The organism is Corynebacterium sp. HMSC076C10, assembly GCF_001812455.1.
GTDB classification, from domain to species: domain Bacteria; phylum Actinomycetota; class Actinomycetes; order Mycobacteriales; family Mycobacteriaceae; genus Corynebacterium; species Corynebacterium jeikeium_D.
Map to the genome: position 1 here is coordinate 115,344 of NZ_KV809094.1, position 57,428 is coordinate 172,771.

Below are 57,428 nucleotides of genomic sequence, written 5' to 3' on the forward strand. Positions count from 1 at the left end.
GGAGCCGTCGGCGACAACGCTGCTGGCTGAGTTCCCGTCGAAGCTGGTTGTCTCCCGCACGATGAGCAAGGCTTTCGACTTCGCCGGAGGCCGCCTCGGCTACTTCGTTGCTAACCCGGCATTTATTGATGCTGTGATGCTCGTACGTCTGCCATACCACCTGTCGACGTTTACGCAGGCCGCTGCCACGGTTGCACTTCGCCACTCGGATGCGACGCTGTCGACCGTCGCAAAGCTTGCCGACGAGCGTGATCGCGTCGTAGCCGCCCTGAACAGCTATGGCTACGACGTGATTGACTCGTACTCCAACTTCGTATTCTTCGGTCGTTTCGCCGATGCCGCGACGGCATGGCAGAGCTTCTTGGATGAGGGAGTACTCATCCGCGATGTTGGCGTGCCCGGTCGTCTCCGTGCCACTATTGGTCTGCCCAGCGAAAATGATGCGCTGCTGGCGGCGGCCAAGAAATTGGCAGCGACCGCGCTGGCTTAAGCGAAATGCTGCCGGTACATCCCACTACAAGGAGAGATCTGACTTATGCACTTCAGTGATAAGGACCATCTGGAGGCAGAGCGCACTGAGCGCGTTGGCCGTGTCGAGCGCGCCACCCGCGAATCGAGCATCGTCTGCTCGGTGAATCTCGATGGCACCGGCAAGACCGATATTTCGACCGGTCTGCCGTTCTTCGACCACATGTTGACCGCTTTCGGCTCCCACGGCAGCTTCGACCTGACTGTGCACGCCAACGGCGACACCGAGGTCGATGCGCACCACACGGTGGAGGATACCGGCATTGTGATGGGGCAGGCCTTCGCCCAGGCGTTGGGGGACAAGTCTGGTATTCGTCGCTTTGGTGACTGCTATATCCCGATGGATGAAACGCTGGCACACGCAGTGGTTGATGTGTCTGGTCGCCCGTACTTCGTTGGCACTGGCGAACCAGAGCAGATGTTGACTGCCGTCATTGGTGGTCACTACGCAACGGTTATCAATGAGCATTTCTTTGAGTCCTTCGCCCTAAATGCCCGTATTGCGCTGCATGTTCGCTGTCTCTACGGGCGCGATCCGCACCACATCACCGAGGCTGAGTACAAGGCTGTGGCCCGTGCCCTGCGTGCTGCCGTCGAGGACGACCCGCGCGTCCACGGTGTGCCGTCGACCAAGGGCACTCTGTAGGTCGCAGCTGTAGTAGACGGCCGCTGTAGGAAACCGGAAAATCCGCCTTAGCTGGCATTTTAGGGGAATCGATGGTAACAACGTCTGTAGACGTGCTTTTAGCGCAGGTGTCTACCGCATCGACGCTGAGCACTTATTTTTTGTTCATTGTCGCTGGTCTGCTGGTGGGCGGAACATGGTCACTCTATAAATCCGGATCGAGGGTCGGAACAATTGTCCTTGGTCTCTTATCTGTGATCGCGCTCGCCGGCGCAATTTTGTGGTTGATAGGAGTGATGGAGTAAATGGCGTCCCGGGTGATGGACCGCAGGCAGTTGGACGAACTGGACAGCATGTGGAAAGCGCCCGGACTAGTACCTACGCTAGTCGCCGTGATGGCCGCCTTCGGTGGCTGGTCACTCCTCATGCCTGTCATTCCGCAGGCAATTCTTGACGATGGCGGTGGAACCTCGCTCGCCGGTGCCTACACCGGTGTTTTTATGGCCGCCACAGTTCTCACGCAAACGCAGACTCCACGTATGTGTCGCCGTCTTGGCTACGGCATGACCATGCTGATTTCAGGTTTGTTTCTGGGCTTGCCGACGATTCTGCACATCTTTGGCACCGATGCTGCTTTGGTGCTCATCATTGCGGTTCTCCGCGGTATGGGCTTCGGTGCGCTGACTGTCGCCGAGTCCGCATTGATTGCAGAGCTTGTGCCCCTGAAGTTCCTGGGGAAAGCCTCCGGTGTGCTTGGTGTGGCCGTTGGTTTGTCCGAGCTCATTTTCCTGCCGCTTGGTCTCATCATCGCGGACAAGACTGGCTCCTACACTCCGGTTTATATTCTGGGTGCCGTCATTTCGCTCGTTGGCTCGGTGATGGCCCTATTCATTCCGAAGATTAAGCCAGCGCCGAAGGAGGGCAAGGGCGGCAAGGAAGACGTCGGCGATCCTGTGCCCGGATCTGCAGCAACTCAGCCGAGCCCCGTTGAGCACGTTGCCACATGGAAGCTGGTGGCCATTCCCGCGCTCGCAATTTGCACGATTGCGATGGGCTTTGGTGGTATTTCCGCATTCCTTGCCCCGGCAGCTCGCGAAATTGATCTGGTCTCCGGTGCGGTTGTGGCTGGCCTGTCGCTGTCTGTTCTCGGTGGCGCGCAGATGGTGTTCCGTTATTTCGCAGGAATCTACGCCGACCGGAAGTCGGAGGCTGGAATTCTGCTGATTCCGGCATTGATCAGTGGTTTTATTGGCCTGCTGATGATGTCCGGCGTGGTTCTCTTTGATCTGTCGGCCTGGCTGCTGCTGGTTGCGGCCATTTTCTACGGCGCGGGCTTCGGCATAGTGCAAAATGAGGCTCTGCTGCTGATGTTTGCCCGCCTGCCGCGTGACCGTACTGCTGAGGCCAGTGCCTTCTGGAACATGTCCTTTGACTCGGGCACTGGTATCGGCTCGTTCGTTCTGGGAGCCGTAGCCGCGGCTGCACTCCGTCCGTACCCGGCTGTCTTTGCCTTTGCGGCAGCTCTGCTGGCAGTTGGCCTCATTGGTGCGGTGCTCGACCGAATCATCGGAAAGCACCGCGTGGCGGAATACCAGAACACCCGCGCTACGCTGCGTCGTCTGGGGGATGCCGTGAAGCGTCGTACGCCGGAGGCCGCTGTGCGTGTTGCCCGCCCGGCAAAGAATGCAGTGACGCGTTTGACGGTTCGGGACCGCAAGAAGAAGTAACTACATACAAAGAGACGTTTGAAAAAGAGTGGCTGCGCAAGTTCTTGCGCAGCCACTCTTTTTGGTTATTAGATGCAACCCCCGGCGTGGGGCAGCCGTGCCTGTTTATGCGACGGCGACGTCCATCTCGGTGAAGAGAGCCCGCAGGCGGGTTTCGATATCGTCGATAAGCGACTGCAGCTCATCGTCTGTGAGACTGTCCGGATCTGCGACATCCCATTCCACGTAGCGGTCGCCGGGGACTGCTGGTGTCTCGTCGATGCCCATGAGCACGACAACATCGGCGCGGTGGGAAACGCGGGGAGTAATCGCCTTTTGGGTGAGGCGTGAGGTGTCCACGCCACGGTCGTGAAGAGCCGCGACGACGCGAGGGTTCAGGCCATCCTCTGGATTGAGGCCGATAGTGCGGATAAAGACTTCGTCACCAACCAGGTGGTAGGCCAGGGCAGTGGCAATCTGGCTACGGCCGGAACCGCGACTATCGGCAAAGAGAATCTCTTGGCGCGGGGCGAAGTCCTTGCATCCGCTCGCGGCCTTGATGCGTTCGGTGGCCTCGCGTTCGGCGAGGACGGGGAGGAAGTTAGTCACCTTCGCAGAGTTGGACAGCTCTGCAATGACATCGTCGAGGATGGAATCGATGGTCGCAGCATCGCAGGCTGCACCGTAGAGCCGGTGAAGGTCCTCGCGGACAATGGCAAATGATTTACTAAGAACGGATGCGGTAGTCATGGCGTCGGAGCCTCTCTGTGAAAAAGTAATCAGGGGTTTTAGGGATAAATCAATAACTTAGTTAACCTGTTGTTAACCTTGAGTTTACCAAAGTATTCGGTAGTTGTATACCAGTGCTTCTGCCTATCCAGGCAGTTTTCTTGGGGTAAGTGGCAAACATCGATTCCCAGCGCCTTAAAATGTCCAACTATGGAACAAGTCTCACCTTCGACGAAGACCCCGACCGTTGCCATCCTTGATTACGGCTCCGGTAATTTGCGTTCAGCTGAGCGCGCTGTGGCCACCACGGGTGCCGAGGTTATTGTGACCGCCGATCCGAAGACCGTGATGGAGGCCGATGGTCTGCTCGTTCCCGGCGTCGGCGCCTATGCCGCATGCATGGAGGGTTTGCATCGAGTACAAGGGCCGCGCCTGATCGGCTCTCGACTCGCAGGTGGTCGACCAGTGATGGGAATCTGCGTCGGTATGCAGGTGCTCTTTGACCGCGGCGTCGAGTACGCCGACGGCATCCACGCAGCGGAGACCGACGCATCCGCAGCTGTCACCGGCACCCCGGGTTGTGGTGAATGGCCCGGTACTGTCGAGCGTCTCGAGGCGTCGATTCTGCCGCACATGGGCTGGAACACGGTTGAAGTACCGGAAGGCTCAAAGATGTTTAAGGGACTGGAAGATCAGCGTTTTTACTTCGTCCACTCCTACGGTGTGCGCAAGTGGGACCTTGATACGGATTCTCGCATCGCTCCGCCGCTGGTGACGTGGTCTGCCCACGAATCCGATCGGTTTATCGCAGCCGTGGAAAACGGTCCGCTGTGGGCCACGCAGTTCCACCCTGAGAAGTCTGGTGAAGCAGGGTTGAAGCTGCTGCAGAACTGGGTGGACACGCTGTAGTTGCCCAATCGGTAGTATCTGCCCTAACCGCACTACCTGGTAGGTGGCGGAATTTCGCCACCTAGACCACCTATACTGAGATAACTAGCAACAAGCGTCGTGGTGACTATGGCCACAACGCCCAAAGTCGAAGAGAGTAGAGCCCCCATGAGTTTGACCCTGCTGCCCGCTGTAGACGTAGCCGATGGCCAGGCTGTGCGCCTTGTTCAGGGTGCTGCTGGAACCGAGACTTCCTACGGTGCACCGCTGGAAGCTGCCATGAATTGGCAGAACGCAGGCGCTGAGTGGATCCACCTGGTCGACCTCGACGCCGCGTTTGGTCGCGGTTCGAACTACGACCTGCTTGCCGACGTTGTGGGCAAGCTCGACGTGAAGGTAGAGCTCTCCGGCGGTATCCGTGACAACGCTTCGCTCGAAGCTGCGCTGGCCACCGGCTGCGCCCGTGTCAATATTGGCACCGCCGCACTGGAGAATCCGGAGTGGTGCCGCGAGGTTATCGCCAACTACGGCGACCGTGTAGCCATTGGTCTGGATGTTCTTAACGAAGAGGGGCAGTGGCGCTTGCGCGGCCGCGGCTGGGTCTCCGACGGCGGTGACCTCTGGGAGGTGCTGGAGCGCCTGGATGCTCAGGGTGCATCCCGTTTCGTGGTGACTGACGTCTCCAAGGACGGCACCCTGCAGGGGCCGAATGTGGAACTGCTGCGCGAGGTCGCCGCTGCTACCGATGCTCCAATCGTCGCTTCCGGCGGTGTCAGCAGCCTGGACGACATTGCAGCTATTGCCACACTGGTCGATGAGGGCGTTGACTCCGCAATTGTGGGTAAGGCGCTCTACGCAGGGCGTTTCACCCTGGAAGAGGCCCTGGCAGTAGCTCGCGGCTAAAAAGAACACTTTCGTGGCCGGACCGGGGAGACGTCGTCAAGCGAAAGCGTTAACGAGCAAACGGCACCCCGGCTGAGACGGCGGATGAAGGACTTAGAAAGTATGGATGCCCTGGAACCGCGGGCGATGCTCGCTATTGCTGAAGCGGCGCTCGATGAGGTTGAAGGCCTGTTCACGCAGCAGGTGGGTGCGGACCCGGTTGTCATGAAGCCGCGCGGGGATTTCGCGACGGAGACCGACCTGGAAATTGAGCGTCGTCTGCGCCAGCTCCTCACGCAGTATTCCGGCCTGCCCGTCTACGGCGAGGAATTCGGTGGCAAAGTTCCCGAGGAACATACCGCCTGGGTCATCGATCCGATCGACGGCACCACGAACTATTCCAACGGCTTTCCACTGTGTGCCATGCTGCTCACGCTCATGCATGAGGGGGAGCCGGTGGTCGGAATTACCTCCATGCCTCTGCTGCGCCGGCGTATTACCGCAGCTAAAGGTAGCGGCACATTCGTCAACGGCCGTCGCGTCAACATCGATGCCGAGGCCGGCCGCCCGGTTTCGATTGCCTTCGGCTCCGTTATCGCGAGTACCGACGGCACACTCCCGCGCAAGTGGCGCCAACTGCTGCTGTCAAAGGTGGGCGAACGCTATCCGACGATCCGAATTACTGGCTCTGTCGGAGTGGACTTGGGTTCCACCGCGATGGGGGCATTCGGCGGCACCGTGACTTTCTCACCGCATGTGTGGGATAACGCAGCTGGTGTACTTCAGATTTCCGAAGCTGGTGGCGTGGTCACAGACTTGGCGGGCAATCCCTGGCGGCATGATTCCGTAGGCGTGCTGGCGGGAACTCGAGATGTTCATGCCACGCTGCGGTCGATTATTGACCAACTGGGTCGTCCGGAGACTTTCCGGAGCTAAACCGTGGGCGACGTCCCGAGCGGGGTGGTTGCGCAAACCGTCGAGCCACAACTTTGAGCTAACACGAGGAGAACTTAAAAACTATGTCTCTGGCAGTACGCGTGATTCCTTGCCTGGATGTCAACAATGGGCGGGTCGTCAAGGGGGTTAACTTTGAGAATCTCCGTGATGCCGGCGATCCGGTGGAGCTGGCTCGCCGCTATGGCGAGGAGGGCGCTGATGAGCTGACCTTCCTGGATGTCACGGCTTCCAAGGATGGCCGTGGCACCATGCTCGACGTGGTGCGTCGCACCGCAAGTGAGGTCTTCATTCCGCTGACGGTCGGCGGTGGCGTGCGCAGCGTCGAGGATGTCGATCAGCTGCTCCGCGCCGGAGCTGACAAGGTCAGTGTCAATACCGCTGCGATCGCACGTCCAGAACTGCTCAGCGAGCTGTCGCGCCGCTTCGGTGCGCAGTGTGTCGTCCTGTCGGTGGATGCCCGCCGCGTTCCCGAGGGAGGCACGCCGCAGCCGTCGGGCTTCGAGGTGACGACGCACGGTGGTTCACGCTCGGCGGGGATCGACGCCGTCGAGTGGGCACGCCGCGGCGAGGAGCTCGGGGTCGGCGAGATTCTGCTGAACTCCATGGACGGCGACGGCACCAAGGACGGTTTCGACCTGGAGCTTCTGGAGAAAGTCCGCGCTGCCGTCGACGTCCCGGTGATTGCCTCTGGCGGTGCGGGCAAGGCAGAGCACTTCCCGCCAGCAGTGCGCGCCGGCGCCAACGCGGTGTTGGCCGCATCCATTTTCCACTTCGGCGAGGTCAGCATTGCTGAGGTTAAGGAAGAGATGGCCCGCGAGGGAATCGAGGTGCGCCAGTGACTGGTCTAGCCCCGGGCGCTGCAGCTCACGGCGCCGGCGACGATCCGCGTGAGTACACGCTCCCAGCAGATATCGCGAACATCGCCAAGTTCAACGCTGACGGCTTGATTCCCGCTATTGTGCAGGAGGAATCCACTGGCCGCGTGCTCATGATGGCGTGGATGGATTCCCACGCACTGGCATATACCATCGCTACCAAGCGCGGCACCTACTGGTCGCGCTCCCGGTCCGAGTACTGGATTAAGGGGCTTACCAGCGGCCATTTCCAGACCGTGACATCGCTGGCGTTGGACTGTGATGGCGATACCGTGCTGATGCAGGTAGTGCAGGACGGCGCGGCATGCCACACTGGCTCGCATAGCTGCTTTGACGTGCATCCCGTGTTCGAGGACTAGGCAGTCAACCCCGGCTGCCGAGGTGGGGATTTCGTCGTCAAGCGCGCCCACCTCCGGTGAAGTCCGGGGTTAAGTGATGTGCAATCCGGGTGCGTGGCACAATAGCGGCTATGACTCGTATCACCATGACCACGCGTGAGCGCTTTCGTGAACTGGCTGCACACCATCGGGTCGTGCCCGTGGTTCGCAAGGTTTTGGCGGACGGCGAAACGGCGCTGTCGGCCTACCGTAAGCTCGCGGCCGATCGTCCCGGCACTTTCTTGCTGGAGTCCTCCGATGTGGGGCAGTCGTGGTCGCGCTGGTCATTTATCGGTTGCGGCAGTCGTGCTGCGCTGACGGTGGATGATGCGGGGGAGGCAACCTGGATTGGCAATGCGCCGTCGGGTGCGCCAGAGGGCGGAAATCCGTTGGATGCTCTGCGTCGCACGCTGGAGCTGCTGCACACGGAGCTTCCGCTTGCCGACGATGCCTCGGTACCCAAGCTCACCTCTGGTCTCGTTGGCTACTTCGGGCATGACATTGTCCGCTACATCGAGCCACAGCTGCCGGATACCACTGACAATGATTTGCAGATTCCTGAGCTCATGCAGTTGCTGGTGGAGGACCTGGCTGCTTTTGACCACCACGAGGGCGTGCTGTGGCTGATTTCTAATGCAGTGAACTGGGACGGCTCGGATGAGCGGATTGACCAGGCGTATGACACCGCCTGTGATCGGGTCAATGCGATGGTGGAGCGGCTGTCGGGGTCCTCTGATCTGCGTCCGGCGGAAATTAGCTTCCCAGAGCCGGTGATTCGTCGCCAGCGCGCCGCCGACGACCACATGGATCGTATTGAGCGTTGCAAGGACCACATCCGAGCTGGTGATGCGTTCCAGATTGTGCTCTCGCAGCGGTTCGAGATGGACACGCAGGCGTCAGCATTTGATATCTACCGCATCCTGCGGGTTTCCAATCCGTCGCCCTACATGTTCCTGGTCAACGTTCCAACCAAGGACTTCTCCGCTACCGCTTTTCAAATTGTCGGTTCCTCCCCGGAATCACTCGTGGCAGTTCAGGGCAGTGAGGTCATCACCAATCCCATCGCGGGCACACGTCCGCGCGGTGCCACGGTGGAGCAGGACAATGCGCTGGAAGCTGATTTGCTGGCAGACGAGAAGGAAAATAGTGAGCATCTGATGCTCGTTGATCTTGGCCGCAATGACCTCGGACGTGTCTGCCGCCCAGGCAGTGTTGTTGTGCACGACTTCCGTCATATTGAGCGCTACAGTCACGTTATGCATCTGGTCTCTACGGTCACCGGCGAGCTTTCCAGCGACGCCACTGCCGTCGACGCGTTCGCGGCCACCTTCCCAGCGGGAACGCTGTCGGGTGCGCCGAAGCCTTCCGCGCTGAGCATTATCGACAAGCTCGAAGACACGCGTCGGGGTGTTTACGGCGGCACTGTTGGATACTTTGACTTCCGGGGCAATACCGATCAGGCAATTGCCATCCGCACAGGTGTGAAGAAGGGCGATACGGTCTATGTTCAGGCTGGCGGCGGAATTGTCAGTGACTCTGACCCGGTGGCAGAGGATGAGGAGACCCGCAACAAGGCCGCGGCCGTGCTGCGAGCTGTCGCGGCAGCTGAGACACTAGTCCCAGCGGAAAGGAGCTAGGTTTTCGATGAAGTCGACAACGATGCTCTCCGGTGGCCTCATTGGTGTGGCCGCAGCGGGGATGTGGTTGTGCAGCCGTAGTGCGTGGCTGACGGTCGATACTGTTGATGACAAGTCCGGTCCAGCGACCACAGATTTGGTGGGCGCAGTCTGGGCTCCAGAGTTGACGTCGATTGCGCTGGCAATGGTGGCTGCACTGTTTGCCACCACCATTTTGGGCTCACTGGGGCGCCGTATCGTCGGTGGCCTCGCGGCGCTGCTCGCAGTTGCGGCGTCGTGGACTCCGATGACTCTGCTTGCCAGCGGAGAAGACGGGGTGGATTCCCAGCGGGCACTGGATTTGTTGACGTCGGGAAGCGCCTCACAACGCGCCAGTGATGCGGTGACTGTGGCAGACTGGGCGCAGATCTCAGCGATTGAAGTGCATGCGATGGGGCCATCCCTGGCCTTGCTGTGCTGCGCATTGGCGCTGGTCGGGGCGGTATTGTTGGTGCGTCGACCGGGTACTGTGAAGAAGCAGAAGTCCAGCGCGTATGAGACCCCGGAGGTACGCCGTCAGCGTATCGCCGAGGACCTGGAGGAAGACCCACAGTCGGGTCGAGTTCTGTGGGATGCTTTGGATGCCGGTGTAGATCCTACGGATCTGGATAAGGAGTAAGGCCGTGGCTAACGTTCTGGACAAGATTATTGAGGGCGTGCGGGAAGATCTCGCTGCTCGGGAAGCCAAGATTTCCTACGGTGAAATCAAGGAGCTCTCGCTGAAGGCGCCGTCGCCGATTGATGCCGTGGCGGCACTGGCTAAGCCCGGGGTGCAGGTGATTGCAGAGGTCAAGCGTGCCTCTCCGTCGAAGGGAGAGCTGGCTGACATCCCTTCGCCGGAGGTCTTGGCGGCAGAGTACGAGCAGGGTGGCGCGGCTGTCATTTCCTGTCTGACTGAGGAGCGCCGCTTCCGCGGTTCGCTCGCCGACCTCGATGCCGTGCGCCGCGCGGTCAACATTCCAGTGCTGCGCAAGGATTTCATCGTCACTCCGTACCAGGTCCATGAGGCCCGCGCACACGGTGCCGACCTGGTGCTGCTGATGTGCTCCGCTTTGGATCAGCCGACGCTGGAATCCCTGCTGGATCGCACCGAGTCGCTTGGCATGAACGCTCTGGTTGAGGCGCACACCGAAGAAGAGGTCGAGCGCGCCGAGGCCGCTGGTGCCAAGATCCTCGGCATCAACGCCCGCAATCTAAAGACCCTCGACGTGGATCTCTCCGTGTACGAACGCCTTGCGCCGATGTTGCCGGATCATGTTGTGAAGGTGGCAGAGTCCGGTGTCAAGGGGCCGGAGGAACTGCGCTACTACGCCTCCCACGGCGCCGACGCGGTACTGGTGGGCGAGGGCCTGGTTACCGCGGGCAAGCCGGGTGAGGCTTGCCGACGTCTCGTTGCCGCCGGTGTCCACCCGACACTCCGCAGCGAGTAGTGATAGACCGCAGTTGCGATAAGCAGCTGTACCGCGCTGCGATCTGCGCCTAGTTTGGTTGCGTGTCGCACCTGTTGTGCTGGCACGCCACAGTTTCTTAGGCCTTATGTCCCCGCAACGGGTGGGGATAGTCCACAATAGATAACTGTGAGTGACCAAGATTTCAAGAATCATGATGCCCGCGGTGACCGCCTGCCCACGATGGGTGAGGTTATCGCGGAGACAACGAACCACGAGTCAGATGCCATTGGGCACTGGGGTAAGTGGGGCGGCCAGTTTGTGCCGGAGGCGCTGATGGCCGTTATCGGTGAGGTCACCGATGGCTACGCGAAGGCCCGCGTTGATCAGGATTTTCTCGATGAGCTCGACCGGCTTCAGCGTACTTATGTCGGACGTCCCTCGCCGCTGTACTACGCGGAGAAGTTTTCCGCTGATATCGGCGCTGACGTCTGGCTCAAGCGCGAGGATTTGAATCACACAGGTAGCCACAAGATTAATAACGTCTTGGGTCAGGTTCTGCTTGCTAAGCGCATGGGTAAGAAGAACATTATTGCCGAGACCGGTGCCGGCCAGCACGGTGTCGCAACCGCGACTGCCTGTGCGCTGCTCGGCCTTAACTGCCGTATCTACATGGGCAAGGTCGACGCAATCCGCCAGCGCCTTAATATCGCTCGCATGCGTTTGCTTGGTGCCGAGGTTATCGAGGTCGAGATTGGCTCGAAGACTCTCAAGGACGCGATCAATGAGGCCATGCGTTTTTGGGTTTCACACGCCGATGACACCTACTACTGCTTCGGCACTGCAGCCGGCCCGCACCCGTTCCCAACAATGGTGCGCGACTTCCAGCGCATCATCAGCGCCGAGGCACGCCAGCAGATTCTCGCGGAGACCGGCTCGCTTCCCGACGCTGTCGTGGCGTGTGTCGGCGGCGGTTCTAATGCGATCGGCGCGTTCCACCACTTCATCGATGATGAATCGGTTCGACTGATTGGCGCTGAAGCTGGCGGTGACGGTGTTGAGACCGGTCGCCATGCAGCACCGATTTCGGCCGCCGGTAATCCGGGGGTGTTCCAGGGCTCCTTCGCCGCCCTGATGCAGAACGAGGACGGTCAGATTACAGAGTCTCATTCGATTTCCGCGGGTCTGGATTACCCGGGCGTGGGCCCGGAGCACTCTTACCTGGCTGATATTGATCGCGCGTCCTACCTGCCGGTGACCGATACCCAGGCGATGCAGGCATTCCAGGACCTGACTCGGATGGAGGGCATCCTGCCCGCTATCGAGTCCGCACACGCGGTGGCTGCCGCCCGACTCATCAGCGGTGATCTGAATGAAGAGCTGGGCCGTAAGCCGCTGATTATTGTCAATGTTTCCGGTCGCGGTGACAAGGATGTCGACACCGCTGCTAAGTGGTTTGATCTGATGGAGGAGTCCTAAATGAGTCTGAGTGACGTCTTTGACAAGGTCCGTGAGGAAAACCGCGCAGCATTTATCGGCTACTACCCAGCGGGTTTCCCGACCACCGATAAGTCGATTGAGAACATCAAGGCGATTGTCGACGCTGGCGCCGACATCATCGAGGTTGGACTGCCTTTCTCCGACCCGATGATGGATGGCCCAACTATTCAGGATGCCGCCAACGTGGCTCTGGATGCGGGCTTCCGTACCCGTGAGATTATGCGGGTGGTTCGCGAAGTCACCGAGCACGGCGGTACCTGTGTGGTCATGAGCTACTGGAATCCGATTCTCCAGTATGGTCCGGAGCGTTTCGCCGAGGACTTGGCCGCCGCTGGTGGTCGGGGCACCATTATCCCGGATCTCATCCCCGAGGAGGCCGGCCAATGGCAGCGTGCAGCTGAGGCCAATGGTCTGTCCAACATCATGTTGGTGGCCCCGTCATCGACCAACGAGCGTCTGCAGCTAACTGCCACCGCGTCGACCGGCTTCGTCTACGCCACCAGCCACATGGGTGTCACAGGTGCCCAGGCCAGCGTCGACTCGGCCGCAGGCAAGTTGGTTGCCCGCACGCGCGAGGTCACCGATACACCGGTGTGCGTCGGTTTGGGTGTCTCCAATGGGGCACAGGCCGCGGAGATTGCCGAGTTTGCAGATGGCGTAATCGTTGGCTCGGCACTGATCAAGGCCGCGATGAAGAGCACCGATGACCTGGTAACGCTCGCCCGCGAACTCGCCGCGGGCGTACGAGGAGAGAGCTAGCGCATTTATGAGTTCCACCCTTGTTCTCGCTGAAACTGCAACGACGTATCTGGCCAACATTCCCTCTCCGCCGCAGGGGGTGTGGCAGTTAGGACCGCTACCACTGCGCGGTTACGCGATTTCCATCTTGGTTGGCGTACTCGTCGGCATTTACTGGATGCAGCGCCGCTACGCGGCCAGGGGTGGAGACCCGGAGTTAGTCCTCGACATTGCCATTGCGGTTATTCCTGCGGGCATTATCGGCGGCCGTCTCTACCACGTCGCCACCGACTGGGAGAAGTACTTCGGCCCCGGCGCCAATCCCGCCGATGCACTGAAAATCACCAATGGTGGTCTCGGCATCTGGGGCGCGGTGGCGCTGGGAGTGCTAGCCGCGTGGGCGGTTGCTAAGTGGCGGAAGGTGCCGTTTGCGCCAGTTCTTGACGCGGCCGCACCCGCAATCATCCTTGGACAGGCCATTGGGCGTCTGGGCAATTGGTTCAACCAGGAACTCTACGGTGGCCCAACGTCACTTCCGTGGGGCCTGGAAATTTACCAACGAGTTGATGAGTTTGGCCGGGTTGCCCCTGTCACCGGAACGTCGACAGGCGAAGTGCTGGCCGTGGTGCATCCAACGTTTCTCTACGAGATGGTGTGGAACGTCCTCGCCTGTCTGGTCATTGTGTGGGCGGACCGAAAGTTCAAGATGGGCGGAGGACGCGTCTTTGCGCTCTATGTCGCGGCCTACACTTTGGGGCGTTTCTTCATTGAACTCATGCGCGTCGATGACGCAACGCTGATATTCGGTGTGCGTATTAATAACATCACGTCGCTCGTGACTTTTTTCTGCGCTGTCATTGCTTTGTGGATTCTGCGGTCCAAGAGCCGCGAAACCGCAGCTGAAGTCAGGGGAGAGCGTGAGGCTGCTGAAGCTCACAGTGCTTCCAACTGACGCATAGCCCGTTAAGGGACTAGGCTGGAGGCCGTGCTTAGACGAACGAAGATTGTATGTACCCTCGGTCCAGCAGTTGCTTCGCTGGAGGGGATTACCGGGCTGGTCAACGCCGGCATGGATGTTGCCCGCCTGAATTTCTCTCACGGTGAGCATGAGGACCACGCTCAGAACTACCACTGGGTGCGTGAAGCATCCGACGCTACGGGACATGCCGTCGGTATTCTCGCCGACTTGCAGGGACCAAAGATTCGCCTCGGTCGTTTTAAGGAAGGCTCGACGTATTGGGCTGACGGCGAGATTGTCCGCATCACCGTCGACGATGTCGAAGGCACGCACGACCGCGTCTCCACCACGTACAAGAATCTCGCTGACGATGCCCGTCCGGGCGATCGCCTGCTTGTCGACGACGGCAAGGTGGGCCTGGAGTGCATCGAGGTAGATGGCAACGATGTGGTGTGCCGTGTCATCGAGGGCGGTCCGGTCTCGAACAACAAGGGTGTTTCCCTGCCGGGGATGAACATCTCGGTGCCGGCTCTGTCAGAGAAGGATATCGCCGACCTGCGCTTCGCTCTGAAGCTGGGAGTCGACTTCATCGCGCTGTCCTTCGTCCGTTCGCCTTCCGACGTCGAACTGGTCCATGCGGTCATGGATGAGGTTGGTCGTCGTGTCCCGATTATCGCCAAGCTGGAGAAGCCAGAGGCAGTCGAGTCTCTCGAGGCCATCATCCTGGCCTTCGATGCCGTGATGGTCGCCCGTGGTGACCTTGGTGTTGAGGTGCCGTTGGAAGATGTTCCGCTGGTTCAGAAGCGCGCTATTCAGATTGCCCGCGAGAACGCCAAGCCGGTCATCGTCGCCACCCAGATGCTCGACTCCATGATTTCGAACTCGCGCCCGACTCGTGCGGAGGCCTCCGACGTGGCCAACGCTGTGCTCGATGGCGCAGATGCCGTGATGCTCTCGGGTGAGACCTCGGTTGGTAAGTACCCGCAGTCCACGGTTAAGACCATGGCTCGCATCGTCACCGCCGCTGAGCGCGAGGGGGAAGTTCCTGCGCTGACCCACATGCCTCGCACGAAGCGTGGTGTGATTTCCTACGCAGCTCGCGATATCGGTGAGCGCTTGAATGCCCGCGCTATGGTTGCTTTCACCACCTCGGGTGATACCGCTCGCCGTGTGGCACGCTTGCACTCTCGCCTGCCGCTGCTGGTATTCACTCCGAATCAGCAGGTTCGTTCGCAGCTTGCGCTGACGTGGGGTGCGGAGACCTTCTTGGTGCGCGAGGTTAACAGCACGGATGAGATTATGCAGGTCATCGATGAGCAGCTCTTGACCATGGAAAACTACAACGCTGGCGACACGCTGGTCGTTGTTGCTGGTACCCCTCCAGGAAATGAGGGCAATACCAACATGATTCACGTCCACGTTATTGGCGAGGACGCTCGCTAGCTCTCTGGCGCGTTTGAAAAAGCCGGTAAGTCCTTTTGGGGCTTACCGGCTTTTTGCTTGGAGCCTTTCGACCTGGGCTGTTGGGCTGTTCGGTGAGGATCTTTGCGCGGTGCGCGGTGGCAAGCGGCCGGCACACAACCCTTACTTTGCCAAGTAGGACAGCACGGCGGCAGCGGCGGCAGAAGTCGCGGAGGTAGCTGTCGGCTTGAAGTCCGGGAGGAATGTCGGCATGTGATTCGACGGTACGTCTTCGACCACGCGGTCGGCAGTAACGGCGGCTTCCCACGTATCCCGAGGTGTCGCGCCAACGGTCCAGTAGACATATGGGCAGTTCAGGCCACGCGGTAGGTCTGAGAAGTCCTCCGACGCGGTCCACGGCACAGCGTCGGTGGAATCGTCGCCGAGCACAGCGTCCATGACCGGGCGAATCGTGGCAAACGCCTCCGAATCATTGTCAGTGACTTCGCCGTGATCGGAGTACTCAATCACAGGATCAATCTCAGTGCCGGAAGCCAGGCACTCGCCACGAACAACGCGCTCAATGCCCGCAATGAGCTTCGCGCGCACATCGTTGGAGTAGTAGCGAATGTTCAGCACAATCTTGGCCTGGCCAGGGATTGTGTTATTCGAATTGCCGGACTGCAGCGTGCCGACGGACAAAACACCAAACTCGTGGGGAGGAATCTCGCGCCCTACAATTCCTTGCAAGCGCAGAACGACTGCGGCAGCCAAGTATGTCGGGTCAATGGCGTTGTGCGGCATAGACCCATGTGCGGAGCGACCAGTCAGCGTGATGCTGATGGTGTCACAGCCAGCAAGTGCCGGGCCGGGCATGGTCATTACCTGACCTGCGGGGCCGGGAACAATGTGCTGGCCGAAGCACACATCTGGGGTCGGGATGAGGTCTGCTAGGCCGTCGTCAATCATGGCCTGTGCACCACAGGCTAGTTCCTCGGCGGGCTGGAACAGGGCAATGAAAGTACCCGACCACTCAGGCTTAGTTGCCGCCATCAGGCTAGCCAGACCAAGCCCGGCTGTCATGTGCATGTCATGGCCACAGGCGTGCATGACGGCGGTGGCAGAACCATCGCGGGCGGTACCGGTGGCAGAGGAAGCGAAGTCCACACCGGTTTCCTCGAACACCGGAAGCGCATCGATATCAGCGCGGAACAGCACGGTAGGGCCGGGGCCATTTTCCATGACACCAACGAGGCCGTGACCGCCGATTCCCTCATGCACTGTGTAAGTGCCCATGTCGCGAAGAGCACCGGCCAGATACGCGGCAGTTTTCTCCTCCGCCTGAGAGAGCTCCGGGTGCTGGTGCAGGTAGCGGTAGATTTCCCACTGCCGGTCCAATGGCACTCGATGGGTGGCGATGAGGTCGCGAATGCGGCTCAGCCGTGCTTCATTGTTGCTCACCTGGTTTAAGACTCCTAACTTCTCTCTCTACTCTGTGCCAGAGACCTACAGCCGCGACCCGTCTTCAACGAGCGGGTTGTATTTCAGCGAGTTGGGCTGGCACTGGCACTCGGTCGCAATGTGAATGCTGTCCGAGATTTTTCCGGTCTCCCGTAAACGGTACATCTCCGGGACAACGCGGTCGCGCAAATCCCATGGGGAGATGGTGTTCAGATAAATCTTGGTGCCACCTTCAAAGCCGGCCAGGTTCGAGGTGCGCCACTTAATCATTACGCGCCACGGCATGCGGGCATCCAAATCGACAGGGCGGTGGTGCCATTCCTCGTTACACGGAATGGTGGGGCCGGCAGCTGCATGACATGCGTGAATCAGGTCCGACATTGCGTCGATCTCAGCCCGGGTTTGCAGCCACGGTTCGCAGACATCTGACTTCGAGAAGATCTCCAGCGTCGGGTAGCGGTGTCCGAATCCTGCGAAAGCCACCGCGTGCTCGTTTTCCGCAATAACCAGGTTGTGGCGGGCCGCATAGTCCACCGCGTATTCGTTGTAGATATTCGGGTTCTTGCGCACCGCCTGCACTTCGCGCTTGAGCTGCTCGCCGTGCTCATCGATGGCCACAAGCTGCTTGTGCAAGTGATCGAAGCTGGCGCCTGCCGGTTTTAGCCAGTTTTGGAAAGCGGCCACATAACGTACGTAGCGGTTACGTCGGTACAGGTCAGCAATCGACTCGACGGTAAACGCAATAAGTGCGCGGTGCTCGGCAACGCTCAATGTGCCAGAAGAAGCCAGCTGATTATCGTGAGTAGCGCCGTCGACAAAGTGGCGACGGGCAACAATCACATCGTGGCCGCCGGCGAAATAGCTTGGGGCGCGGCGCAGCAATTCCTCGTCGGAAAGCGCGCTGATTTCCTCTTCACTGCGTCCAGCGGCGCGGTAGCGCGTGCGAATGATGTTGAGCACGTGCTCGCGGCCCTTCGGGTCATCGAGGTAGGCCTCCATGCGTTGCTGAGTTTCGCGGTCGGGCTCGAAGCCGTAGTTTTCCGACCAATAGTCATAGGAGACGATCTCGAACAGGTTGGGCACGCGGCGGAACTCCGCAGTGGTGTCGAAGAGCTGGTCGGGCAGTACTCCGGTCACCGTGCTGTAGCCGCCGAATACCGATTCGTCGAGGACAACACGGGCCTTCTCCGGCGGGGTTTGCAGCAGGTTGTTCCAGCCAAAGGAGTCGCGGGATCCAAAATCCTCCTCGCTCAATGGCTGCGGATCCGTGTGCTTAATTCCCAACGGCCGATTTCCACGACCTGGGACTGTCCACACCTGGGTACCGGAAAAAGGATTAACTTGCTTCACCGTGCCGTCGGCAAGCGTGATGAGGGGATTGCTGAAAGCCTGCATAAGTCCAACACTACGTCTTTGCTGGCGGTCGGCGCGCCAACGTAGGGGGACAAGGGCTTGACGACGGTTAGCTATTGTCTGGCCGTCTCGCGTGGCTTAGCCTGTGAAGTTATGTCGAAGATTGTTTTTCACTGCCTGGTGAAGCCGACCGAATCGGAGGCGCTGGCCGAGGCATTTCGTACCAAGTTGAGTGAGTTTGACCGCGCCGGGCGAATTAGTGACGTGGATGTTTCGGTGGCGTCGGCGGACACGGACGCGCAGTTGGTGGAGCAGTGGGAGCGTGAGAACCCGAAGGAGCCGTTGGGGGATAGGAAGGTATTCCGTTATCTCTTGAGCTTCGATCAGCACGGCGGTTCTCTCAATGAACTCGCTATGGACCTCTCTGAGCTACTGACTCCGCGTGCAGAATTGCCCCCGGACCCAGTGCTGCGTGAGTTCGACGAAATGCTCGAATCTGTTGCGACGTATCCCTGGAATGTTGCCGTATTTAGGTAATATCCTACCTAATTCGTGAAAAGTGTAAGCCTCCACAGAGTCAGTGATTGGCTTGGCCAACGGGTGTAGCGCGAATCGCTACGAGTTTTCCCAGCAATATGCCGTTGTATAATTATGTCCGCTTCAATATCTACAGTTGCCCAGTCCTTGTGCACACAACCTGTGCCACCGAGTTACGGCAACCGGAAAGTGGTTTACAACCGCTGACGGTTTGTTCTTCGTGGGCGCCATAATGGTTTCGCAGAGAGGTTTATTTTGAATATCGAGCAGAAGGTTTCGGGACTCTATGACCAGATTCTCACCCGAAACGCCGGTGAGCCGGAGTTCCACCAGGCAGTGGCAGAAGTTCTGGAGTCGCTGAAGGTCGTCCTGGAAAAGGACCCACACTACGGTGACTACGGCTTGGTTCAGCGTCTGTGTGAGCCGGAGCGTCAGATCATTTTCCGCGTGCCGTGGGTCGATGACCAGGGGAAGGTCCAGGTCAACCGTGGCTTCCGTGTTCAATTCAACTCTGTGCTGGGCCCGTACAAGGGTGGTCTGCGCTTCCACCCGAGCGTGAACCTCGGCATCATTAAGTTCCTGGGCTTCGAGCAGATCTTCAAGAACTCCCTGACCGGCCTGCCGATCGGTGGCGGCAAGGGTGGCTCCGACTTTGATCCGAAGGGCAAGTCCGAGCTAGAAATCATGCGCTTCTGCCAGTCGTTCATGACTGAGCTGCACCGCCACATCGGTGAGTACCGTGACGTCCCGGCCGGTGACATCGGCGTCGGCGGCCGCGAGATTGGCTACCTGTTCGGTCAGTACCGCCGTATGGCCAACCAGCACGAGTCCGGCGTTCTCACCGGTAAGGGCCTGACCTGGGGCGGTTCCCTGGTTCGTACCGAGGCCACCGGTTACGGCTGTGTCTACTTCACTGAAGAGATGATGAAGGCCAACGGTGCTGACATCAACGGTGCCAAGGTCATCGTTTCCGGTTCCGGTAACGTCGCCATCTACGCCATTAAGAAGGCTCAGGAGCTCGGCGCTACCGTCGTCGGTTTCTCTGACTCTTCCGGTTACGTCTCCACCCCGAACGGTGTCGACGTCGAGCTGCTGAAGGAAATCAAGGAAGTTCGTCGTGCTCGCGTCTCCGAGTACGTCGCTGAGGCTGAGGGCGCTGAGTTCCACGAGGGTGGCAACATCTGGGAGCTCAAGGCTGATGTCGCACTGCCGTGTGCAACTCAGAATGAGCTCAATGGCGAGTCCGCCAAGCTGCTGGTCGACAACGGCTGCCGCTTCGTTGCTGAGGGCGCAAACATGCCGTCCACCCCGGAGGCTATCGAGGTCTTCAAGGCCAACGGTGTCCACTTTGCGCCGGGCAAGGCTGCCAACGCTGGCGGTGTTGCAACCTCCGCTCTGGAGATGCAGCAGAACGCTACCCGCGATTCCTGGTCCTTCTCCTACACCGATGAGCGCCTGAAGCGCATCATGACCAACATCTTCAAGAACTGCGAAACCACCGCCGCTGAGTACGATCACGAGGGTAACTACGTGCTCGGTGCCAACATCGCAGGCTTCAAGAAGGTCGCTAACGCAATGCTGGCTCAGGGCGTCATCTAGTCTGCTAACGTTTCCGCTTTACGACGGATCCTCGGCGACCCCGCCCGTCGAATAGCCGAAAAGCCCACGCTGTAAACTCCCTCCCATGGAGTTATCAGTGTGGGCTTTTGTCTTTATCGTGGCAACGATTTTTGTCGGGGCCCTGATGCAGCGAATAGCCGGTATGGGGCTCGGACTGTTGGGAGGTCCGGTCCTCTCACTGGTTGCAGGTCCCGTAGCAGGAATTTTGATTATTAACGTGCTCGCATCGGTCAATGCGATCATGCAGACCATCTCGGTGCGAGAAAACGTCGATTGGAAGAAGTTCTGGCTGATTGGCCCGGTGATGGCTCTCGGCGCGCTCCCCGGCGCTTGGGTGGTTCACAACACGCCCAGCGGTCCACTCCAGGTGCTGGTCGGCGGGCTCGTGCTACTCGCGCTGCTAGTGACATCCGTTATGCCTCAGCGCATGCGTGTCGACGGCCCACAATACGCCGTTGCCTCAGGCGTGGCCGGCGGTTTTATGAATACCCTGGCCGGCATTGCGGGCCCAGCCATTACCGTTTACGCACAGGCTTCCCGTTGGCCAGCGCAGACATTTGCAGCCACCCTGCAACCGCTCTTCTTTGTTTCCGGCGCGTTGTCCTTGCTGTTCAAGGAAATCAGCGGTGACGTATCTGTCTTCGCCACCACACCGGTTATCCTCTGGCCGCTGTGTTTGGTTGCCATGATTGTGGGTATATTTTTGGGCACTCGCGTTTCCCGACGAGTGCCCATTGTGCAAGCCCGAAAGCTCGCGGTCATTCTGGCGACTACCGGCGCGGCAGTCACTATGTTTCGTGGAATCTCCGCAACTTTTGGCGCTTAGGCTTGCTGTTCCGCTTGCCAGCCTCTCCTTTGCTGTTACTTCAACAGCGAAGACAGGAAGTTGCGGGTGCGCTCGTGCTGCGGATTACCCAGCACCTCATCCGGGGTGCCTTTCTCCACGACCACGCCGTCAGCCATAAACACGACCTGGTCGGCGACTTCGCGGGCAAAGCCCATCTCGTGCGTCACGACGACCATGGTCATGCCCTTATCGGCCAGACCACGCATGACGTTGAGAACCTCACCGACGAGCTCGGGGTCAAGAGCGGAAGTCGGCTCATCGAAGAGCATTAGCTTCGGCTCCATGGCCAGGGCTCGAGCAATGGCAACACGCTGTTGCTGACCGCCCGAGAGCTGAACAGGGTAGGCATCGGCCTTGTGCGCCAGACCAACAGTCTCCAGCAGCTCCATGGCACGCTTTTCAGCCTGCTCCTGAGAGACACCCTTTACCAGCACCGGTGCCTCGGTGATATTTCCCAGCACCGTGCGGTGCGGGAACAGATTGAAGTTCTGGAAAACCATACCGATATCGCGACGCTGACGGGCAGCTTCTGCGGCGGAAATCTCGTAGAGGCTGCCGTTCTTTTCGCGGTAGCCAATCAGGGAACCGTCGACGTAGAGACGGCCGGCATTGACCTTCTCCAGGTGGTTGATACAGCGCAGCAGCGTGGACTTACCGGAGCCCGAAGGACCAATGAGGCAAGTAACCGTACCGCGTGGAACTTCCAGGTCGATGCCCTTGAGGACCTCGAGACGGCCGAAGTTCTTCCGAACCTTTTGCGCCTCAACCATCAAATCTTTGGTAGTCATTTACTGCGGATCCTCTCGGTAGAAGTGCTCTTCGTCCTTATCGACAACGCGAGCATTTGCAAGCGGCACACCTTCGGCGTCGGCAAGCGCGGCCAGCTGGCGGGCGGTGAGCTGACGGGTAGCGCCGCGGGCGAAGTAGCGCTCAAGGTAGAACTGTCCGACCATCAGAATTGATGTGATGACCAAGTACCAGGTGGCGGCGACAAGCAGCATCGGCACCGGCAGGAACAGCGCATTGGCGATGTCCGTGGAGCGGCCGTAGAGTTCCAGCGAGAACGGCACTGCGATGACCAGCGAAGTGGTCTTCAGCAGGGAGATGAACTCGTTGCCCGTCGGCGGGATGATGATGCGCATAGCCTGTGGCAAGATGGTGCGGCGGACAGTCTGCCACCAGCTCATACCCAGTGCCTTCGATGCTTCGGTCTGGCCCTCCGGGACAGCCTGGATGCCGGCACGGACAATTTCAGCCATGTATGCGGACTCATTCAAGCCGAGACCGACGAACGCCAACACAAAGGTATTGGACAGGACGGTGCTGAGATCAACCTCGGCAACGCCCAGGTCAATCGTCGAGTAGATAGTGCCGAGGAGGCCCCAAAAGACCAGCTGCACGTAGACCGGAGTTCCTCGGAAAACCCACAGGTAGAACCAAGCAACAGTGGACAGCACGGGGTTGTCCGACATGCGGAGTACGGCGACGATGGCACCGCCGACGATACCGATGAGCATGGCGAGGACCGTCAGTGCAATGGTCCAGCCAGCGGCAGCGGCGATTCGTGTGTCGAACAGGTACTGGAAGTAAACATCCCAGTGGTAGGCCTCGTTGCGGGCGGCACCGATGATGAACCACAGGAAGAGCACTAGCAGCACTGCTGCGGTGATCCAGCGACCCGGGTGCGGCAGCGGTTTGGCCTTAATTTCTTCGTTGAGTTCCGCCTGTGTGGCCTCGTAGCGGGCGCCAGACGCAGATGAGTCGCTCACTTAAAGTTCCTCTCCGTTAATAGTGGCGCGTTCCAAAGCACCGTCTTCCAAACCCCATGTGGTCAGGATTTGCTTGTACTGGCCGTTGTCGATGAGGTACTGCAGTGCCTGCTGCAGCACTGGGCCGAGTTCTGAATCCTTCGGAATAGCGAAGCCGAACGGGGCACCATCGTAGATATCTCCGGCAAGTTCGAGTTTGCCCTCAGAGCGATTGACCGCATAGGCACTGACTGGTGAGTCAGCTGCCAGCGCGTCAGCACGCCCCAGCACCACAGTGGTAGCGGCGGTACCAGCATCCTGGTAGGCCAATTTGTTAATTGGTGGCAAACCGCGATCCAGACAATCCTGATTCTTTACCGGCAGGTCCTCCATGTCAGCGACGGTATTGCGCTGAACGGCGACAGTTTTGCCACAGTAGTTGTCGGAGCTGGCGTCGCTGCCCGGGCGACGTGCCCACTGCAGGCCGGTATCCAGGTAGTCGACGAAGTCGTAGGTCTTGCGGCGCTCCTCATTTGAGGTGAAGCCGGAAGCGCCAACATCAACTGCGCCGGCCGACAGGGCCGGCAGAATCAGTGCGAAATCCTGTTCTTGGATTTCAATCTTCATGTCCAAGACACTGGCCATGGCTCGGATGAGATCGATGTCGAAGCCGATGATGGAACCGGCGGAATCCTTAAATTCTGCCGGGGCGAATGTTGGGTTGGTGCCGATGCGCAATACTTCGCGCTTACGAAGATCTGCTGGGACCTGTTTCGCCAGTTCGGGGACCGCTGCCGGTTTGATCTCTGACCAGCCCTCGGGGTTACCGCTTTCGTCATTGGTGACGCAGCCTGTAAGCCCTAAGAACAAGGTCGCAGTCAGCGTGGCAGCCGCCAATGCGATGGGTCTTTTCATATCTGAATATGTTACCTAGGCACAGGAATACCTTAAATTCGGTACCCCTATTCAGCTGCGTCTTAGACTGGTGCAGGAAAACCGCACACTTTTCAGACTTCCCGGGGAATAGTTAGCGCCGGTTTTCTAGTTCGCTTCAGCTGCGGCAAAGCCATTGCCAGTGACGTCGAGCGGGCCGACCGCGCCGGAGGCCGGGTCGCTCAGCGCAGCATCGCGGACAGCCTTCGCCACGGCCGGCATGACGCGCGAATCCAGCGCCGACGGGATAATGCGGTCGGCACTCAGGTCTTCTACGCCAACATTTGCAATGGCCTGAGTAGCAGCCAGCTTCATGGCCTCGGTGATCCGTTTGGCACCCGCCTCCAGTGCGCCACGGAACAGACCCGGGAAGGCCAGCACATTATTAATCTGGTTCGGATGGTCCGAGCGGCCAGTGGCCACGACGGCTCCGTACTTGCGGGCGACTTCCATCGGAATCTCCGGAATCGGGTTGGCCAGCGAGAACAGAATCGGGTCAGCGGCCATTTGGCTAATCGCATCCTCGCCGATACGGCCGGCAGAGACGCCGATGAACACGTTAGCGTCGACAAGCGCATCGTTGATCGAGCCGGTGATACCGCGTGGGTTAGTCATGCCGGCGACCCACTGCTTGATGTCGCTCAGTGGCTCGCGGTCCGGGTGGATGATGCCGCGCGAATCGACGACGACGATGTCGGACACGCCAGCGGACAGCAGCATCTTCGTCGCAGCGACACCAGCGGCACCAGCGCCGGAGATGACCACGCGGAGATCCTGGAAGCTGCGACCTGTCAGCTTGCAGGCGTTGATTAGGCCGGCGGCGATGACGATGGCGGTGCCGTGCTGGTCGTCGTGGAAGATGGGGATGTCGAGCTCTTGGTCGAGACGCTGCTCAATCTCGAAGCAGCGAGGCGCGGAGATATCTTCGAGATTCACGCCGCCAAACGACGGTGCCAGCGCCTTGACCGTCTGGATGATTTCCTCCGTGTCGAGGGTATCTAAGACGATCGGCACAGCGGAGATACCAGCGAACTGCTCGAAGAGCTGGGCCTTTCCTTCCATCACCGGCAGTGCGGCCTTGGGGCCGATGTCGCCGAGGCCAAGCACTGCGGTGCCGTCGGAGATTACTGCGACGTTCTGGCCGGTCCAGGTGTAGGTGCGGGCCAGAGCCGGATCTTCGTGGATGGCCTCACAGACGCGAGCGACGCCTGGCGTGTAGCCGATGGAGAGGTCGCGAATCGTCTCGAGCTTCATGGTCGAGTGCGAGCGGAGTTTGCCGCCTCGGTGCGCCTCGAAGATTTCTGCATCGGTGATGGTCGACGGATCTGTGGGGGCGGTGTCCTCCGGTACTGCGTGAAGCGGCGCCTTAGTGGAGTTCGCGTTCGCAGTGTGGTCGGAGGAGCTAGAAGAAGAATTCGCAGCAGGCATGATGACAGTCCAAAACGTGTTGAGTACTGAGTACCGTGTTGAGTACTGAGTACTTTGTACTTTGAGAAAACTCGACCGCGGCGAGAGCTGCTGGTGGGCAGTGCGCAAAGCCGGGAGCAAAGGCTGGCAGATGATACGTAGTGGTGTGCGTAGAAACTAAACCAGTCTTGCTATACGGGATTGGTATCTCATTATATGGACGGTGGGGTGGAAAATAAAATCTTTGTGGGGGGTCTGCGGGGATTGAGGCTGGTAATCGAAAATATTTGTGTAGTGCGGACAATCGAATCCGGGGTTGCTGAGATAGTTCCAACTGACGACAGAGAGCTGTTCGTTCATTGCAACTTCTACACAGGAGGCTTCTTACGATGTCCGATTCCACTTTCCCCCAGAACCCGCAGAGCCCACAGAACCCGTATGGCCCCGAGGGGGCGTATGTCTCCGAGGGGTCGTATGGGTCCCAGAATTCGCAGGACTCGCTGGGGCAGCAGTCTTACCAACACAACCCGCAGGATCCGCTCGGTCAACAGTCCTACCCGCAGGGTCAGTCGGCAACTGGGCAGGTGCCTCCGGCGCCGAAAGAAAAGAAGAAGGGTGGCTGCTTCAAATGGGGCGGTATCGCCGCGGGTGCTGTTGTGGTCCTCGCTGTGGCGGCCAGCTTGACCGGTGGAGGCGATGCCGATTCGGGCGGCGATTCTGAAGCTGCATCTCTCTTTGGTTCGGATACTGCAGTTGTGGCTGATTCTGGCTCTGTTGAGAATGCCGATTTCGCTGAGGACCCTGGGGTAGCTGTCGATGAGCGGGACGGTACAGAGAAGCAGGAAAAGCAGGATGAGAAAGTTCCGACCGAGCACAAGAATGCTCTCCGCAAGGCAGAGATTTACGCAAATCGTATGCACATGTCGAAGGCCGGTATCTATGACCAGCTGACCTCGGAGTATGGCGAGAAGTTCTCACCGGAGGCTGCCCAGTATGCAATGGAAAACCTCGAAGCGGACTGGAATAAGAACGCACTGGAAAAGGCGCGAATCTACCAGAACTCGATGGCAATGTCCCCGGATGCGATTTACGAGCAGCTGACGTCGGAATACGGCGAGCAGTTCACTCCGGAGGAAGCTCAGTACGCGGTGGATAACCTGTAGCAGCGGGCTTCGTTTGTTGATGATGCCAATTGGCCAGAGCCCAGTTGGACGCATGCTGCAAAAGGACGGCTTCCGCTTCACCAGAATGCATTTGCTGCACACTGAACGGCTGCTGGTGAAGCGGAAACTGACTTGGCTGTTTTAAGCGTGACCTGGCAGTTGAGCGACTGTTGGCAGCACAACTTCGGCACGGTGCAGATCGTGCCGGGAAAAATGTGGATCAGATTGCTGATTACGCATATTTCTCTAATGACTCGTGGATGATTGGTGCTGCTGAAGGCGAGCCAGAGGGTAGCCCTACGTACTTTGTGGCAATAGATGAAAGGATTATCGAAAAGTCACATCGCGAATTAAAAGAGATAATTCGGTTTGCATCCAATGCTGTAGAGATTGCTTTGTAGGTTAGTTCCTGCATATTGATCCAAAGAATCAATACCATCGGCAAATGGGTATCACGATAATTGTGAGGGTGTCGCCACCAATCTTTGTGAGGGACGAAGTCGTCTTGCCCGTACCACCAGTACATCCTGAAGAAATTAAGCAGGCGGTGATGACCACGTTCCGTTTGGTGAAGGTTACGTGCACAAATGATATCAACGTGCCGACCATGTCAGATTCGGCCGGACCTGCTGACGACTGGGCAGGCTGCAAATAATAGGGTAGCCATCCGGCTACCCCGGCAGTCGAATGGCTGGAAACATAGTGTTTTAATGCGTTAACTTAATTGTGTACCTGGATTGTCTATAGGTTGTCCAAAGGGATTCTTTATGCAGAAGAAGATTCAAAGTCTTGTCAACAGGTTGTTGGCCGGGATTGGGGTAGCATCTCTATGTCTGGTGCAGTTACCCTCACCTGCACATGCTGAAAGTATTGAAGAACTCGCTAAGCAAGGGGTTCTCGAATGGCGAATTAAGCCAGATATTCCCAACGAGAATCCGTTGAACTCTGTACCCATGTCGTGGAACCCCGATTCGGGGCTTCCTCCATTTGCAGCGTGTGGTCCAGCAACCGACACATTCAAAACGGTAGCAAGCTGGAAGTATGTTGATTTAGGAACGCCGCAAGACTTCATGCACGCAAATGAAATCACGTTGCGCTGTGGAGATGCTCATCACGGATTAAAGCACATTCGACAGAATCATCCTGAATGGTCAACGCTCGCAGACATTGAAGGAAAGGACGGGGATTCACTAATCCGGATTGCGATTGATGCTGCACTGGAGAACACTACGTGGTCAAAGAGAGTTGAACCTTCAAGTCAGAATCGTGATGGTAAGTTTTGCGCGTCCGCTCAAATTTACTTAGTTGATAAGATCCGAGGGATAATTGTAAAGACACTTGAACCATCAATCTTTGTCGCCGAACATGGCCACCACGTTATTACTGCCTACCCCACCAATACGTCGAGGTGTAAATAGTATGGGGTTTGCACAAAAATTTATCGGTGCTCTTGAGGCAGATCCCCATGTCGATGCTGACCATGCTGCTTTTATCGGATCTGACGGCGATGCTGTTCTGATTCGATACCGGGGCCGGGATTTGCAGTGGCAGATTCCTGTGCGAATCAATGAACCTGGTTGGCAAAAAATGGACTATATTACAAGTAGCTTTGATGGTGTAGATTTTGGTCTCTTCTTAGATGAGGAGCTTTATAAACTGAACGAAAAGGAGTGGATTAAACCGGAGTTGCACCTTAGTGATGACACAGGGAAGTGGCATTTGGTAGAAACAGCTAAGACCTTTACCTAGTCTGGGCAGTCTTCACCGCAGTAATCACTAACTCCAATCATCAACCCCGTCACATTTGGTGAACTGCTCCCCATTAGTTGGACTGAGAAATCAGTTACCGACTAGTGGGGAGTAGTTTTCTTTGAGAGCACGAAGTTCGCTAAGTGAGCAGCAGCGTGAACAGTTAGTGGAGTGTTTCGAGCAGGGCATGGGGTGCAAACAGCTGCCAATTCCCTCGGGGTCTCCAGACACGCCGTGCAGAGTCTCTACCGTCGGTTTGTGCTGCGTGGCAGGCTATGTCCCCTGGAGAAGCCGACGAAGCAGCAGTACTCGTTCGAGATCAAAAAGGAAGTTGTCGAGCGTCACCTTGCTGGCGAGACAGCGATGGATTGGGAGATTCGCAGGCGCTACCGACAGCCCGGAATCCACCGACCGAGACATAAATCAAGAATCTTTGCCCCGCTGGTTTGAGCTGTTCGGAAATTCCGAACAGCTCGCTGGCGGGGCGTCTTTCATTCCTACAAGGAGGGCTGGGCAACGATACTGTTTTCGAAAAGTGTGATTCCACAGCCGAACTCTTGGGATTGGAAATCCTGCTCCTTTACGGTGCAATTGCGTGGTGCGTTCGTGGCTCATTTTTGGTGCAAAATACCCGTGAAAGTGCGTGAAAAAGAGTGAAAGATAGTGAATACTCAGACAACCAAAAACCCGCCCCCACCAGGCTAAAAGCCAGGTGAAAGCGGGTTTTCAAATCGTGCCCCCGGTGAGACTCGAACTCACACTGGACGGGTTTTGAATCCGTTGCCTCTGCCAATTGGGCTACAGGGGCGCAAAGCCGTCGATAAGCGAAAACGCTCTATCGAAGCGACTTTGACTAGTTTAGTCCATCGACCCCGAATTAGAAAAACGGCGCTGCGCATAAGCGACGATGCCGACAATTGCGGCGCCGAGAATGAACAGTCCGAGGGCGAGTCCCCAGTCGGAGCCAATGCCCTGGAGCTCGTTGTTTTCGGTCTGCCACGGCCAGAGAGCGCGCAGCGAACCGAGCATCAGGCCGGACATGGCGACCAGCGTGAGCGCCTGGTGCGTACTCAGCAGCCATTCGAGGAGGCGGATGAACAGGACGATGCCGATCAACGCGCCGACGAAGAAGGTGCCGATGTAGGCGAAGTCGCGGTCGTGAATTGCGCCCATGGTCGGTGCGTAGAGGCCAATGACCAGCAGAAAGAAGGAACCGGAAACGCCCGGCAGAACCAGCGCGCACACCGCAATCGAAGCGGCGATGAGTACGAGCCACAGAGGCGGCTGCGTCGGCGCGGCCTGTGGCAGGGAAGTCAGCGCGAACAGGGCGATGCTGAAGAACAGGAAGACGGCGATGGCCTTGCCGCGCATGCCCGGCTGACGCAGAGCGCCTGGCGGTAGCTCGTTCAGCGGCATGGTGATCGAGGCGGCGATCATGCCCATGAACAGTGCTCGGGAAGCGACTGGTTGGTTGGTGACGAAGTTCTCCATGACGCCTGCCATGGAGAAGACCACGGCAACCATGCCGATAGCCACCGGGATGAGCAGCCACCAGTCGATTCTGCGCAGGTCCTCCTTGAAGGTGCCCTTCGAAATTGCCCGCGGCAGGTCGGTGATGCGCTTTGCCGATTCAATCAGGCGTCCGTAGATGCCCGTGATCAGCGCAAGGGTGCCGCCGGAGACCCCCGGAATCGTCTCGGCGAGACCAATGAGGCCACCGCGAACTGCGTTGGCGATGACACCCAGCGGGGTCGGCTTCGGGATTTCAGAGTAGGGGCTCGTGGTCGGCAGCGTGGTCGACTCTGCGCCAGGAGCGCTCGTATTTTCAGTAGACATCGCAGGCCATTGTATGTCTTCCACCTGAGAAGAAGCATATTTCCGTGTGTGTATTGGTGGCTTCGGGGTGCGATTAAGGACACAAAACAAAAAGCAGCGCCTGGGGCGGCGCTGCTGATTCAGTGAGTTACGCAGGAATAGTCGGTGGGCAGTGGGCAGTGGAGCTGCTTTCTTAGCCGTGCTCGGTTCTTAGCCGTGCTCGATAATCTGCTGCAGGCAGTTACCCAGGGCCTCAACCGAAATCCTCGGCGCGTTGGCCTCATCGATCAGACCAGTATCAGAAAGAACTAGGTATCCGACGCAGAGGGAAATAGCCATCTGGCTGCGGTGCACAGCAGCATCGTGGCTAACGTCTTCCGGTCCGTCCTCTTCGACGCGGCGAATCAAGTCATCTGCAACAGCTTCATTGAACCGCTCGGCAATGACTTTTGCGGTTTCCTCGGAGTCGAGGGATCCGACAATCAGCGGAATCATGGATTGTCCGGCCATTCCTTGACCAGTCAAAATAGCGCTGGCCATCCGCTGGCCAAGTTCATTGAAGGGAGCTCGGCTGAGTGTGCCTTTGAACTGGCTGAAGTCAATCAGTTCGGCCATGAGACCTTCTTTGGAGCCGAAGTACTTGATGATGAGCGGCGCGCTAACGCCCGCATCGCTGGCAATTTCCTTCAGCGGCACGCTTCGCAAAGGCTTGCGCGCGAAGTGCCGAGCTGCAGCCGCGATGATGCGCTCGCGGGTGGACTGGGCGCTCCGTTGGAAATCGGTCGAATCGAACTCACTCATGCTGAAGAGTCTAAAGCCATGAAAGCGTAACTACGCCAATTGATTTCAGAGGTATGCGCAGGACGTGGTGATATGTTTTCGCGGCCACCTCAAAGAGGGGGTAATTTCTAGGTGCCTCATTTGGGGCGGGTTCCGTGCATGTTGTTGACCAATCGCTGGAAAATATGGAAAAACTCCAGGAAAATAAGGCGAATATTAAAGTTGGATTACAGCATTTCGGAAACTGAAACCAGGTGCCAAGCGACGCTCGAGAGGCTCACTCTTGCGAATCACTGTTCAGGTGGGCTAAGGGGCTACTGAACCCGTTTCAAAATACAGCCTGATTACCGTAATTATTGTTCACTGAAGCTGGTCGGCCAACAGCTCATCCTCCGCAGCTCGCGATTCCTCAGCGCGCATCTCAGTTTTCCTACGCTGTTCAATATTTTCCTACACTGGGATGTCATGAAGAAGACCCTCATGCTTATCGACGGTCATTCCATGGCCTTCCGCGCGTTCTTTGCCCTTCCGGTGGATAATTTCTCAACCACCGGTGGTCAGACAACGAATGCGGTGTACGGCTTCCTTTCTATGCTGTCCAATATCCTCAGCGAGGAAAAGCCCACGCACGTGGCGGTCGCCTTCGACGTCGCCCGCGAGACCTTCCGCAACGAGATCTTCCCGGAGTATAAGGCTCAGCGTGAGAAGACTCCTGAGGAATTCCGTGGTCAGGTGCCGCTTATTCAGCAGGTGCTGAAAGAGATGGGCATCGTCACGCTGGAAAAGGACAACTATGAGGCCGACGACATTATCGCGACTTTGGCTACCCAAGCCAAGCCTGAGGGCTTCGAAACGCTCATCGTCACCGGTGACCGTGACTCGTTCCAGTTGGTCAACGACACCACCACGGTGCTTTATCCAATGCGCGGCGTCACCACGCTGCATCGCTTCACGCCTGCTGCTATCGAGAAGAAGTACGGTCTGACGCCGACTCAGTACCCGGACTTCGCTGCTCTCCGCGGCGACCCCTCCGACAACCTCCCGGGCATTCCGGGGGTCGGCGAGAAGACCGCGACGAAGTGGATCGTTCAGTACGGCACGCTGGCAAACCTCATCGACCACGCTGACGAAATCCGCGGCAAAGTCGGCGATAACTTCCGCGAGCGCGTCGCAAACGTCCAGCTGAACCGCGACATCACCGAAATGGTCAAGGACCTGCCCTTGCCATACGGTCCGAACGAGCTCGAGCTCCGTCCCGCCGACGCCCAGGGAATCATCGACTTCTTCGACCGCCTCGAATTCGGCGACAACCTTCGCGAGCGCGTGTTCCGCACCCTTTCCATCGAAGGCGCGGGCGTCACCGCCTCCACCAGCGACAGTGCGACAAAGCTCGAGGCTGTTTCGCTTGACGACGGCGCCCTGGCTGCCTGGCTCGATAATCTGCACGAGCCGGCCGCGTTGCAGGTCGGGGAGCACACCCTGATGATTGGCTCCGCAGATGAGAAGGGCAAGACCTCCGGCCAGGCTGTTTCTCTCGACTTGGGTGATCTTTCCGCCGAAGATGCCGACGCACTGCGCGAGTGGCTCGCTGGCGACCATCCGAAGCTGGTGCATGACTCTAAAACGGCCATGCATGCACTCTGGAACTACGACTTCGAGCTGGCCGGGGTCATCCACGACACCTTCCTGGCTGCGTATCTGCTGCGCCCAAGCCAGCGCAGCTACAGCTTGGACAACGTCGTCCAGCGTCACCTGGGCCAGACTCTTTCGCAGGCCGAGGGCCAGATGACCCTGCTCGATGGCCCGGCCGAAGACGCTTCCCATGTCGCCGCCGTCATCGACCTGGCTGAGCGATTGGCTGTCGAACTCGACGAGGCCGGGCTCTACAGTGTGTACGCCGACCTGGAAGTCCCGCTCGCTCCAGTGTTGGGCCGGATGGAACGTGCCGGTATCGCTGTCGATGTTGATGCGCTCGAGGAGCTCCGAAAGCAGGCGCAGGCGACTACCGATGAGGCGGAGAGTGAGGCTCGCAACCTCGTCGATAAGCCTGAGCTGAATCTCGGATCGCCGAAGCAGTTGCAAGAGGTCCTGTTTGACCAGCTGGGGATGCCCAAGACAAAGAAGACGAAGACTGGCTATTCCACGGCGGCGAAGGAGATTGAGGGGCTGGCGAAGGTCAACCCGCATCCGTTCCTGGATTACCTGCTGAAGTTTCGCGAGTCGCAGAAGATGAAGTCGACCGTGGAGGGGCTGATTAAGGCTGTCGCTGATGATGGCCGTATTCATACGACTTTTAATCAGACGGTCGCGGCGACGGGGCGTCTGTCGTCGACGGAGCCGAATCTGCAGAACATCCCGGTGCGCACGGAGTTCGGGCGACGGATTCGTGAGGCGTTCGTGGTCGGCGATGGCTATGAGCAGCTGATCACCGCGGACTACTCGCAGATTGAGATGCGCGTGATGGCGCACCTGTCGCAGGATCCGGGGCTGATTGAGGCCTACCGACAGGGCGAGGACCTGCACAACTACGTTGGTTCGAAGGTTTTCGGTGTCGGCATCGATGAGGTCACGCCCGAGCTGCGTCGTCGTGTGAAGGCGATGAGCTACGGACTGGCTTATGGGCTGAGTGCTTTTGGTCTGGCGCAGCAGCTCGACATTCCGCAGCGCGAGGCGAAAAAGCTCATGGAGGACTACTTCGAGCGCTTCGGCGGCGTGCGCGATTACCTGCACAAGGTTGTTGAGCGGGCGCGCAAGGACGGCTTTACGGCCACGATGTTCGATCGTCGTCGCTACCTGCCGGAACTCAACGCCGACAACCGCATCGCTCGCGATAACGCGGAACGTGCGGCATTGAACTCGCCGATTCAGGGGTCGGCGGCAGACATTATTAAGATTGCGATGCTCCGGGTCGACGATGCTTTACGACGGGGCGGGCTGCGCTCGCGTGTCCTCCTGCAGGTTCATGACGAACTGGTTGTGGAAGTTGCAGATGGGGAAGAGGGAGCCATCAAGGAGCTGTTGCATCGCGAGATGGACTCGGCAGCTGAATTGTTGGTGCCGTTGGATGTTTCGATCGGTGCTGGTGTGAATTGGGATACTGCTGCACATTAGTGGTGCGAAGGTCGGGCCGTAGTGCTGGTAGGTGGACTTGTCGCGGGCTTGCCGTGGATGTGTTGCGGACTTGAATGTCGCAGCTCAAATCGGTATTGTTCGCTAGGTATGCATTAGCGTGCCGACTTTGCAGCCTCGAGCTCCAGGGACATCGGGTTAACTAATTGCCAATGGCGAGATTCGCCGAAAGCGGATTTGGCCCGGTTGTCCAGGTGTTTCTTTGAGGGGCAAGGCCGAAATTGTCCGTTTTTCGATTTCTATCCGCTTCGGAGCACATCTTATATGTCCACTTCTAACGTCCCTCAGGTTGCCATCAACGACATTGGCACCGCTGAGGATTTCCTGGCCGCTGTCGACTCGACGATGAAGTACTTCAACGATGGTGACATCGTTGAAGGCACCGTCGTTAAGGTTGACCGCGACGAGGTTCTTCTCGACATCGGCTACAAGACTGAAGGTGTCATTCCTTCCCGCGAACTGTCCATCAAGCACGATGTCGACCCTGACGAAGTGGTCGAAGTTGGCGATGAGATCGACGCGCTGGTCCTGACCAAGGAAGACAAGGAAGGCCGCCTCATCCTGTCCAAGAAGCGCGCTCAGTACGAGCGTGCTTGGGGCACCATCGAGCAGCTCAAGGAGAACGACGAGCCGGTTACCGGTACCGTCATCGAGGTCGTCAAGGGCGGCCTGATCCTCGACATCGGCCTGCGCGGCTTCCTGCCGGCTTCCCTCGTCGAGATGCGTCGTGTCCGCGACCTCCAGCCGTACATCGGCCAGGAGATCGAGGCCAAGATCATCGAGCTCGACAAGAACCGCAACAACGTCGTTCTGTCCCGCCGTGCATGGCTCGAGCAGACCCAGTCTGAGGTCCGCTCTGAGTTCCTGCACCAGCTGCAGAAGGGCCAGGTCCGCAAGGGTGTCGTTTCCTCCATCGTCAACTTCGGCGCATTCGTCGATCTCGGCGGTGTTGACGGCCTGGTTCACGTTTCCGAGCTGTCCTGGAAGCACATCGACCACCCGTCCGAGGTTGTCCAGGTTGGCGACGAGGTCACCGTCGAGGTTCTCGAGGTCGACCTGAACCGCGAGCGCGTTTCCCTGTCCCTGAAGGCTACTCAGGAAGATCCGTGGCGCGTCTTCGCCCGCACTCACGCAATCGGCCAGATTGTTCCGGGCAAGGTCACCAAGCTGGTTCCGTTCGGCGCGTTCGTCCGCGTCGAGGAGGGCATCGAGGGCCTGGTTCACATCTCCGAGCTGGCTTCCCGCCACATCGATGTTCCGGACCAGATCGTCTCCGTCGACGAGCAGGTCATGGTCAAGGTCATCGACATCGACCTCGAGCGTCGTCGTATCTCCCTGTCCCTCAAGCAGGCTGACGAGGACTTCACCGAAGAGTTCGACCCGACCAAGTACGGCATGGGCGACTCCTACGACGAGCAGGGCAACTACATCTTCCCGGAGGGCTTCGACCCGGAGACCAACGAGTGGATGGAGGGCTTCGAGACCCAGCGCGCAGAGTGGGAGGCTCGCTACGCAGAGGCAGAGCGTCACCACCAGCTGCACGCTGCCCAGATCGAGCGTCACCGCGCTGCAGCTGCCGAGGCTGCAGAGACCGCTTCGAACTACTCCTCCGAGTCCGGCGAGGCAGCCCCGGCTGCTCCGGCCGCACCGGCTGCAGACAACGCAGGCGGCACCCTGGCTTCCGACGAGCAGCTCGCTGCTCTGCGCGAGAAGCTGGCTGGCAACTAAGCTAGGCCGCTAAGGGCTTACACGTCCCTTTGAGAAATCGCCCCGGCGAGGTTTTCCTCGCTGGGGCTTTTTCGTGCCTTCTTTGCTTTACGACGGGCACCTGCTCGGCCTTGTTCTTATAGCGGCGGCTTGGGTGCTTGCTGCATTTTTGGTCCGGATGATGGGGCTTTGGGCCATGAAGGGGGCACCGCTGTTGCCTAGGGCGGGCTTGCGCTTCACCAGAAGTAGTTTGCTGCACAGTAACCGGCTGCTGGCGAAGCGCAAGCCGTCCTAATGGCCCTAATGACTCTAATGCCCTGGTGGCCCTGTCGATTTTGGTGGCTCTGGCGGTCTTTACTGCCGTTGACAGCCTATCTTTCTGCCCATATGATTGGTGACATGACAACAAAGGACGAAGTCAAACAGGTAGATAACGCTAACCAGGTAGAGGATTCCGCTCATTCTACCGGTGGTGTGTACTCCCAGGAGGGTAAGGACTTTAACCGCGACACCCGCTATATCAACGACCGCATTGTTAAGGACGGTCGCGAGGTAGGCGACGGAATTAAGACGTGGCCCGTTGAAGCCGGTCGCTACCGCCTCATCGCGGCTCGCGCGTGCCCATGGGCACACCGCACGCTTATTGTTCGCAGGTTGCTCGGCTTGGAAGATGCAATTTCAGTCGGAATTCCAGGGCCAGTGCACGATGCCCGCTCCTGGGCATTCGACAAGGGACCAGGTGGCCGTGACGAAGTACTAGGCTACGAGCGCCTGCAGGAGGCATTCCTCAAGCGTTTCCCGGACTACCAGCGCGGTATTACTGTTCCGGCCATCGTCGAGATCGAGTCGGGCGAGGTCGTGACCAATGACTTCCCCCGGATCACCTTGGACTTCATTACCGAGTGGACCGAGTTTCACCGTGACGGCGCCCCGGATCTCTACCCGGAGGAGCTGCGTGCGGAAATGGATGAGCTTATGCAGTTCATCTACACCGAGATCAATAACGGTGTCTACCGCTGCGGCTTCGCAGGCTCGCAGGACTCCTACGACAAAGCTTACGACCGGCTGTTCAATGCCCTAGACAAGGTTTCTGAGCGCTTGGAGACCCGCCGTTACCTCATTGGCGACCACATCACTGAGGCCGACATTCGCCTTTACACAACCCTCATCCGCTTCGATGCTGTCTACCACGGCCACTTCAAGTGCAACCGGAGCAAGATTTCCGAGATGCCGGTTCTATACAACTACCTGCGTGATCTCTTTCAGACTCCGGGCTTCGGCGACACCACTGACTTCGTCGATATCAAGCGCCACTACTACGAAGTCCATCGCGACCTCAATCCTTTAGGGATTGTCCCGAAGGGGCCGGAGCTCTCTGACCTGCTCCAGCCGCACGGCCGTGAGGCCCTTGGTGGCAGCCCATTCGGTAACGGCACCGCCCCGGCCCCAGTCAACCCAGATCCCGTTGAAGAGGGTCACCGCATCGAGGATCTCGTCGTAAAGCACTAACGTGCGGGGGCGTGTCCACGTACCCTTAGAGACATGCTCAAAGTAGGACTAACCGGTGGCATGGGCAGTGGGAAATCTACGGTCGCCCGTAGGTTTGCCGAGCTCGGTGCTGTCATCATCGACGCTGATCAGATCGCTCGCGATGTCGTCGAACCCGGGGAACCGGCGCTGGCCGAACTCGCCGAAGCTTTCGGCGAGGGCATTTTGCTTGACGACGGCTCCCTCAACCGCGGCGAACTTGCGAAGCGGGCCTTCGTATCCGCGGAGAAGACGGAGCTGCTGAACTCCATCACCCATCCGCGTATTGAGCAGCGCACCGAAGAGCAGTTCAACGCGGCAGGTGACGCCATCATTGTTTTTGACTCTCCGCTGTTGATTGAAATGGGGCAGTCGGAAGTACAGGACCTCGTCGTAGTTGTGCATACCCCGGTGGAGGTCCGTCTCGACCGTCTGGTGGAAAGCCGCGGTGTAGACCGAGAGGATGCGAAGCAGCGCATCGCTAAGCAAATCAGCGATGACAAGCGCCTGCAGTTCGCCGACGTGGTTATGGAAAACTCAGGCACCGAGGAGGACCTCGTGCGCCAGGTCGACCGGATTTGGGAGCGGATTATTCAGCCGCTGAATCAGATTCGTCAGCTGCAGGCCGGGCAGCAAGATAATCCCGCAGCCGCGCGATAGCCTCCTCAATCACCTCGGCGCGCTTGCAGAAAGCGAACCGCACCAGGTAGCGGTACTTTTCTGACTCCGGGTCATCCACAAAAGCGGTGACGGGGATGGCTGCGACGCGGCATTCCTTGACCAGCCGGGTGCAGGTCTCCAGGGCGTCGCCAAGCCCCCAGCTCGAGACATCGGCGACGACAAAATACCCTGCCTGCGGAGTGAAGACGTCGGCGCCAAGGCCCTCCAACCCATCGGCGAGGAGCCGCATGTTGCCCTCGAGCTGACCCGCCAGCTCGTCCACCCATGGGGCACATTCCTGCAGGCCACGGGCGACTGCGGGCTGAAGGGGAGTGGCGCCGACATAGCTCAAGAACTGCTTGGCCTTGACGACGCCATCGAGTAGCTCAGTCGGGGCGAGCGCCCAGCCAATCTTCCAGCCGGTGACGTTGAAGGTTTTTGCGGCACTGGACACGACAATGGTCCGCTCGCGCATGCCGGGCAGAGCGCTGATGGAAGAGTGTGACAATCCGTTGAAGTACAGGCGTTCGTAGACTTCGTCGGCAAGCACGAGCAGATTGTTTGCGATGGCGACATCAGCGATGGCCTGCAAGTCCTCGTCCGTGAGGACGGTGCCGGTGGGGTTGTGCGGCGAATTGATGATAATCATGGCCGTTTTAGCGGTGACGGCATCGGCAAGCGCGCTGCGGTCGAGCGACCAGGAGCGTGCCCTGCCGGAAGCTGCGGGGATGAGCGGCACCGCGGTATATGTGCAGTTAGCCAGTGCGATGACGGCTTTGTACGAGTCGTAGTACGGCTCGATGACGATGACGTGGCTGCCGGGTTCGAGATGCCCCAAGGCGGTGGCGGCAATCGCCTCCGTGGCGCCGACCGTGACGAGGCATTCGGTGTCGGCGTCGTAGACCTGCCCCGTGCGGCGGGCGCGATCGGCGACGATGGCATCACGGAGCACCTTCATGCCGCGGCCGGGGCCGTACTGGTTATTTCCTCCAGCTAGCTGATGTCGCGCCTCCGCAAGCACCTCCTCCGGCCCATCCCAATCCGGGAAGCCCTGCCCAAGATTGATTGCCTCGTGCTCGGTAGCGAGGCGGGACATGGTGGCGAAGATCGTCTCGCCGAAGGGGCGCAAGCGGGAAACTGTCATGGTATTTACTGTAGGTGGAATCTCATGAGTTCGAAGCATGAAGCTGCAGGATGTGATGGTCGTCAGTCCGCGAAGCTGTGTACACCAGCTTTGGCGTGCCATCTCTGAGCGCTACAAATCGAAGCGACAATTCTAGATAAGAGCTTCAGATATTCTGTGCATTCTCTTCCTTTTAAAAAATAGTCTTTACCGCATGCAAGATTGGTCGTGGTACGCCCTTGAGGCTGCCAAATTGGTACAGCTGCGTGGCAGAGTTCCAGAAATTATCGCAGTTATACTAATGCTGCTGACTCTCGGGTTTCTCCTTTGGCTGGTTGCAAAGGGGAACAGCTCTAGAAAATCGGGACTAATTCAAGTTTGCGCGATTGTAGTGGCTGTCTCTGTGGTGAGCACCATCGGCTGGTATGTGCTTAATAAGGTGTGGCGACCGATCCCGGACTACATCGGTATTGAAGTTTTCGGACCATTCGCATCTGGCTTGTCCGGCATCGTTGCTCTAGTTGTAATTGCGTTTTCCAAGAAGCCTAGGCGCATCATTGCGGGTCTTCTCGTCTGCTCATTATCAGTACTCGGCGCCTATGCCGTTCCCAATATTCACTATGGCACGTATGCAAACTTGGCCCAGGTGCTACGCGGACCAGGCAAAGTGCAGGCTTTTGGCGAGGTAGATGGGCTCGCGCCGGTCGCGGATGTTTATCGTCCCGGTGACAGTGAGTCGGCAAAACAAACATCCTTGGAACAACGGTGGCGGCCACGCCAAGTCGAAAAACTGAGCTCTGATAGCAGCGTTCTCGTGCAAGCAGATATCCCTGCTACTGACTTTTCTCCGCGCTCCTCCATTATCTATGTTCCAGCTGCCTATTTCGCTCGACCTCGTCCTCTGCTGCCTGTGCTTGTACTGATGCCAGGACAGCCGGGTACGTCGAAGGATTGGCTGGTAAACGGCGACCTGAAAAATACTATGGATCGCTTTGCTGAGCAACACAATGGTTTGGCGCCGATTGTGGCGATAGTTGATCAGCTATCTTCGAGCTTCAAGAATCCGCTCTGCTCCGACACTGAAAATGGGGCGGTCGCAACCTATTTGGAACATGACGTACCGGCGTGGTTGGAGCAACATTTCCAAGTAGATACTCGACCGCAGTCGTGGGCAGTAGGTGGATTGTCCAATGGTGGTACCTGCGCGATGCAAGTTCTCAGCCGTAAGGGAGGCCCGTATCGTACCGTGCTGGACATGTCAGGCGAGGAGTTCCCAAATCTGCACAACCTTGAGACGACAATCGAGAAGGGCTTTGGTGGCGACAAGGCCACGTTTGAGGCAAATAATCCGTTATCGATTTTCGCTTCTGGCGAAGACTTCACAGGTTATTCCGCATTCTGTTCCATAGGCGATGAGGAATCTAAAGATGTCATCGAAGGGCTGTGGAAAGTCTGCCGAGCCGGACGGGAACAGGGAATGGACGTCCAAGAGCGCACCTATTCCGGTACGCACGAATGGAAAGTGTGGGATCGCGCGCTTGACGACGAGCTCCCCTGGCTTGCGGAGAAAATGAATCTTATCCGGGCGCAAAGCCACTAGAACACAAGAACACTATTTTTCTCGATGCGGCCATCAAAAGTATGGCTGTCTGGTTTAGATCATCTGCGAAATTAAAGATCGGAGTTAAAGGTATGACGATGCAATCCTTGTACCAGTGGCTTAAGGCGCACGGAAAAATCTTAAAGATTGTTTTCTATATCGCGATAATCTCCATTATCGTGCTTGTGGCTCGTGGCCAGTTTGCCGCCATTTCAGGAAGCCAACTTCGAGAAATTTTTGCTGATACGTCGATGCACGTAAACGCAATCATCATGGTGTTAGGTCTGATTGCGTTCAGTGCGACGGGACTCTACGACTTGGTCGCCTCCAAATATGCCGGTGTGGAGGTGTCGCCACGCGAAGCATTGAAGATTGGCTGGATTGCGCAGGCCTTTAATAATTTCGCCGGATTCGGTGGGCTCACCGGAGGTACAATCCGTGCGAAATACTATACCTGGGCGGGTGCGGACCGAGGTAAGTCCATTGGTGTTTCGGCAAGTGTGTGGGCTGCCAACCTACTCGGGTTATTCGTAATGTTGGCAATAACGTTGCCGTACGCAGTGCATTTCGATGGCTGGTTAATTGTCGTCGCCATAATCTCATGTTTTTATCTGCCGCTGTTTTTCTTAGCGGATAGATTTAAACTTGGCGTAATTGATTTAAGAAAAACGACTTTTGCGCAGATAGGAAAGCGGGAAAAGTGGTATCTTCTCGGCACCTCAGTCGTTGATTGGGCAGCAGCTGGGCTGTTCTTCTGGGTATGCGTTCGGGTGTTCACACCGGAGTTTTCACTCCCGATTGCTATCTTTATTTTTGCAACCGCCACTCTGGCCGGATTGCTATCTTTCCTGCCTGCAGGAGCTGGTAGCTTCGACCTCACAGTGTTTGCGCTGTGCGCCAAAGTTGGCCTCGACACTAACCATATTCTGCTTGGCCTTGTACTGTACCGCGTTTTCTATTACATCGTTCCGTGGCTGCTGGCGGCGGTCTTTTGGGTCTCCGACAGCGTGAAAGAACTCGAGTCCGATTTTCCGCACCGTGTCATGGCTCGGATACTCGCAGTTATCACCGTTTTCTCTAGTCTTTTGCTCTTTGTTTCGGCGCTGACACCTGAAATTGCTTCACGTATTCGGATTATCGAAGAAGTTTTGCCGAGCACTGTCCGGCGTGCATCGCATTTGACAGTGCTGTTTATCGCCGTCATGTTGCTTATCTTGGCTCGCGGAATTAACCAACGAGTCAGACGCTGCTACCAGCTGGTTTTAGTGCTGCTTGGGGTGGCAGCGGTTGCGTGTCTAGTGCGCGGAATCGACTACGAAGAGGCTATTTATCTTGGGGTCTTTGCACTTGCACTATTCGCGTCTCGCAGTGCGTTTGATCGAGATCCACTCCCATTAAAGTGGAGTAGTTTCGTACCAACGGCAGCTCTGGCGATTGCTATTCCAATCGTTCTTTCGAGTTGGCATGCGCTTCGGGTAAATAAGGTGGTCAATGTACCCGCACCATCCCCGCATGCCAATACTCACTGGCCAATGGTTCTTTTCTACGTAATGCTCGCATGTGCTGTGGCAATTGCAGTATTGTTTTCTCGCTGTCGCGCTCCGGAGTTCGAAGCCCCAAACGAAGAGCAGACACGTCGATTCGAGGCCCTGATTGAAAAATGGGGCGGGAATGCTTTTTCGCATCTGTATTACCTAGGCGATAAGCAGGTTTTCTTTACCGTCGATAAGCGAAATGGTGCGGACCGTGCAGCGTTGCTGTACCGCCCCCATGGCACGACCTTGATTGCACTCGGTGATCCATTCGGCGACCCGGATGCCTTCAATCAACTGTTCGCGGACTTTATTGACTATGCGGATACCTTTCAGTGCTCGGTCGCATTCTATGAAGTGGGCGAAGACCATTTGGCTCGATGTGTAAATGAGGGCATGAGCCTGGTCAAACTCGGTGAAGATGCGACGGTTGATATTTCGGGTTTCACCCGAGTCGGTAATAAGGGCAAGACGTTCCGACGTATGTACAACAAGTTAGAAAGCTCTGGTTGTACTTTTGAAATTGCCGAGGCACCGTACAGCCCAGAATTCATTATGGAATTGCGAGACGCATCGCAGGAGTGGCTCGGAAAACGCACGGAAATGAGCTTCTCGCTCGGTTTCTTTGATGAGAATTATCTGTCACGTGCACCGATTGCAGTTGTTCGATCGGCGGATTCAGACCGTGTCGAAGGATTTGCTTCGATAATGCCGCAAGGGCAAAGGGTTGCGTCAGTGGATTTGATGCGCATTCGACCTGATGCTCCAGATGGAGTGATGGATGGCATTTTCGTGAATCTGATGGAATGGGCAAAAGACCGTGGATATACCGAGTTCAACTTTGGTATGGCACCAATGTCGAATACCGGTGCGCGGCCGCATTCCAGGCTCAGCGAAAAAACCATCTATTTGGTGTACAACTACGGAGGCCGGATTTATAACTTCCGCGGGCTGCGTAATTACAAGGAAAAGTTCAAGCCTGTATGGAAGTCTCGATACTTGACCTACACCGATGTGAAATCGTTGCCTGCCATTACCGCAAGTCTGTCGAAACTGATCAATCGGCCAGGGCAGTATTCAGCAATTGCGCTGTCAACGAGTGAAGACGAAATGCCTGCTCCCGAAATGGCAATCAACGCTAATTGATATAAATCCGTGCGTCGTTTCCGCCGCTGCACGCCACGACACCATCGCCCTGCGTGCCGCAGCTGACATCGTAGGTCTGGCCGGTCGCAGGGCTCGTTGCCTGAATATTCGGCTTCAAATTATCGCGAATGTTATCAGCGGTGGCGTTGAGACCGTCGGTCTGCTGATGGAAGACCTCGGTGGTAAACTCACAGCTGGTATTCGGCCCGGCAACGACCAGATTCGTGCGGTAACCATCGCCATACACGTAAACAGTCATCTCCTCGCCCCCGGTAAACGTGGTCCCCGGCGACGAGTTGCTGTAAATGATGTCCCTCATCGCCTGGCCGATGTCTGCATTTTCGCTTGACGACGAAGACGTGGTTTCGGTATCCCCATTGGTTTGTCCACCATTTTGTGATGGGGCCGTCTCGGAAGAATTTGCATCGTCGGAGGTGTCGTCGGAGTTTCCGGCAGCGCCACCGTTATTGCTGCCGCCAGCATCAGAGTTTGAGCCGGTTGGGTTCGGCCTATTCTCTGAGTTTGCGTTTGATGCGTTGCCGTCAGTCTGAGTCATGGTGGCGGTGTCAGCTGCCGATTGGCTAGTTACTGCGCCGTCGTTTTGAGAGCAGGCGGTGAAGGTCAATGCGGTTGTGGCGAGGATACCGGCGATGAGTGCACGTCGTGAAGCAAAGGTGTGGTGGGTGTTCGTAGGCGTCACGCAGTGGGCAGTAGGGAGTTTTCGCACTATGAAAGTAATAACGATTCGATGAAAATCAGGGCGGTATTTCGACCTGTTTTCTAGAGCCAACCATTGTCGCGAGCAGTTTTCGCGGCCTCGACGCGGTTTGAGGTATTCGTCTTCGTGATAATTGACGACACCTGATTGCGCACCGTGCCCTTGGCAATGAAGAGCTGGCCGGCGATTGTGCCCGTATCAGCGCCTTGGAGAATCAGTCGAGCGATCTCGACTTCGCGGTCGGTCAGGGGAGAGTCGGCCGTGAAAAGTGAGGCCTCGGCCAAGGCCGGATCGATGACTCGGAGGTCGGAGTGGACGCGTCGAATAGCTTCTGCGAGCTGCTCAGGAGGCGTGTCCTTTGCCAGGAATCCGCTGGCACCGGCCTGAAGTGCGCGTTTGAGGTAGCCGGGGCGAGCAAAAGTAGTGACGACGAGGCAGCGGCAGTGGTCAGAAATTTTCGCGATGGTGTCAATGCCGTTGAGGCGCGGCATTTCGATGTCAATAAGCGCGACATCGACGTCCTGCTCGGTGACTTTTTGCGTTGTTTCAATGCCGTCGGCGGCTTCAGCCACGATGTCCAAGTCCGGTTCGGTTTCCAGTAGAGCCTTTAAAGCCCCTCGAACTAGGTGCTGATCATCAGCTATGAGAACGCGAATCATCTATTCTCCCGCGCATATTCGGTGACGGTTGTGTCAGTGAGGTGGTTTTTGGAGCTTGTGGTGGATGAACGGCCCGCGTGGTGGGAGCGGTGCGAGCGCTGCAAGCGTGACTGCGTCATCGTGGCCACAAGGCGAGTGCCGCGACCTGGTGCGGACTCGATAATGAGGTCACCGCCAGCATCCTGGACACGCTGCTTCAGCCCAGCCAATCCACCAGCGGCGACAGTTTGGCCTTCGCCCGTGGTAGCCGCGGAGGAATCGCAGCCTAGGTCGGAAATGTCGAAGCCGATGCCATCGTCGATGATTTCCACGCTGGATGGTGTGAGTTCGATTGAGACATTCTCCGCCTCAGAATGCCGAATGATATTGGTGGTGGCCTCGCGAATCACCCAGGAGAAGAGTTTCGCATTGGTGGTTACACCGCTGGAATCGTCGGGAAGTGAAGCCTCAATGTGTGCGGTGTGGAATGCCCGCGCGGCGGCGGCGAGCTCGCCTGCGAGATCCGGCTGGCGCATGCGTGTGACTGTTGAGCGGACTTCGGCAAGCGATGTGCGCGACAGAGCGGTGATGGCCTCGAGTTCGGCAGCGGCGGCATCGGGGTTGGTGTGGACCAAACGCCGCGCGACTTCAGATTTGAGCGAGATGACCGTCAGCGAATGGCCCAGCACGTCGTGGACATCGCGGGCGATGGAGTCGCGCTGCTGGCTGAGCTCAATTTCCTGGTTGAGCTGGGCTCGTTCCTGGGAGAACCTGCTGAGTTGAACAACGCAGCAGACAACGACGGCCCAAAACAGGGCATCGATGGGTAAGATGAGACCGCTTTCCGGAGCCAAGAAATGACTAATGGTAACGATTGTTGCGCCGAGCACGCCAATGCTGAGGATGGCGGGGATGATGGGCAGCATCCAACTGAGCAATGCTGCGACAAATGGCAGGAATGCGCTGGCGCCGTTTCCCACAAGCGGGATGGAGAGCAGGCCGAACGCTGCGACTATGCACAGGGCAAGTATGTTGCGAGCTCGTTGCAACCAGCCGCGAGGATAGTAGTGAAGTGAGCCCCAGATGAAGATGTACACCAGCGCAAAGCTGACAATCAGCGCAGTTATCTGAGCGACCTTTTCGGCGCCGAAACCGAAGAAGACGAAGGGTAAAACCACAATCCAGATGCCAGCCGACAGTGCGGAGTAGACATGGAATCCCTGGAAAGGATGGCTGAAGCTGCGTCGCAAAGTGGTTGTCATAGATGCCTAGGCGGTCTCGGTCGGTGGCAGAGGGAAGTTGGTCTCGTTAGTCACAGGTTAGATGGAGGCGATGGCTATCGCTTGGGTTTGCTATCTAGCCGTGTTTCGCCGCGTTATTTACAGCCGCGACTTCTCGCGCTTGTTCAGATATATGCAGAAGCCGATTAGCAGGATGCTCCAAACTGCAACATTGACAATGGGCACCCACAGTGGCTCGGTGTAGAGTCCTGCACCAGTATCCGTGCTGGGAGTAAGACCTGCGGTCAGCGGATACCTCGACAGAGTCACAGAACCGAACAGCGGCGTGAAGCGGCTGATTGCCAGCAACGCGCCCTGCATCGGGATAAAGAGGTTGCCGAGGTAAGACAGCACGACAATCGAGCCCGACGCGATACTGAGCGCTGACGGCTTCGGCAGCAGCAGTGCCCAGGCATAGCCGTAGAAACCAAACGGCAGACAGGTTACAACACAGAGAATGAAGCTGACAATCCAGGCCCGTGGCTCCATCTCGGTGCCGATGACGAGGCCGAGAAGATACATTGCCGCAATCGGCAACACTGCGGCGAAGAGCACCAGAATTGCCTGGCTTAGTACAATACGCGACGTCGACATTGGTGTCAGCGCAAGCTGGCGACCCCATCCCGTGGTTTGCTCCATAATCGTTTGTCCGGCGCTGGCCACCGCTGCTGTGACGCCGCCGTAAATAGCCATGCCAATCATCACGTAGGCGGTGACATTGCCGTGAGGGAAGGCATCGCCGCCGCGGTCGAGCGAGGCACCGAACACCAGAAAGAACAAGATGGGCAGGCCGATGGAGAAGAACAGGTTCGACCAGTCGGACAGATAGCGTTTGATCTGAATGGCGATGTATGTCGACAGGCCGTGGGATTCGGTTAGCTTTGTTGCGCTGGTACCAGCAGTCGCGCCGGGTATGTCGGACGAAGTTTCAGTCGCGGTGTACGTCATGGCAATCCTTTCCAGTTATTTCCTTTAGTTCCCAGCAGCCACGGCGACATCGGGCGTGGCATCAGCTGCAACATCTGCGTCACGCTGCATAGAAATGAAAATGTCATCAAGCTTCGCGCGCTGGACCGTGAAGTCGGTCGCATCCGTCTCCGTTACCAAGTGACGAAGCAGTGAGTCCGAATCCCGTGTCCGCAGCCGCACGCGCCTACTGGTCCCGGCCGGTTCCCCAGCAGCGCTACTCAACCAGGTGACCTCATCGACCTCAGTGCGCTCTGAAAGCTCCGGTGCCGCACCCGGAAAATTAGCCTCAACCAGCACTGATTTACTCAGCGCAAGCATGCTCGGCGTATCCAAGTCCGCCATGATACGCCCTTTGTGCAGCATGATGATTCGCTTCGAAAAATCCTCCGCCTCATCCATGTAATGCGTGGTGAACAACACCGTCGTGCCACGCTCCGCCCGGGCATGAATATCCGCCCAAAAATTGCGCCGCGCACTCGGATCCATCCCCGCTGTCGGCTCATCCAACACAATCAACTCCGGATCACTGAGCAGGGCCAACGCAAACTTCAATCGCTGCTGCTCACCGCCCGAGCACTTACCGACTTTCCGCTTCAGCAAGGGTTCCAGCCGCGCTTGCTTTACGACGTCCGCCAACGCCACATGCTCCGAATAGCCACTGGCAATCATCTTGAGTGTGTCCTCGACCGTTACGTCGGGAAGCAAACCGCCCGTCTGCAAGATAGCGCCGACCTGCTGAGCATTGACCGCGTTCCTGGATGATTGGCCGTTGACTTCGATGCGGCCGGCGGTGGGTGTGGTCAGGCCGAGGATGAGATCGATAAGTGTGGTTTTGCCTGCGCCGTTTTCACCGAGGATGGCGACGACCTCACCGCGGCGGACGGTGGCGCTGACATCATCGAGTGCGGTTACCTGGCCTTTGCTGAATTGCTTGGTGATATTGGAGAACTCGAGAATTACGTCCGGATTCATAGTTCCAAGTTCAGCGCGGATTAGAGGTATGGACGTATAGGTGGTGTCACGAATTGCCCATGACAGGTGTCATTGCTTGTTGGCGTAGCCAACCGTTGGATTCCACTCCCAGACTTTCTGGCAGGCAGGCCATCCTGGTTTATAGTCCACGCGGGGACGGCGCTTTTGTACCCATCGGATTGCCTGCTCGATTTCGTCGAGGACGCTGTCGAGATTCCAATTGATGCATGAGTCTGTGAACCTTAGGATTATCCAGCCGTGCAGCGTGCCGGAGTTGGTCTTCCAGCGATCTGTGATGAACGAGTCCTCGTTGGCGTGGTACTTCTCTGAGTCAACTTCGATGGCTATTTTCCACTGGTCAAGCAGGATGTCGAAGCAGTAGGGGCCGATGTACTGGTTCATTCGGATGCGGTACCCGCGCTTGATTAGTGGACGGGCCAGCTTGCGCTCGAGTTCGCTGCATGAGCCAATCGGCGTGGTGGTGATGGTTTCACGCAGCCATGCGGGGACTTTCCGCATCCGGCTGAGGTCGTGGTTGAGTCGCTTCTCGCCGCCCCGGCCGGCGTAGTGTGTTTCCAGGATTCTGCGTGCATAGTCTTTTGAAGCTCGTGCTGCCCAGAGTGCTTCGACAACTGGGAGGCCATTGATGTCGGTGTAGGCCGGCAGACGACTGTGCCTAATGGAGAAGGTCTCGGCCTGAACTGATCCCGCGCCCTCTGCCTGGATAGGAAGTGTCAGGGGAAGTCTCAAGTGGATTTGAGCTGCGCTTTTACCGCTTAGCGCAATGCTTTTGTAATGCCCCGTGATTGCTCGGGCGACTGAGGCGGGAGAGTGGTCGTCAATGTAGAGGCCTCGTACCAATTTAGTTAGCCTGCCTTGTTGTAGGAGGGCTCTGGTCTTTTTCTCTCCGATGCCGAGTGCACGCAACTCGGCCGTGGTGAAACTTCCCATGGTCGGGACTCTAAGCTTTTGCGGCCCAGGGGATTTTCTGTGAGAGAGGCTCCGTGTCCAATCTGTGGACAACTTTCAGGGTGTGGATAACCCAGGCCTCCCGCAGCCTCGCAGCCTTGCAGCCTCGCAGCCTCGCAGCCGTGGACCATCGATAAGACGGCTTGCGCTTCACCACGAGCCAGCCGCTGCGCACTAAGGGCCAGCTGGTGAAGCGGAACCCGCCTTTGCTGGCCTGGCACCGACTTTATGCCAGCCTTGTCCAAATCTGTGCCGATTTTAATGTTGGTCCGGAACTCGACAGCCGCTCCTAGGCTCTGGACCCCAGCCCTGGGCCCCAGCCCTGGATAGCCCAAAGCCCCAGGAAGTAACGTAACCAGCCGCTTTCAAGACAGCCTTCGCTACGCTGGGAACTATGGCATTTGCAGCAGAGCAACCCGTCCTCGCACACTCGGAGTTCCGGCCCGTCGGTGAAGTCGAGCGCGCTGAGGGAAACTTCGAGGTCATCAGTGAATTCGAACCGTCGGGCGACCAGCCGCAGGCAATCGCGGAACTGTCGGAGCGCCTAGATAGAGGCGAGCGCGAGGTCGTTCTGATGGGTGCCACGGGTACCGGTAAGTCAGCCACCGCAGCGTGGTTGATCGAAAAGGTGCAGCGGCCAACCCTCGTCATGGCACCGAACAAGACGCTGGCGGCCCAGCTGGCCAATGAGCTCCGCAGCCTGCTGCCAAACAACGCGGTCGAGTACTTCGTTTCGTACTACGACTACTACCAACCCGAGGCCTATATCGCGCAGACCGATACCTATATTGAAAAGGATTCCTCCATCAACGAGGACGTGGAGCGACTGCGCCACTCGGCTACTTCAGCGCTGTTGTCGCGTCGCGACGTAGTCGTCGTCAGCTCTGTTTCTTGCATCTATGGCCTGGGTACCCCGCAGTCCTACCTCGACCGTTCGGTGTGGCTGAAGGAGGGCGAGGAAGTCGACCGCGACCAGTTCCTGCGCCTTTTGGTGGACATTCAGTATGCCCGCAATGACATCGCCTTTACCCGCGGCACCTTCCGAGTAAAAGGTGACGTGGTCGACATCATCCCGGCCTACGAAGAAAAGGCAGTGCGGGTGGAGTTCTTCGGCGACGAGATTGATTCGCTGTACTACCTCAATCCGGTCACAGGCGACGTCATCGACCAAGTCCCGGAGCTGCGCATCTTCCCAGCTACGCACTATGTCGCCGGCCCGGAGCGCATGGAACGCGCCGTCGCGGACATCAAGGCCGAACTCGCCGAACGCCTGGCGGATCTGGAAAACCGCGGCAAGTTGCTGGAAGCACAGCGCCTGCGCATGCGCACGGAGTACGACCTCGAAATGATTGAACAGGTCGGCTTCTGCTCCGGCATCGAGAACTACTCGCGCCACATCGATGGTCGCGCGCCGGGCTCGGCCCCCGCGACGCTCATTGACTATTTCCCGGAGGACTTCCTCACCATCATCGATGAGTCGCACGTCACCGTGCCGCAGATTGGCGGCATGTTCGAGGGCGATGCCTCCCGTAAGCGCAACCTCGTCGACTTCGGTTTCCGCCTGCCATCGGCGTTGGATAACCGCCCGCTGACGTTCGACGAATTCGATGCCCGAGTGGGCCAGGTCGTGTTTATGTCCGCAACGCCGGGTGACTATGAGCTCGAGAAGGCCGGTGGCGAGTATGTGGAGCAGGTCATTCGTCCGACTGGGCTGGTGGACCCCAAGATCGTCGTTAAGCCTACTGAGGGGCAGATTGATGATCTGATCGGCGAGATCCGAAAGCGCACCGAGCGTGACGAGCGCGTTCTCGTGACCACCCTGACGAAGAAGATGGCGGAGGACCTGACCGACTACCTGCTCGAAAATGGTGTGCAGGTGCGGTACATGCACTCGGATGTGGATACGCTCAAGCGCGTTGAGCTGCTGCGACAGTTGCGGCTCGGCGAGTACGACGTGCTGGTCGGCATTAACCTGCTGCGCGAGGGCCTCGACCTGCCCGAGGTTTCGCTGGTGGCAATCCTCGACGCCGATAAGGAGGGGTTCCTGCGTTCGGAGCGCTCGTTGATTCAGACGATTGGTCGTGCCGCGCGAAACGTCTCCGGCGAGGTGCACATGTACGCCGACAAGATCACCGATTCCATGCGGTTCGCCATCGACGAGACGGAGCGCCGCCGCGAAAAGCAGATTGCGTACAACACCGAGCATGGCATCGATCCGCAGCCGCTGCGCAAGAAGATCGCGGACATTCTGGATCAGGTCTACGACAACGCTGACACCGATTACGAAGGCAAGACCGGTGCGGCCGCTGATGCGCTGCTCTCGCGTGCCGACGGCTCGGGCGCGGCCGATGGTGCCAGCGGTAAGCAGATGCCGAGGGCTGAGCTCGAGGCGCTTATCGCGGACCTGTCGGAGCAGATGGCCGCGGCTGCGCGAGAGTTGAAGTTCGAGCTCGCGGGGCGCTTGCGCGATGAGATTTTCGACCTCAAGAAGGAACTTAAGGGGATGATTGAGGCCGGTGTCGAGTAGTTTTTTGCTACTGTTGTGGGAAGTAAAACAGTGTATTCGCGAAAGTGGCTCTGGCCAGTGGGTTCGGGGCAACGACGGCGTTACGCACGATGAACTGTTTTAATGCAACTTCCACAGTGAGGGATAGTTTTCATGAGTGATTACAAGACCATTGTTGTCGGCACGGATGGTTCTAAGTCGTCGCTGCTCGCAGTAGAGCGCGCTGCCTCGATTGCCGCTGCTTTCGATGCCACCCTGGTTATCGGCTGCGCTTACTACGAGACTGCAGAGGATGCGTCCAAGACCCTGCGCCAGGATTCGGTTCAGGTCCTCGGTGATGATCCGGCTCAGAAGAACCTGGCTGCTGCTAAGGAGGCCGCAGAGGCCGTCGGCGCTACCAAGGTTGAGACCGAGGTTCGCTCCGGCTCCCCGGTTGAGGCTCTGATGTCTCTGGTCACCGACCGTCGCGCTGACCTGCTGGTGGTTGGTAACCGCGGCATTAACTCGCTGACTGGTCGTCTGCTGGGCTCTGTGCCGGCTGATGTTGCTCGCCAGTCGGACTGTGACGTCATGATCGTTCACACTGTGAGCTAATAAAACGGTGAGCTAATAAGACCGTGAGCTAACAATTTAGCCTTCGCTTTAAACCGGCACCTCTTAGATGAGGTGCCGGTTTTTCTATTGCCGGCCGGTGATAACCCCTTCTTCAACTACAAAAGGCCAGCTGATTCCATTTCTGGTTAAGACCTGGTTGCGAAGGGATTCAGGAAGAACTTCGGTACGGCTGCCATAGCCCATGAGGTACTCGTCAAAAGCGGGCAGTCGAAGCGTCAGTGAAAGCGCGGCTTCAAGCTCGGCCTCAGCTACGTTCTGCTGCCATGCCGGCATGAAGTACTCATTTTGTGCGAGTCCTTCGCCGGTGAATTCTGTGTCAGTTGGCGCGTCCGGAGAGGCAGAGGAATCGAGGGAGAAAGGAACTATTAAGTGGTCGATAAGCTTAAAGGCCTTTTTCGCTTGAGTTTTCGTCAGCCCCAGCCACCACGCGAAGTCAGCTACACAGATAGGTCCGCGGGAATTAACATAGCGCCAGGCAATGTCGGCCAGCGTGGATTCAGCTGAGTGTTCTGTGCTGGAGCCCTCCGTGGTATTTGCTGAGAGGCCGCCTTTGAAAGTTACGTCGGCAAGCAGGACGAAGGTATCTTCGGATCCTTTTCGTGGCCCTTGGACGACAGCACCTTCGCCGCCGAATGAGCGCAGTAGGTGAGGGCCTCTTTGTTCCGTGGGGTCTATTCCATGATCTGCGAAAACCTCATAGGCTTCAGTCCGAGTCAGCGGGTCGGACAGGCCACGTGAGCGCAATTCGGAATGAAATGCTGCCCTTGCGGTCTGCACATCATCTTGAGAAAGCCCGAGTGTCGTACGACGTCTTGCGGCCGCCTTTTCGATGCGCGGATTCGTCAACCTCATAATTGCTCCCGCGTCTTGCGCTGAAACAAAGTGCAGGGTGCCTCGTTGCGACCAACAGCGAACGATGTCGTAAGAAGAAATGGCTGCTAAAACATCGTCGGTGGTGCTGCCACTGCGCAAGGCGATGGCATCAACACCGTTCGAATAATTCTGTCCTTGCAGAGCAACCATGCCATGCGTTGCTGATAATGCAGGCGACTTGAGGTTTGTATTCCAATCGCTGCGTGCTTGACTTGCAGCTAACCCCTGGGCAATGAGACGGCGTGCGCGAAGTTCAGCTAGCTGAGGTAGATAGTTTTGGGACATAATGTCTCACTCATTCTGTACGGCACTATCCTCGTCATTCTAACCATTGCAGCTCCGGCAAAACGCCCGACTGCTGAGGCGCCACAACAATTAGCCCCTGGGTCGCACGAGTCAGTGCAACGTACAGGTCCTGTAGCCCCTGTGGGGATTGCGCCACAATCTGGTCGGGCGCAACGACGATGACCTCGTCGAATTCCAGGCCTTTTGAGGTCGTGATGTCGTAGACCGCGCAGTTGGTGAGTTTGCTGGGGCGAGTAGCAGGTGCGTCATCGGCGGCACTAGCCCCGCCAGCACCATCAGGGTCACCATCTCCATCAGCTCCACCACCGAGGAACTCCCGCACCTCCGCGCGCGTGGCTTCGAGCAACTCGGCGGGCGCGATTACAGCGACCAGGCGGTCTGGCTGCGCAACCTGCTCCACATGCGCCAGAGCCTCCGTCACGGTGCGAGCCTGGACAGGCTTGCGGCCGGTCGCGCGGATCGACTGCGGCGCCTCCAGCTCCGGATCAATCTGAGCCAGGACGCTGGCGGCAACCTCCATCACCTCAGCTGGGGTGCGGTAGTTGACGGTCAGCTCGTGGAGATGCCACCTCGCGCCGATGATGGGTTCCAGCACATCGTCCCAGGTCGCGGCACCTGCGGGGGAGCCCGTCTGGGCCACGTCACCGACGAGAGTCATCCAGCCGTTGGGGCTGCGGCGGCGCAGCATTCGCCAGGCCATCGCGGAGAGTTCCTGAGCCTCGTCGACGATGACATGGCCGTAGGCCCACAGGCGATCCGCCGCCGCCCGCTCGGCGGTGGATCGCAGGTCGCGCTCACGGTGGCGTTCGGCCAGTGCCTCGGCATCGATGACGTCATACGCTGACAAGATCTCGGCCTCGAAGCCGTCGTCAAGATCCTGGGACGCAGAACTGGACAGGGTATCCAACGCGCCCTGCGCTTCCTCGACGCGGGCCTGCCAATCCTCTTCATCGGCCTCCGCGTCACCAACTGGGCCGAGGAGTTCCGCCAGCTCGTCGAGAAGCGGGGCGTCGGAAGGCATCCAGTCGGTGCCTTCCGGCCGGTAGAGAGCCTCGCGCGTCAGCTCGTCGTAATCGGTGGCGGCGTAGTCGATGGCCTCGCGAGAGCTCAGCAGTTCCGACAGCACCCGCTCGGGCGTAAGCGCAGGCCACAGCTCATCGAGGATGTCGGCAACTGCTCCGGATTCGTCGATTTCGTCGCGTAGATCGGCAATGTCGGTCACGGACAGCAGGTTTTCGCCGCCCAGCGGATCGGCACCGATGACCTCGGCCATCTGTGCGGCCAGGAGCTCCACCACGTGATCGCGGAAAATCGGGCGAGCCAGATTGTGGGGTTTACGAGTCCTCCGCGCACGCGTGCGTGCAGCTTTCACCATGTCAGGTGTGATCGTCAGGGTGATGTTGTCGTTCCGGACTTCAAGAGGTTCCGCGGGCAGCTCCTGGTAGGCCCGCACGGCCTCACGCAGGATCGTGAGCATCTCAATCGAGCCCTTAACTTCCTGCGCAACCAGGGGTTCGGGGTTGTGCCCGTCGATAAGCGCGTCGGAACCGCGCACGCCGGGGTAGAGATCGGCGATGGTGGTCAGCACCACGCCCGTTTCGCCGAGGCTCGGCAGCACGCGGGAGATGTAGTCGAGGAAGGTTGTGTTCGGGCCGATGATGAGGACACCGGTTTTCGCCAGTTGATCGCGGTAGGTGTAGAGAAGCCATGCGACGCGATGCAGCGCCACCGCCGTCTTGCCCGTGCCGGGGCCGCCCTGGACGACCAGGGTGCCGCGGGTGGAGTCGCGGATGATGAGGTCCTGCTCGCGCTGGATGGTCTCCACAATGCCGCGCATATGGCCGGTGCGCGCTTGATTCATGACCTCCCGCAGCACCGATTCGCCACCGACGCCCGCTTCAACTTCGGTCTCGTGTGCGCTGTCGGCTTCCTCGCCGGAGAGCCATTCGTCGTCAATGCTGCGGACCTTCCGGCCGTGAGTGCGCAGGTGTCGGCGCAGGCTGACTCCCTCGGGATGCGCGGTCGTGGCCAGGTAAAACGGGCGCGCACCGTCGGCACGCCAATCCATGATGACCGTGCGGTAGTCGTCGTCTTCATCGGACAGGCCGATTCGCCCGATGTATCGCTTATCGACGGTCGCCCCCGGCCCTTCCTCTGACAAAGGATTGTCGGGGTCTGTGTCATCGATATCGATTCGACCAAAGACCAGGCCAATCTCGGCTGAGCGGTAGCGGTCCAGATTAGCCTGTAGTCGGTGGTATTCCACCTCGCGTTCAACGCGGGCTTGCGGGTCTGGGTCGTCGATGAGCATGACCTGGCGCAGGTACTCTTGGTCGCGCTCGCGTGCCCGGTCGAGGAAGCTGAACGCACGGTCGACGTAGGCCTGTTCGGCAGCGAGGATGCTTTCTTCTTCTCGCTGTGGTGCTGAACTTGCCTGGTCCGGCAGACCTGCCTGGCCAGTGTGGCCAATGCGGCCTGTCTGGTCCTGCCCGGGCTCGGATGCGCGCGACGCCAACCTGGTCTCCTCAACGAATCGCAAAATTAGTGCTAACTGATGTGCTGAATGAATATAAAAATATGAAAACGCTCCCGCACGCGTAGTGGCGTGGGGAGCGTTTAAGTATACCGCTTTAACTGCGGCAGCAAACTTACTGCAGGCGCTTCTGCGCCTTCTTTGCGGACTTCTTGGCCTCCTTGGAAGCCTTGGCTGCGCGCTTGCGCAGTTCCTTGCGCTGCTTGCGAGTGTCCTTCTTGAGATCCTTGCCCAGGTCCTCGGCATAGTCGCGCGCGTCCTCAGCGAGCTCGGTGGCCTTGGCAATCCAGTCGTCCTTGTTGTCCTCGACGTAGCTCTTAGCGGTGTCGAAGGCGTCGGTGAGCTGCTCGCGCCAGCCGTCCTTGTTGTCCTCGACGTATTCACGAGCGCCATCGGTGGCCTCAGAAGCGCGGTCGCGGAGCAGGCCGGCCTTTTCGCGGACGTTCTCGCCGGCGGAAGCGAAGGCTGCGCTGATTTCCTCAGTGCGCTGCTCGGTTTCAGACTTGGTCGGCAGGGCAGCCTGAACCTTCTTGTTCAGCTGCTTGCCTGCCTTCTCAGCGCGCCAAGCGACACCCGGCTTGCCGTCGGTGTCAGCAGTAGCCAGGAAGAGGCCGCCCAGCAAACCGATGTCGGTCAGGAAACCAGTGCGGCGAGCCGCCTTCTCCTTCGAATCCTGGGTTTCCCAGAATGCGTGGCGAGCGAGCATCGTCGGAACTTGTGCAGCGACCAGAGCGGTGGCGGACAGGCGTGGGGCCTTACCCAGAGCGTAGAGGGAACCCGCAGCAACCTTGGTGCCAGCGACGACCTGGACAACCAGCTTCTCGCTATTTGGCACGTACTTGTTGTACTGGTTCGGGGTTACGGAGCGGACGCGGGCAATCAGGTCGCGTGCGCCCTCTTCATGATCCTTCTGGTTCATCAGCGTGTCGACACCGTCGGCAACGAAAACCGAGGCCAGCATTGGTCGGGCAAACTTGCGAATCATCTAAATTCCATCTCCTTTGTCGTCCAGGTGAAACCGTGTTTTTGGCCATCTGGTCGCTGTAATTCACTATTAATCCTACGCAGCCCGGCCTATTTATGTCGCGGGAATGACAAGTTTTTCAGAAGCTGCGGCACCATCCAGCACTACCGACCACGCTCATCCAGCGCTACCAACCACGCTGGCGCCAGTTCTCGACCTCGGGGCTCTCGACACCAACTGTGGTGTCTTTGCCGTGGCCGGGGTGAATCACCGAGTCGGCGGGGTAGACGCGGAAGACACGGCTCTCGACATCGTCGATAAGCTGCGTGAAATCCTCGGGCGAGTACGTTTTGCCGACACCGCCTGGGAAGATGCTGTCACCGACGAAGAGGTGGTGTGACGGGGTGTCGTCGGAAAGCGCGCCGGCTTCCTTGGCGGACAGGTCGAGGCAGAGGCCGCCCTTGGTGTGTCCGCGAAGGATGAACGTGGGCAGCGTGATGTCCTCGCCGAACGTGATGGTCTCGCCGCCGTCGAGCTGCTGGTCGGCGGGCTCGGGAATGTCGGCAGCGTCGAGGCTGGACGTGATGTGGCGGGCCGGGAATGACTGCAGGAGCTCGCCGAGCGCCTGAACGTGATCGCCGTGGGAGTGCGTGGTGACAATCGTGCGGACCTGCGCGCCGACGTGCTCAACCAGGCGGATTAGGTGGTCGGCGTCGGTGGCGGCGTCGATAAGTAGAGAATTGTCGGGCTCGCGGGAGTCGACCAAAAGGTAGACGTTGTTCTCCATCGGTCCGACGGAGGTCTTGTAAATAGTGACATTGCCGTAGTCAATGCGCTCAACGCCGCGCGTGCTTGGCGAGTTGGAGTAGGGGCTGATTGTAATGTCGTCGTTCATGCGCCCCAGGGTAATGAGGTGTCTGTCGGCGCGCTAGGAACGCAACGTAACCACGAGTCTCTGAACACATGTGCGAAAAATTGGTTATGGGCTGTAGACTAGTCGGCAGTGAATCGTCGACGAAT

At 58.3% G+C, this 57,428-nt stretch carries 50 protein-coding genes and 1 tRNA gene (1 of these 51 only partly in view); 30 read left to right on the plus strand and 21 right to left on the minus strand.

The window, feature by feature from the left end; genetic code table 11:
* From HMPREF2857_RS02045 to HMPREF2857_RS02060, 3 genes are all read left to right on the plus strand, one after another.
* Window positions 1-490: the final stretch of a histidinol-phosphate transaminase gene (locus HMPREF2857_RS02045; protein WP_070642493.1), read on the plus strand. 653 nt of this gene lie to the left of the window's left edge; only the last 490 of its 1,143 coding nucleotides appear in the window; the start codon falls outside the window, past its left edge; its stop codon occupies window positions 488-490.
* 45 nt (window positions 491-535) lie between these two features.
* A complete protein-coding gene (hisB, locus tag HMPREF2857_RS02050; RefSeq protein ID WP_005510321.1) occupies window positions 536-1,174 on the plus strand; it encodes an imidazoleglycerol-phosphate dehydratase HisB in 639 nt (212 codons plus the stop codon).
* A 284-nt stretch (window positions 1,175-1,458) separates the two neighbouring features.
* Window positions 1,459-2,880, plus strand: a complete 1,422-nt coding sequence (locus tag HMPREF2857_RS02060; protein ID WP_070642497.1) for an MFS transporter — start codon at window positions 1,459-1,461, stop codon at window positions 2,878-2,880.
* A 105-nt stretch (window positions 2,881-2,985) separates the two neighbouring features.
* Here the strand turns inward: HMPREF2857_RS02060 and HMPREF2857_RS02065 are convergent, their stop codons facing one another.
* A complete protein-coding gene (locus HMPREF2857_RS02065; RefSeq protein WP_016422948.1) occupies window positions 2,986-3,609 on the minus strand; it encodes an arsenate-mycothiol transferase ArsC in 624 nt (207 codons plus the stop codon).
* 189 nt (window positions 3,610-3,798) lie between these two features.
* Here HMPREF2857_RS02065 and hisH point away from each other — a divergent pair, with 189 nt between their 5' ends.
* From hisH to pyk, 12 genes are all read left to right on the plus strand, one after another.
* Window positions 3,799-4,497 carry an imidazole glycerol phosphate synthase subunit HisH gene (gene hisH, locus HMPREF2857_RS02070; protein WP_069359167.1) on the plus strand — a complete coding sequence of 233 codons (699 nt, stop codon included), beginning with the start codon at window positions 3,799-3,801 and terminating at the stop codon, window positions 4,495-4,497.
* Window positions 4,498-4,644: 147 nt separating this feature from the next.
* Window positions 4,645-5,379, plus strand: a complete 735-nt coding sequence (gene priA, locus HMPREF2857_RS02075) for a bifunctional 1-(5-phosphoribosyl)-5-((5-phosphoribosylamino)methylideneamino)imidazole-4-carboxamide isomerase/phosphoribosylanthranilate isomerase PriA (protein ID WP_016422946.1) — start codon at window positions 4,645-4,647, stop codon at window positions 5,377-5,379.
* A 102-nt stretch (window positions 5,380-5,481) separates the two neighbouring features.
* A complete protein-coding gene (locus tag HMPREF2857_RS02080) occupies window positions 5,482-6,294 on the plus strand; it encodes an inositol monophosphatase family protein (RefSeq protein WP_048734639.1) in 813 nt (270 codons plus the stop codon).
* A gap of 83 nt (window positions 6,295-6,377) precedes the next feature.
* On the plus strand, window positions 6,378-7,154 hold the full coding sequence (hisF, locus tag HMPREF2857_RS02085) for an imidazole glycerol phosphate synthase subunit HisF (protein ID WP_005510401.1): 777 nt from the start codon (window positions 6,378-6,380) through the stop codon (window positions 7,152-7,154).
* A complete protein-coding gene (gene hisI, locus HMPREF2857_RS02090; protein ID WP_005510296.1) occupies window positions 7,151-7,549 on the plus strand; it encodes a phosphoribosyl-AMP cyclohydrolase in 399 nt (132 codons plus the stop codon). Before hisF ends, hisI begins: the two co-directional genes overlap by 4 nt.
* A 110-nt stretch (window positions 7,550-7,659) precedes the next feature.
* Window positions 7,660-9,204 carry an anthranilate synthase component I gene (locus HMPREF2857_RS02095; protein WP_048734630.1) on the plus strand — a complete coding sequence of 515 codons (1,545 nt, stop codon included), beginning with the start codon at window positions 7,660-7,662 and terminating at the stop codon, window positions 9,202-9,204.
* A 7-nt stretch (window positions 9,205-9,211) separates the two neighbouring features.
* Window positions 9,212-9,862 (plus strand): TIGR02234 family membrane protein, encoded by a 651-nt coding sequence (locus HMPREF2857_RS02100; RefSeq protein ID WP_049182100.1) that lies wholly within the window; start codon window positions 9,212-9,214, stop codon window positions 9,860-9,862.
* Window positions 9,863-9,866: 4 nt separating this feature from the next.
* On the plus strand, window positions 9,867-10,673 hold the full coding sequence (gene trpC, locus HMPREF2857_RS02105) for an indole-3-glycerol phosphate synthase TrpC (protein ID WP_016422942.1): 807 nt from the start codon (window positions 9,867-9,869) through the stop codon (window positions 10,671-10,673).
* A 147-nt stretch (window positions 10,674-10,820) separates the two neighbouring features.
* Window positions 10,821-12,110 (plus strand): tryptophan synthase subunit beta, encoded by a 1,290-nt coding sequence (gene trpB / locus HMPREF2857_RS02110; protein ID WP_005510336.1) that lies wholly within the window; start codon window positions 10,821-10,823, stop codon window positions 12,108-12,110.
* Window positions 12,111-12,890: a tryptophan synthase subunit alpha gene (trpA, locus tag HMPREF2857_RS02115; protein ID WP_016422940.1), complete on the plus strand. Its 780-nt coding sequence runs from the start codon at window positions 12,111-12,113 to the stop codon at window positions 12,888-12,890. It begins immediately after the preceding gene.
* A 7-nt stretch (window positions 12,891-12,897) separates the two neighbouring features.
* Window positions 12,898-13,821: a prolipoprotein diacylglyceryl transferase gene (gene lgt, locus HMPREF2857_RS02120; RefSeq protein WP_070642499.1), complete on the plus strand. Its 924-nt coding sequence runs from the start codon at window positions 12,898-12,900 to the stop codon at window positions 13,819-13,821.
* A 33-nt stretch (window positions 13,822-13,854) separates the two neighbouring features.
* Window positions 13,855-15,270 (plus strand): pyruvate kinase, encoded by a 1,416-nt coding sequence (gene pyk, locus HMPREF2857_RS02125; RefSeq protein ID WP_016422938.1) that lies wholly within the window; start codon window positions 13,855-13,857, stop codon window positions 15,268-15,270.
* Between the two features lie 141 nt (window positions 15,271-15,411).
* Here pyk and HMPREF2857_RS02130 read toward each other — a convergent pair whose 3' ends face one another.
* Both HMPREF2857_RS02130 and HMPREF2857_RS02135 read right to left on the minus strand, forming a co-directional pair.
* Window positions 15,412-16,689 carry an amidohydrolase gene (locus tag HMPREF2857_RS02130; protein ID WP_070642502.1) on the minus strand — a complete coding sequence of 426 codons (1,278 nt, stop codon included), beginning with the start codon at window positions 16,687-16,689 and terminating at the stop codon, window positions 15,412-15,414.
* Window positions 16,690-16,734: 45 nt separating this feature from the next.
* Window positions 16,735-18,084: a DUF4921 family protein gene (locus HMPREF2857_RS02135; protein WP_016422936.1), complete on the minus strand. Its 1,350-nt coding sequence runs from the start codon at window positions 18,082-18,084 to the stop codon at window positions 16,735-16,737.
* 111 nt (window positions 18,085-18,195) lie between these two features.
* Between HMPREF2857_RS02135 and HMPREF2857_RS02140 the strand changes: the two genes are divergently transcribed.
* From HMPREF2857_RS02140 to HMPREF2857_RS02150, 3 genes are all read left to right on the plus strand, one after another.
* Window positions 18,196-18,579, plus strand: a complete 384-nt coding sequence (locus tag HMPREF2857_RS02140) for a hypothetical protein (RefSeq protein ID WP_042388759.1) — start codon at window positions 18,196-18,198, stop codon at window positions 18,577-18,579.
* A 255-nt stretch (window positions 18,580-18,834) separates the two neighbouring features.
* Complete coding sequence (gene gdhA / locus HMPREF2857_RS02145) at window positions 18,835-20,178, plus strand: NADP-specific glutamate dehydrogenase (RefSeq protein ID WP_016422934.1); 1,344 nt, start codon at window positions 18,835-18,837, stop codon at window positions 20,176-20,178.
* Between the two features lie 85 nt (window positions 20,179-20,263).
* On the plus strand, window positions 20,264-21,025 hold the full coding sequence (locus tag HMPREF2857_RS02150; protein WP_049170334.1) for a sulfite exporter TauE/SafE family protein: 762 nt from the start codon (window positions 20,264-20,266) through the stop codon (window positions 21,023-21,025).
* A 35-nt stretch (window positions 21,026-21,060) separates the two neighbouring features.
* On the opposite strand, the gene ehuA is transcribed toward HMPREF2857_RS02150, so the two are convergent.
* The 4 genes from ehuA to HMPREF2857_RS02170 form a co-directional block, all read right to left on the minus strand.
* Window positions 21,061-21,834 (minus strand): ectoine/hydroxyectoine ABC transporter ATP-binding protein EhuA, encoded by a 774-nt coding sequence (ehuA, locus tag HMPREF2857_RS02155; protein WP_016422932.1) that lies wholly within the window; start codon window positions 21,832-21,834, stop codon window positions 21,061-21,063.
* Window positions 21,835-22,752, minus strand: coding sequence for an amino acid ABC transporter permease (locus HMPREF2857_RS02160; RefSeq protein WP_369707174.1), 918 nt, complete (start codon window positions 22,750-22,752; stop codon window positions 21,835-21,837).
* 63 nt (window positions 22,753-22,815) lie between these two features.
* Complete coding sequence (locus HMPREF2857_RS02165) at window positions 22,816-23,709, minus strand: ABC transporter substrate-binding protein (RefSeq protein WP_069359158.1); 894 nt, start codon at window positions 23,707-23,709, stop codon at window positions 22,816-22,818.
* Window positions 23,710-23,835: 126 nt separating this feature from the next.
* Window positions 23,836-25,155, minus strand: a complete 1,320-nt coding sequence (locus tag HMPREF2857_RS02170; protein WP_070642505.1) for an NAD(P)-dependent malic enzyme — start codon at window positions 25,153-25,155, stop codon at window positions 23,836-23,838.
* A gap of 368 nt (window positions 25,156-25,523) precedes the next feature.
* Between HMPREF2857_RS02170 and HMPREF2857_RS02175 the strand changes: the two genes are divergently transcribed.
* From HMPREF2857_RS02175 to HMPREF2857_RS02180, 4 genes are all read left to right on the plus strand, one after another.
* The gene (locus HMPREF2857_RS02175) at window positions 25,524-26,297 is read left to right on the plus strand and encodes an Ltp family lipoprotein (protein ID WP_005510407.1); all 774 of its coding nucleotides are present in this window, start codon (window positions 25,524-25,526) and stop codon (window positions 26,295-26,297) included.
* Between the two features lie 170 nt (window positions 26,298-26,467).
* On the plus strand, window positions 26,468-26,698 hold the full coding sequence (locus HMPREF2857_RS11060) for a hypothetical protein (protein WP_141752720.1): 231 nt from the start codon (window positions 26,468-26,470) through the stop codon (window positions 26,696-26,698).
* Between the two features lie 366 nt (window positions 26,699-27,064).
* On the plus strand, window positions 27,065-27,715 hold the full coding sequence (locus HMPREF2857_RS11065; RefSeq protein WP_005510325.1) for a hypothetical protein: 651 nt from the start codon (window positions 27,065-27,067) through the stop codon (window positions 27,713-27,715).
* A 1-nt stretch (window position 27,716) separates the two neighbouring features.
* Window positions 27,717-28,046: a hypothetical protein gene (locus HMPREF2857_RS02180; RefSeq protein WP_005510359.1), complete on the plus strand. Its 330-nt coding sequence runs from the start codon at window positions 27,717-27,719 to the stop codon at window positions 28,044-28,046.
* Window positions 28,047-28,780: 734 nt separating this feature from the next.
* Here HMPREF2857_RS02180 and HMPREF2857_RS02185 read toward each other — a convergent pair.
* From HMPREF2857_RS02185 to HMPREF2857_RS02195, 3 genes are all read right to left on the minus strand, one after another.
* Window positions 28,781-28,854 (minus strand) — tRNA-Leu (locus HMPREF2857_RS02185).
* A gap of 50 nt (window positions 28,855-28,904) precedes the next feature.
* Window positions 28,905-29,882: a DUF368 domain-containing protein gene (locus HMPREF2857_RS02190; RefSeq protein WP_070642508.1), complete on the minus strand. Its 978-nt coding sequence runs from the start codon at window positions 29,880-29,882 to the stop codon at window positions 28,905-28,907.
* 189 nt (window positions 29,883-30,071) lie between these two features.
* Window positions 30,072-30,662 carry a TetR/AcrR family transcriptional regulator gene (locus HMPREF2857_RS02195; RefSeq protein ID WP_016422925.1) on the minus strand — a complete coding sequence of 197 codons (591 nt, stop codon included), beginning with the start codon at window positions 30,660-30,662 and terminating at the stop codon, window positions 30,072-30,074.
* 444 nt (window positions 30,663-31,106) lie between these two features.
* Between HMPREF2857_RS02195 and polA the strand changes: the two genes are divergently transcribed.
* From polA to coaE, 4 genes are all read left to right on the plus strand, one after another.
* The gene (gene polA / locus HMPREF2857_RS02200) at window positions 31,107-33,752 is read left to right on the plus strand and encodes a DNA polymerase I (RefSeq protein WP_070642511.1); all 2,646 of its coding nucleotides are present in this window, start codon (window positions 31,107-31,109) and stop codon (window positions 33,750-33,752) included.
* Between the two features lie 282 nt (window positions 33,753-34,034).
* Window positions 34,035-35,498, plus strand: a complete 1,464-nt coding sequence (gene rpsA, locus HMPREF2857_RS02205; RefSeq protein WP_005510285.1) for a 30S ribosomal protein S1 — start codon at window positions 34,035-34,037, stop codon at window positions 35,496-35,498.
* A gap of 378 nt (window positions 35,499-35,876) precedes the next feature.
* Window positions 35,877-36,986, plus strand: a complete 1,110-nt coding sequence (locus tag HMPREF2857_RS02210; RefSeq protein WP_371441559.1) for a glutathione S-transferase family protein — start codon at window positions 35,877-35,879, stop codon at window positions 36,984-36,986.
* A gap of 33 nt (window positions 36,987-37,019) precedes the next feature.
* Window positions 37,020-37,664, plus strand: a complete 645-nt coding sequence (gene coaE / locus HMPREF2857_RS02215; protein ID WP_070642516.1) for a dephospho-CoA kinase — start codon at window positions 37,020-37,022, stop codon at window positions 37,662-37,664.
* On the opposite strand, the gene HMPREF2857_RS02220 is transcribed toward coaE, so the two are convergent.
* On the minus strand, window positions 37,594-38,808 hold the full coding sequence (locus HMPREF2857_RS02220) for an aminotransferase class I/II-fold pyridoxal phosphate-dependent enzyme (RefSeq protein WP_070642519.1): 1,215 nt from the start codon (window positions 38,806-38,808) through the stop codon (window positions 37,594-37,596). The two genes, coaE and HMPREF2857_RS02220, sit on opposite strands and share 71 nt — an antisense overlap.
* 193 nt (window positions 38,809-39,001) lie before the next feature.
* Between HMPREF2857_RS02220 and HMPREF2857_RS02225 the strand changes: the two genes are divergently transcribed.
* Both HMPREF2857_RS02225 and mprF read left to right on the plus strand, forming a co-directional pair.
* Entirely contained in the window at window positions 39,002-40,387 is a 1,386-nt protein-coding gene (locus tag HMPREF2857_RS02225; RefSeq protein ID WP_016422920.1) for an alpha/beta hydrolase, read from the plus strand.
* A gap of 92 nt (window positions 40,388-40,479) precedes the next feature.
* A complete protein-coding gene (mprF, locus tag HMPREF2857_RS02230) occupies window positions 40,480-43,065 on the plus strand; it encodes a bifunctional lysylphosphatidylglycerol flippase/synthetase MprF (protein ID WP_048732175.1) in 2,586 nt (861 codons plus the stop codon).
* On the opposite strand, the gene HMPREF2857_RS02235 is transcribed toward mprF, so the two are convergent.
* The 6 genes from HMPREF2857_RS02235 to HMPREF2857_RS02260 all read right to left on the minus strand — a co-directional run bounded on the left by HMPREF2857_RS02235 (window position 43,058) and on the right by HMPREF2857_RS02260 (window position 48,593).
* Window positions 43,058-43,765, minus strand: a complete 708-nt coding sequence (locus HMPREF2857_RS02235; RefSeq protein ID WP_016422918.1) for a hypothetical protein — start codon at window positions 43,763-43,765, stop codon at window positions 43,058-43,060. The genes mprF and HMPREF2857_RS02235 overlap by 8 nt on opposite strands.
* Window positions 43,766-43,845: 80 nt before the next feature.
* Window positions 43,846-44,442, minus strand: a complete 597-nt coding sequence (locus HMPREF2857_RS02240; protein WP_048732178.1) for a response regulator transcription factor — start codon at window positions 44,440-44,442, stop codon at window positions 43,846-43,848.
* Window positions 44,439-45,683 (minus strand): sensor histidine kinase, encoded by a 1,245-nt coding sequence (locus HMPREF2857_RS02245; RefSeq protein WP_016422916.1) that lies wholly within the window; start codon window positions 45,681-45,683, stop codon window positions 44,439-44,441. The genes HMPREF2857_RS02240 and HMPREF2857_RS02245 overlap by 4 nt, the downstream gene beginning before the upstream one ends.
* A 117-nt stretch (window positions 45,684-45,800) precedes the next feature.
* The gene (locus HMPREF2857_RS02250; RefSeq protein WP_048732182.1) at window positions 45,801-46,649 is read right to left on the minus strand and encodes an ABC transporter permease; all 849 of its coding nucleotides are present in this window, start codon (window positions 46,647-46,649) and stop codon (window positions 45,801-45,803) included.
* A gap of 24 nt (window positions 46,650-46,673) precedes the next feature.
* Window positions 46,674-47,642, minus strand: a complete 969-nt coding sequence (locus HMPREF2857_RS02255; protein WP_070642521.1) for an ABC transporter ATP-binding protein — start codon at window positions 47,640-47,642, stop codon at window positions 46,674-46,676.
* Between the two features lie 69 nt (window positions 47,643-47,711).
* Window positions 47,712-48,593 carry a type IV toxin-antitoxin system AbiEi family antitoxin domain-containing protein gene (locus HMPREF2857_RS02260; protein ID WP_069359792.1) on the minus strand — a complete coding sequence of 294 codons (882 nt, stop codon included), beginning with the start codon at window positions 48,591-48,593 and terminating at the stop codon, window positions 47,712-47,714.
* Window positions 48,594-49,005: 412 nt separating this feature from the next.
* Between HMPREF2857_RS02260 and uvrB the strand changes: the two genes are divergently transcribed.
* Together uvrB and HMPREF2857_RS02270 are read left to right on the plus strand one after the other, a co-directional pair.
* Window positions 49,006-51,138: an excinuclease ABC subunit UvrB gene (gene uvrB, locus HMPREF2857_RS02265; protein ID WP_070642524.1), complete on the plus strand. Its 2,133-nt coding sequence runs from the start codon at window positions 49,006-49,008 to the stop codon at window positions 51,136-51,138.
* A gap of 132 nt (window positions 51,139-51,270) precedes the next feature.
* The gene (locus HMPREF2857_RS02270) at window positions 51,271-51,711 is read left to right on the plus strand and encodes a universal stress protein (protein WP_005511992.1); all 441 of its coding nucleotides are present in this window, start codon (window positions 51,271-51,273) and stop codon (window positions 51,709-51,711) included.
* An 84-nt stretch (window positions 51,712-51,795) separates the two neighbouring features.
* Here the strand turns inward: HMPREF2857_RS02270 and HMPREF2857_RS02275 are convergent, their stop codons facing one another.
* From HMPREF2857_RS02275 to HMPREF2857_RS02290, 4 genes are all read right to left on the minus strand, one after another.
* On the minus strand, window positions 51,796-52,890 hold the full coding sequence (locus HMPREF2857_RS02275) for a DNA glycosylase AlkZ-like family protein (protein WP_070642526.1): 1,095 nt from the start codon (window positions 52,888-52,890) through the stop codon (window positions 51,796-51,798).
* 34 nt (window positions 52,891-52,924) lie between these two features.
* Complete coding sequence (locus tag HMPREF2857_RS02280) at window positions 52,925-55,426, minus strand: HelD family protein (protein ID WP_070642529.1); 2,502 nt, start codon at window positions 55,424-55,426, stop codon at window positions 52,925-52,927.
* 133 nt (window positions 55,427-55,559) lie between these two features.
* Window positions 55,560-56,429 carry a DoxX family protein gene (locus HMPREF2857_RS02285; protein ID WP_016422909.1) on the minus strand — a complete coding sequence of 290 codons (870 nt, stop codon included), beginning with the start codon at window positions 56,427-56,429 and terminating at the stop codon, window positions 55,560-55,562.
* Between the two features lie 166 nt (window positions 56,430-56,595).
* Complete coding sequence (locus tag HMPREF2857_RS02290) at window positions 56,596-57,303, minus strand: MBL fold metallo-hydrolase (protein ID WP_070642532.1); 708 nt, start codon at window positions 57,301-57,303, stop codon at window positions 56,596-56,598.
* Between the last annotated feature and the right edge of the window lie 125 nt (window positions 57,304-57,428).

What these genes read in the sequence shown, in the direction of transcription:
- hisB (WP_005510321.1), top strand. Translation starts at nt 536, where the DNA reads ATGCACTTCAGTGATAAGGACCATCTGGAGGCAGAGCGCACTGAGCGC.
- HMPREF2857_RS02060 (WP_070642497.1), top strand. Translation starts at nt 1,459, where the DNA reads ATGGCGTCCCGGGTGATGGACCGCAGGCAGTTGGACGAACTGGACAGC.
- HMPREF2857_RS02065 (WP_016422948.1), bottom strand. Translation starts at nt 3,609, where the DNA reads ATGACTACCGCATCCGTTCTTAGTAAATCATTTGCCATTGTCCGCGAG.
- hisH (WP_069359167.1), top strand. Translation starts at nt 3,799, where the DNA reads ATGGAACAAGTCTCACCTTCGACGAAGACCCCGACCGTTGCCATCCTT.
- priA (WP_016422946.1), top strand. Translation starts at nt 4,645, where the DNA reads ATGAGTTTGACCCTGCTGCCCGCTGTAGACGTAGCCGATGGCCAGGCT.
- HMPREF2857_RS02080 (WP_048734639.1), top strand. Translation starts at nt 5,482, where the DNA reads ATGGATGCCCTGGAACCGCGGGCGATGCTCGCTATTGCTGAAGCGGCG.
- hisF (WP_005510401.1), top strand. Translation starts at nt 6,378, where the DNA reads ATGTCTCTGGCAGTACGCGTGATTCCTTGCCTGGATGTCAACAATGGG.
- HMPREF2857_RS02095 (WP_048734630.1), top strand. Translation starts at nt 7,660, where the DNA reads ATGACTCGTATCACCATGACCACGCGTGAGCGCTTTCGTGAACTGGCT.
- HMPREF2857_RS02100 (WP_049182100.1), top strand. Translation starts at nt 9,212, where the DNA reads ATGAAGTCGACAACGATGCTCTCCGGTGGCCTCATTGGTGTGGCCGCA.
- trpA (WP_016422940.1), top strand. Translation starts at nt 12,111, where the DNA reads ATGAGTCTGAGTGACGTCTTTGACAAGGTCCGTGAGGAAAACCGCGCA.
- lgt (WP_070642499.1), top strand. Translation starts at nt 12,898, where the DNA reads ATGAGTTCCACCCTTGTTCTCGCTGAAACTGCAACGACGTATCTGGCC.
- HMPREF2857_RS02135 (WP_016422936.1), bottom strand. Translation starts at nt 18,084, where the DNA reads ATGCAGGCTTTCAGCAATCCCCTCATCACGCTTGCCGACGGCACGGTG.
- HMPREF2857_RS02140 (WP_042388759.1), top strand. Translation starts at nt 18,196, where the DNA reads ATGTCGAAGATTGTTTTTCACTGCCTGGTGAAGCCGACCGAATCGGAG.
- HMPREF2857_RS02150 (WP_049170334.1), top strand. Translation starts at nt 20,264, where the DNA reads ATGGAGTTATCAGTGTGGGCTTTTGTCTTTATCGTGGCAACGATTTTT.
- ehuA (WP_016422932.1), bottom strand. Translation starts at nt 21,834, where the DNA reads ATGACTACCAAAGATTTGATGGTTGAGGCGCAAAAGGTTCGGAAGAAC.
- HMPREF2857_RS02165 (WP_069359158.1), bottom strand. Translation starts at nt 23,709, where the DNA reads ATGAAAAGACCCATCGCATTGGCGGCTGCCACGCTGACTGCGACCTTG.
- HMPREF2857_RS02170 (WP_070642505.1), bottom strand. Translation starts at nt 25,155, where the DNA reads ATGCCTGCTGCGAATTCTTCTTCTAGCTCCTCCGACCACACTGCGAAC.
- HMPREF2857_RS02175 (WP_005510407.1), top strand. Translation starts at nt 25,524, where the DNA reads ATGTCCGATTCCACTTTCCCCCAGAACCCGCAGAGCCCACAGAACCCG.
- HMPREF2857_RS11065 (WP_005510325.1), top strand. Translation starts at nt 27,065, where the DNA reads ATGCAGAAGAAGATTCAAAGTCTTGTCAACAGGTTGTTGGCCGGGATT.
- HMPREF2857_RS02180 (WP_005510359.1), top strand. Translation starts at nt 27,717, where the DNA reads ATGGGGTTTGCACAAAAATTTATCGGTGCTCTTGAGGCAGATCCCCAT.
- HMPREF2857_RS02190 (WP_070642508.1), bottom strand. Translation starts at nt 29,882, where the DNA reads ATGTCTACTGAAAATACGAGCGCTCCTGGCGCAGAGTCGACCACGCTG.
- HMPREF2857_RS02195 (WP_016422925.1), bottom strand. Translation starts at nt 30,662, where the DNA reads ATGAGTGAGTTCGATTCGACCGATTTCCAACGGAGCGCCCAGTCCACC.
- polA (WP_070642511.1), top strand. Translation starts at nt 31,107, where the DNA reads ATGAAGAAGACCCTCATGCTTATCGACGGTCATTCCATGGCCTTCCGC.
- rpsA (WP_005510285.1), top strand. Translation starts at nt 34,035, where the DNA reads ATGTCCACTTCTAACGTCCCTCAGGTTGCCATCAACGACATTGGCACC.
- HMPREF2857_RS02210 (WP_371441559.1), top strand. Translation starts at nt 35,877, where the DNA reads ATGACAACAAAGGACGAAGTCAAACAGGTAGATAACGCTAACCAGGTA.
- coaE (WP_070642516.1), top strand. Translation starts at nt 37,020, where the DNA reads ATGCTCAAAGTAGGACTAACCGGTGGCATGGGCAGTGGGAAATCTACG.
- HMPREF2857_RS02220 (WP_070642519.1), bottom strand. Translation starts at nt 38,808, where the DNA reads ATGACAGTTTCCCGCTTGCGCCCCTTCGGCGAGACGATCTTCGCCACC.
- HMPREF2857_RS02225 (WP_016422920.1), top strand. Translation starts at nt 39,002, where the DNA reads ATGCAAGATTGGTCGTGGTACGCCCTTGAGGCTGCCAAATTGGTACAG.
- mprF (WP_048732175.1), top strand. Translation starts at nt 40,480, where the DNA reads ATGACGATGCAATCCTTGTACCAGTGGCTTAAGGCGCACGGAAAAATC.
- HMPREF2857_RS02240 (WP_048732178.1), bottom strand. Translation starts at nt 44,442, where the DNA reads ATGATTCGCGTTCTCATAGCTGATGATCAGCACCTAGTTCGAGGGGCT.
- HMPREF2857_RS02245 (WP_016422916.1), bottom strand. Translation starts at nt 45,683, where the DNA reads ATGACAACCACTTTGCGACGCAGCTTCAGCCATCCTTTCCAGGGATTC.
- HMPREF2857_RS02250 (WP_048732182.1), bottom strand. Translation starts at nt 46,649, where the DNA reads ATGACGTACACCGCGACTGAAACTTCGTCCGACATACCCGGCGCGACT.
- HMPREF2857_RS02255 (WP_070642521.1), bottom strand. Translation starts at nt 47,642, where the DNA reads ATGAATCCGGACGTAATTCTCGAGTTCTCCAATATCACCAAGCAATTC.
- HMPREF2857_RS02260 (WP_069359792.1), bottom strand. Translation starts at nt 48,593, where the DNA reads ATGGGAAGTTTCACCACGGCCGAGTTGCGTGCACTCGGCATCGGAGAG.
- uvrB (WP_070642524.1), top strand. Translation starts at nt 49,006, where the DNA reads ATGGCATTTGCAGCAGAGCAACCCGTCCTCGCACACTCGGAGTTCCGG.
- HMPREF2857_RS02270 (WP_005511992.1), top strand. Translation starts at nt 51,271, where the DNA reads ATGAGTGATTACAAGACCATTGTTGTCGGCACGGATGGTTCTAAGTCG.
- HMPREF2857_RS02275 (WP_070642526.1), bottom strand. Translation starts at nt 52,890, where the DNA reads ATGTCCCAAAACTATCTACCTCAGCTAGCTGAACTTCGCGCACGCCGT.
- HMPREF2857_RS02285 (WP_016422909.1), bottom strand. Translation starts at nt 56,429, where the DNA reads ATGATTCGCAAGTTTGCCCGACCAATGCTGGCCTCGGTTTTCGTTGCC.
- HMPREF2857_RS02290 (WP_070642532.1), bottom strand. Translation starts at nt 57,303, where the DNA reads ATGAACGACGACATTACAATCAGCCCCTACTCCAACTCGCCAAGCACG.